The following is a 57,671-nucleotide window of genomic DNA, read 5'->3' on the forward strand; positions in this document are numbered from 1 at the left end:
TGGTTACCTTTCCCAATCTTGGAAATCGATGCATCCAGCGCTACTTTTACATACCAGTCTGTCGCACATGCGCGCAAGCCGATGAAACTGCTCGTTACCATCCCTGTGTACAATGAAGAAAATGCCCTGCCGGTGAGCATCCCGACGCTGCATGCGTTTCTGTCGGCGCATCTCAGCGAGTATGACTGGATGATTGAGATAGCGGACAATGCATCGATCGACAACACGCCGGATGTATCGCGCAAGCTGACGGAGGAATTCGCTCGCGTGCGCTATCTGCGGTTGGAGCAGAAAGGTCGTGGACGCGCACTGAAGAAATCCTGGATGGAATCGGATGCGGATATTGTCAGCTACATGGATGTCGATCTGTCCACCAATCTTGATTCCTTTCCCCCGATGGTGAACGCGCTGGCGAAAGAGGGCTATGACATCGGCACCGGTTCCCGGCTGATGAAGGGTGCGAACACCGAGCGCAGCTTCAAGCGCGAGTTCATCTCCCGCACATACAACCTCATGGTCAAGGCGATGTTCTTCACGCGCTTTTCCGATGCGCAGTGCGGCTTCAAAGCGGTGACGCGTGAAGTGGTCGACGTCTTCCTCCCGCATATCGAAGACAATGTCTGGTTCTTCGATTCCGAACTGCTGATCATCGGGGAAAAGTGCGGCTACCGTATTTTCGACGTGCCGGTGAAGTGGATCGAGGATCTCGATACCCGCGTGAAAATCGTGAAGACCGCGCTTGACGACATCAAGGGACTCCTTCGCGTTCGCCGCAAATTCTGGGCGGGCGACTACCGCAAGCTGAAAAAATCCTGAACCTCCTCTCGGAATAGAATACAAAAGGCGGTGTTACACCGCCTTTTTTCATGTCATCATTTCCTCCTTGACAATACTTTAGCTCAGAGCAGTGCCGTCCCGATACCGATGTAGAAGTTCTCGCCGTCGCGGAAATGGTTGAGGCGCCAGGCGAGGTCGAGGCGGAAGAAGGTGAAGATGTTGTCAATCGAGAAGCCCGCTTCCCAGAAGACGGGGCCCGTTTCGTGGACGCCGACGGTTTGCAGGGCCGCGGTTTCGTCGGACATTTTGGTCCACCCGCCGTTCGCGAAGAGTTTGAGTGCCCAGCCGCTGTCTTTGAGCAGGGGGATTTGGGAGGCGCGGAACAGCCAATCCCGCAGATTGTGCTGAAGGTAGAGCGTCGCGCGGCGGTCGCCGCCGAATTCGCGAAAGCCGAGGGTGCGGAAGCGGTTCGGCCAGATCAGCCATTCCATCGATCCCTGCAGGTTGTACAGCAGCTGGGTCGGCAGGGCGTTGTCGGCGTAATTCGCGGTCAGGCGATACGAGGTCGATCCGTACAGCCCCATATCGAAGCTTCCGCTCATGTATCCCCCCAGGGTGAGGATGTCCCACGTCGACCCCTGGATATCCGCCTGCATCCATCCCACGCTGAATATGGGCATGTGCTCAAGTGATCCGAAACGTGAGATCTTACCGGCGTTGTCGATCAGGTCGCGGTTGTCGAAACGCAGCGTGCCGCTGAGCGAGCGGACACTGCCTTCATTGATCGGGGGATTGGAACGGTAGGGTTCGTCCGTATTGAAAATGCTCCAGTCCCCCACGGTCATCGCGTTGTAATACCGCTCCTCGCCGTAGCGCAGTGACATCGGAAAAAGCAGGAAAGGATCGTAGGACGCGCTGACGCTCCAGCCGTCGGCATAGAAGTAGTCGCGGTAATCGTAGCGATCGAGCAGGTTGAACAGTGTGACCAGCATTTCCCCGGCGGGGTCGTTCCAGGCGTCGATGAATTCACGCTCGAAATGCCGCTCGGCGCCGATGCGCAGTTCGGGGGAATGCAGGAAAGTGAAATTCCCGCCGATGCGGTATTTCAGTCTCTCATCGTCGAAGCCGTATCCTGCCCCGGCATACAGGCTGCGCAGTGGAAGTTCCGGCATCGCGAGGCGCACAGTGCCGTCGAGCGCATGTCCCTCGACGCGATTGTAGCGGTAGAGTGAGAGAATGCCCGGGAAACTGAACTGCACATCGTCTGACCCGGTGGTGCCTCCGGAGATGAAATCGCCAAAGCCGACGGAGTATTTCGCCGAGTCGAGCTGCATCTTCACGGTATCGGCCTTGAGGTAGGCCAGCTTGTCTTCGCTGGTCTCCGGAATTTTCTGGTGTTCAACCCAGTATGTGCTGTCGCGTTCATCCGCTTCGGGCAGGACCTGGATGCGTGTGCGGTCGAAGAAGTCCTCGTTGATCTGTTCGTTGATGTGATAATCCTGAAGAACGGACAATCCCTCAATGTTTATCTGAATGTCTACCAGCGGAATGTCTATTCCCGCATCCACCACGACATCGACCGGCATCCACAGGTCATCCTTGAAGCGCTGGAAATGCTGCTTGAAACCGATACCCCCGAAGAACGTTGGCATGGCGGCGTCGTTGACATCCAGATCGACCATGGTCAGCGCGTAGCTGCTGTCGGCAATGTAAATGCTGCCTTCCAGTCCGGGATCATTTTCTCCGAGCGGATGGAAGTCAATCATGTAGAGCTTCGCATCGTCAAGCATCGTTTCACCGGTGAGGCGGTACGAGTAATAGTCCAGTCCCCAGTCGGAAATGGGTCCGGGAATCGGAGCGCCTTCGTTGAAATTGAATTCATCGCCATAGAAGTTGACGATGAAAAAGGCGCTGATCATGATGTTCCCCTGCGAGGGAATCATCGCGCTCTGCTTGCGCGCCTTGATGACTTCCTTGTAATTGTCTGGCTTGGCATACCAGGCTTCAGTCTGCGTTTCCATGAGGATGGGAAGAGGCATGGCGCTGCTGTCGGCTTCCGCGGCAGTGCTGTCTTCGCTGTTGTCGACGGTGGCTGAAACTACCAGCTTGTCTCCGGTATTCCGGGCCATGGCTTCGAGCGCACCCTTGACGTAGACGCGCAGTTTCGAGTGCGATGTGAGACTGTAATTCTGCAGGCGCTCTGCGCGCTTCTCTTTCTCTTCGATGGCACGTCGAATGATGCGCAGGGCAGGATTGTCATCCGGTGAAAACTCCACTGTCGGCATTTCTATGCTGCTCTGCGTGAGACCGAAATTCTGCGTCACGTCCCCGGGCAGCTGTACCTTCCGCGTGCTGCTCTGATATCCGATGTAGCTGACTACCAGCGTGTGTGATCCGGCGGGGAGAACCAGGGTGTAGCGTCCATTACGATCAGTCGTCGTCCCCGTGCTTCGTTCTTTCACCCACACGTTGGCAAACTGCAGTGCTTCACCGCTGGCGGCATCGGTGACGGTGCCGCTGATGCGCTGCTGGGCGTGGAGGAGAGGTGTGCTTATGAGAAGGAACAGAACGGAAAGGATGATGGATTTCATGGGGACCTTGTAGTATCCTGAAGACTGAACGGGTGTACGCTGTCGCCTTGTCGAGGTTGCGAAGAGGAATACGACAAATTCCGATATTTTTCCCTCGGAATCCAGCATGAGAATGGCTCACGTATTTTTCACACGTTTTTCGGAACGCGGCAGTGTATTTTCCACGTTGATGGCTATGGTGCACAAAAGCTGCTATTTGAAGCGCACCCGCAGCTGAAACAGTATGTCCCATGTTTCCGGATTCATGATGAAAGGACTCCTCTTCCTCTTTCTTCTGCTCTCGACCACAGTCTGCATGGCCCAGCCGGGCGGCGGCGGCGGCGCGCCCGCAACATCGATCGAAGCCGACCTGGAGAAAAGCGATGCCCTGTTTACCGGCGGAAAGTTTTCCGCATCACGCAGCATCCTCGATCGGCTCATGCGATCACATGGCAACGATGCGGAAGTGCTCTGGCGCATGGCGCAGCATATGATCAATGACGGCGACGGAACGCACGACCGTGAGAAGAAGGAAGCCCTGTACCGGAAATCCGTGAAGTACAGCGAGGATGCGGTGAAAGCGGACGGAAACAACGCGAATGTACGCGCCTATCTCGCGGCGTCGTACGGAAGCTACGCGATGTTTGCCGGGGGTAAGGAGAAAGTCAAACTTGCGAACCAGATTCGCGATGAACTTGATCGCGCGCTGAAGCTGGATCCGGACAATCAGGTGGCGCTGACAATCTACGGTACCTGGCATCGTGAGGTGTCGGAAGTGAGCTGGATCGAGCGGCAACTCGCCAACATGTTTCTCGGTTCCATGCCGGAGGGAAGCATTGAGGAGTCCATCCGCTACTTCAAGGCCGCCATCCGCGTCGCACCGAAAGTGTTTCGTCATCGTTACGAACTCGCTTTGAGTTACATCGCGGCGGACAAGCTGCAGGAGGCCGCGGCGTCATTCCGTGCCGCGTTGAAATGTCCTACAAGCTGGAAATCAGACGACAGACGGCGTCCCCGCATACGTGAATGGCTGAAGGACAACGACCTGTAAGGAATTCGGGAAACGGGGAGAGGGTGTGGCAGTTCAACCTGCAAACGCAGGGGGAAGCGCGTTTGACCGGGAGATATCGTATACACTTATTTCCACGTCCCGACCATGCAGAGAGGTCTGGTGCGACTTCCGGCTGTAGTGGAAGCCCCGGGATGTGAGTTCTTCGAAAAATGGAACGGCGATCATGCGGTTGGGCTCGGCGAGCAGCACCCTGCCGTCCTCTGTAAGCACCCGGTCGAGGAAATCAGCAAGGGGAGTAATGAAACGTTTTTCGTAGATAACATCCGCAGCGAGGATGAGCGGCCACTGTTCGCCGGGGGGCGAACGGAAGTCCATATGCACGATTTCGACAGGAGTCGCGGGATTGTTCTGCAACGTGTTGAGACGGGCGGCCAGACGTGCATGCGATTCAAAATCCGAACAGGTCACTACTCCGCCGAGCCGCGCGGCCACGATGCCGGGCAGCGCGAGTCCGCAGCCGATTTCCAGGATGCGCATACCGCCGAGTTGCAGGGTGGTGGAGGTCAGTGTCTCCGCGAGTGCGACGGCGCTGTGCCAGAGCTCGGCCCAGTACGGAAGGCGTTCGTCCTCGCGAAATTCTTCTTCCGTTATGCGATCGATGAGCTGCTCGATATCTTCGGCGGTGGTCAGAAGGTAACGCTGACCACCGATTTCGATTTCGATATCCCGCAGCGGGAAGAACCGCGCGAGCTGCGCACGCAGCTCATCGACGGAGCTTCCTTCCGGCATACCGCTGGTGTTCATTACTGCTGCTTTTCGATGCGCACGCGGGCATCGACGGCGGTGACGCCGGATGCGGTGCCGAGCAGGGGATTGAGATCCATTTCCACGATCTCCGGGGCGGCATCGAGCAGGGCGGAGAGTCGCACGATGACATCAATGAAGGCATCGATATCGACGCCTGCCTGTCCGCGCACGCCCTGAAGAATTTTGTATCCCTTCAGATTCTCAATCATCCACCGCGCCTCGTCGGGAGAAACCGGTGCGAGTCCGGCATTCACATCCTTGAGTACTTCGATGAAAATGCCACCGAGTCCGCACAGCAGCATATGGCCGAAGAGATCCTCCTTCTTCGCACCGGCGAACAGCTCGGTTCCGCTGAGCATGGGCTGGAGGAGAATGGCCGTGGTGTCGGGAATCTGCATCATGCGCGTGAATTCCTCGCGCACGCGTACTTCGCTGTTGACGTTGAGGACCACGCCGCCAACGTCGGATTTGTGCACGGGACCGACGACTTTCATGACGACGGGATAACCCAGCGCCGCAGCCTCACGTACGGCGTCCTCTTCATTGCTGACCACTGCTTCACCGGCCCGGGGAATGCCCGCGGCGTCGAGCAGCGCCTGTATGGAGTCGGGTGAGATATAGCCGTCATCTTCCTTCTCGATGATGCTGCGGATGGACGTCGTGTCCACCTCGGGGAGTGTAAACTCCGCAGCCGGTTTCGATGCATGGAATACGCGCGCGAGCGCGTTGCCGAAGGTGACTTCGTCCGGAAAATTAAGATGTCCCTTCTCGAGAAAAGCGTCCACTTCGGCGCGGGCGGTAAGGGTGGAGGGCAGGACGGGGAAAATCGGCTTTTTCGCCGTGCGCATTTTTTCGTCGAGCACATCGTACACGTCGAAGATTTCCACGAGTCCGGGCGTCCCGAAAATCACCACCATGGCGTCAATGTCGTCGAATTTCGTGTCCACGTAATCGATAATGCTTCCGAGCTGCGCGGCCGTGCCGGTGGCGAGGAAGTCGATGGGATTGGCGACGGAGGAGCCGGGGAAGAGCTCGGTGAGCAGTTCCTCGGCGGCGGGACCCTCAATATGCGGCACGCTCATGCCGCCGTTGGAGAGGGCATCGGTGAGCATGACGGCGGGACCCCCGGCATGGGTGATGATGGCGATGTTTTTTCCCTCGAGTTCCGGATGCATGAATATCGAAGCCACGGTGATGAGGTCCTCGCGTCCATAACAACGCACGATGCCCGCCTTGCGGAACAGGGCGTCAACCGCCACGTCGGAACTGGCCAGCGCGCCGGTGTGGGACGAAGCCGCGCGGCTGCCCGCCTCGGAACTGCCCGCTTTGACCGCAGCGATACGGCAGCCCTTGCGGATGAGCGAGGATGCATGGCGCAGCAGCTTGTCCGGCTTGCTGATCGTTTCGATATACAGCAGCTTCACGCGCGAACTGTTCGCGGGATCGAAGGTCTCATCCAGATGTTCGAGCACTTCCTCAACGCCCAGCTGCGCGCTGTTGCCGACGGAGAACACGCTGGAGAAGGTGAGTCCTTTCGGAATGCCCGCTTCCAGAATGAAGCAAGCCGTTGCACCGGAGCCGGAAATGAAATCCACTCCCTTCGCATCCAGCTTCGGAATTGGCTCGGTGAACACGCTGTTGTGCTGCGGGGTCATGATGCCGACGCAGTTCGGTCCGATCAGGGACCCGTCGACACTCTCGATCACCTCGACCACCTTGCGCTCCAGCTCGGCTCCCGCCTCGCTCTCTTCGCTGTACCCGGCGCTGAGAATGATGAAGCCGCGCGTGCCCTTCTCCTTTGCAAGGATTTCCACCACGGGAAGCGTGTATTTCGCAGCGATGGCGATGATGGCCATGTCGGTCTGCGGCAGATCGGCAGGATCCCGGTAGCTGCGCACGCCCTGCACTTCCTCTTCCTTGGGATTCAGGACAGCGAGCGTGCCCTCGAAACCGCCGTCGATGATATTTTTTAACACTTTGCCGCCCGGCTTGTGAATGTCGTTGGATCCGCCGACGACGACGATACTCTTGGGATTCAGCAGCTGGGTTGAAATCATGCTCGTGCTCCTTGCTCGTGATGGACTCCCCGCACAGCATGGGGGAGGACAGTTCTACAGGTATGACCGCCACGGAAGGAGGTGACCTTGTCATGGCGGTTTGGCATACAGGATCCGCATTCAGAATGCGGACAATGACATCTTTAAAATTGACGAATTGCGGGGTTAAATCAAAAAAGCAGGAGTCCCGCTCAGGCGGAAAGAAAAGGATAATGCGCGGATATTGAGGGAAAATGCATGAAAAATGCGATTCGGGCGGTCCCGTAAGATATGCTATTTCAAGGTATTCATCAACTATTGCGTTGACTACGCCCTTCGATTTTCGTATTTTCAGGAATGCGGCGGAGAAGAGTTGTACTTACACGGTTTTCCGGGGAGACTTCTCCGAGGCAATTGCATATAACGATGGACTATTCCCTTCATAATCCAGGTCTGGACCTATGAAACTCTCTGATTTCGATTACAATTTTCCCAAAGGTCTGATTGCGAAATATCCGGTGGACCCACGTGACCAGGCGCGTTTGCTGGTTATTGACCGCGCTACGGGCGATGTCGAGCACAGGACTTTTTCGGATATACATGAATACTTCAAAAAAGGCGACACGCTCGTGCTCAACGACACGAAGGTGTTTCCCGCACGTCTGATCGGGCGGAAAGAAAAAACCAACGCCAAAATTGAAGTGTTCCTGCTGCGTGAGCTGAGCAAGGAAGAACGTCTGTGGGACGTTATCGTCGATCCCGCCCGCAAGGTGCGTATCGGCAACAAGATTTATTTCTCGGACAAGCTCATGTGCGAGGTTATTGACAATACGACCTCCCGGGGACGCACGGTGCGTTTCAACTATCAGGGAGATTTCTTCAAACTGATCGACAATGTGGGACAGACGCCGCTGCCGCCGTATATCAAGCGCGATCCGGAGGAGAGCGACAAGGATAATTATCAGACGGTGTTTGCACGTGAAATCGGCGCGGTTGCTGCCCCGACGGCGGGACTCCATTTCACCAAGAAGCTGCTTGGCCGCATGAAGAAAAAAGGCGTTTCCGTGACCAGTGTGCTGCTGCATATCGGACATGGCACCTTCCGTCCCGTCGAAGTCGAAGACCTGACCAAGCACAAAATGGATTCCGAGTACTACGAGATTCCGCCCGAAGCCTGCGTCGCCGTCAACAAGACGAAGGAAGCGAAGAAGAACGTCTTCGTCTGCGGCACAAGCACGGTGCGCGCGCTCGAATCCAGTGTGACCACCATGCGTCAGCTGGCACCGACCCGCGGGTGGACAGACAAGTTCATCTATCCTCCGTACGACTTCAAGATCACCGACAAGCTGATCACCAATTTCCATCAGCCGAAATCCACGCTGCTCATGCTCGTTGCGGCGTTCACGGATTATGACCTGATGATGAAGGCATACAAGAAAGCCGTCAAGGATAAGTATCGCCTCTTCAGTTATGGCGATGCCATGATCATTCTCTGATCATGCACGTTTCTGAAATTTATCGCACAGGCGAAGTCACGTACTTCGCCTGTGCTGTTTCCAGTCCTTCGTATATAGCGCACAGTAAAGCCTCATGACGAAATTTACCGTATGTATCCCCGCCGCCGGATCAGGGACGCGCATGAACAGCGCCACACCCAAACAGTACTTGCCGCTCGCTGGCCGGGAAGTGCTGCTGCGCACGCTCGATGTTTTTGAAAAAATGGACAGTTGCGAGCGTATCGTGATCGCGACGGATGACCGGGCTGCGCTGGACGCACTGCTTGGCAGGGAGCATTGGAGTACCCCGATTACCATCGTCGAGGGGGGATCTCTTCGCCAGTATTCGGTGGCGAATGCGCTGGAGGCGGTGCCGGAAAGTGAAGCAGTGGTGCTCGTGCACGACGCCGCGCGTCCCTGTGTGCGTCCCTCTGACGTCGAGGCCGTTGCCGATGCGGTCGCAGAGCACGGCGCCGCACTGCTCGCCGTTCCTGCGCGCGATACGCTCAAGGAAGTGCGGGGGGGACTCGTGCAGAAGACGCTCGACCGTTCGGTCATCTGGCAGGCGCAGACTCCCCAGGGCGCGCGAGCACGGCTTTTCCGCGATGCGTTCGGGAATGTGAAATCCCGGCAGCATGTCACCGATGATGTCTCCCTGCTCGAAGCCCTCGGCATCCCGGTGCATGTGGTACAGGGTTCGCATGGCAATATCAAGATTACCGCGCCGGAGGATATCCCGCTGGCCGAAGCGATGCTGCGTATGGCAGAAGCGAGGGACGCATGAAAAAGGGGACGCTGTATGTCGTAGGCACTCCGATCGGACATCCCGATGATATCTCGTTGCGCGCGATTGAAGTCCTGCGTTCGGTAGATTATATCGCCTGCGAGGAAAGAAAAACCGCGCTGCGTTTGCTGTCAGGACACAACATCGAAAAAGAACTCGTCGAGGTGAACGAGCACACGGAAAAGCAGGAAACCGATCAGATCGTGCTCGATCTCGCGATGGGAAAGGATATCGCGCTGATATCCGACTGCGGCATGCCGGTGTTCGCCGATCCCGGTACGCATCTCCTGGGTGAAGTCATGGATACGGGCATCCGCGTCACTGCCGTCCCGGGACCCACCTCGCTCACCACAGCGCTCGCCGTCTCCGGCTTCGATGCGCATCGCTTTTACTTCTATGGCTTCCTCTCCCCCAAGCGCCCCGAACGCAAGGAGGAACTACGCATGCTGCGGGACTTCCCCGCACCCACCGTGTTTCTCGATGCGCCGTACCGGCTGGTCCAGGTGCTTGAGGACATGACCGCCGCGTATGGCAAGGGACGCAAGGCCGCAGTGGCGGTAGACCTTACCCTCCCGAGCGAAGAGGTTCGCCGGGGCACGCTCGAACAGCTCCGCGACCATTACCGCGCCCACAAACGCAAATGTGAATTCGTGATCATCGTCGACGGCGCCCCCCAGCGCAGAAGGCATCGGCGCTGAGATAATTCTCGCTTTTCTTCCCCATGAAATAGTGGAAATGCAAAACCCCGTTCCCGGAATCCGCATTGAGCGGAGCAGGAACGGGGTTGTATGCAGTTTCTGCATATTCATTTGCAGATTCTTATGCAGAATCTGCATAATGCATGCTTACCGCACGATAATCATGCGGCGTACGGCGGTTTTATCGGCGCTGCGGAGTACGTAGACGTAGGTTCCGGGTTCGAGCTCGGCGACACCGAGGTTGACGGTGTGGACGCCGCGCTGGCGGAAACCTTCGTCGATGGACGTCACGTGACGTCCGATCATGTCGTAGAGGTCGAGCGTGATCGTCATGTCCGCAGGAACCTCGTAGGTGATCCGCGCAGCCGGTGCCGCGGAGGCGGAGACCGGGTTCGGATGGTTCTGATGCAGCACGAAGCCGGGAATGTCTGTCATCAGACGGTCGCCGGGCAGACAGTAGTCGAGCAGCTCGAAGCTGCCGTCATCCGTGCCGCTGACCCGGGCGTAACCCTGGGTGAAGGCCCAGTCGTCCATCAAACGCAGCGTGGTGTTGAGGCTGTTGCCGACCAGGACCAGGCAGCGCACGGTGATGAGCGCGCCGGTGCCCGCGGCGACTTCGGCACCACTCGCGGTTATGGTGAGTTCACCCGCGCTGTTGTTGTAGTCCATGGCGACCTGCATGGCAGACGACAGGGTGCCGTCTTTCACCAGCTCAACCGGGTACAGCATGCTGCGGTTGAAGGCGATGCTTCCGGTCCATCCCGTGACTTGGGCGGGACCCAGATCGGCATCGACCATGACGGTGACGTCGATAACGTCATCTACGCGCGCGGCAAGCTGATCGAGACTGAGAATGGCGTCCACAATCGGCTGCGGAATGGCTTCGGCCTCAAGCATGCCGGCCACGCTGATGGCGCAGGGAGCGCCGGTGGTGACGACAAGACTGTCGGTGAAGCTGCCGGATGCGGTCGGGAGGAATTCAACGTCCGCCGTCATCTGTTCGCCGGACTGCAGAACTGCAGGCGGGGCTGGAGTGACGGTGTTCATGTTGAATATCGGATTGCTGCTCATCACATCCGCGATGTTCAGCGGAAGCTCGCAGGTGTTTTCGATCACGATCTGCCGCACGCCGCCGGATTGTCCGACCACCGTCACCGGCCAGTTGGCCGAGCTGACGGTCACCGTCGGCAGTACGGCACGCGCAATCAGCACCGTCCGTCTCTCAACCGGCGTGCCGAACGCGGTGAAGCGCGACACGAAGGTGGCAGTGTAAGTATGCGTGCGCGCATCAGGATTCAGCACGATGCTGACCTGCTCGGTCGCACCGCTGGCAATGCTCGCGGGCAGCGTCGCCGGATCCGGTGCCAGGATGCTGAAGAAGCTGGCATCAGTGCCTTCGAGCTGCACGGACTCAAGCGTGATGTCTTCAAGATACGTGCTGCGAATCGTGAAGTTGAAACTGCGCTCTTCGCACCAGAACTGCGGATCGAGTCGCACGGTATCGATCTGCGTGAGCGCGCCTTCCTGCGCGGTGGCACGGAAGTCGTACACGGTGGAATCGGCACAGGGAGCATCCACGAGCAGCGTCATCGTGCCGAGGAAGCTGCCGGTGTTCGATGCATTGAAATCGAGCTGCAGGGTCAGGGAATCACCCGGCTGTATGCAGTAGGGCGGCGCCGGGGTCGCACTGGTGAGTGGCGGGAAGGTGATATTGCTGCGGTCGTAACAGAGCGGGACGCTGCCGGTGTTATGCAGCGTGATGCTGCGGGAAACCGGGTTGTTCACTTCCAGCGTTCCGAGATTGACGCTGCCATCAGCTGCCGCAACCAGTGTGACGCGTTCGGCTTCGAGCGGAATGTCGAAGACAGGAAGTACGCCGTCATCGGTCTGTATTCTGAGTGCGGCGTTGACCGGACCGTCACCGAGCACCATGGAAGGATCGAAGCGCAGTTCGAAGATGCGCTCCGCACCCGCGGGAATGGACTCGGGATTTACCACCGGTGTCAGGTTCGTGAAGGCCGAGGCGTTTGCACCGATGATGGTCGCGGAAAGGATGGTGATCGGACCGCTTCCTGTATTCTCCAGCGTGTCATTCAGTGTGGTGATCTCGCACTGGGCCTTGCTGCCGTAAGCGAGAAGCGGGGGACGCACTTCCAGCGTTCCGCGCACACCTTCGCCCTGGAGATCGACACAGATGGTGTCGGCGCAGGGACCGGTGATGATGAAGCATGCTGTTGCCGCGAAGGTGTTTTCGGTCTGGGGATTGAAGCGTATGGTATATGTCTCGGACGTGCCGGATGCAACCTGCATCGGGGAGCCAGACTGCAGCGAGAAGGTGCCGGTCGGTGAAATGATGATTTCACCGATGGTGGCATCCATGCCGCCGTTGTTCTGGAAGGTGATATCCCGCGTGGTGGCTCCGCCGACGTTGACGACGGGGAAGCTGAGCGGATTGGGTGTCGCAGCATACTGCTGCTCGACCAGTTCACCATGCAGAGGAATGCGGAATTCCTTCTGGCAGGATTCGGTCACGATGATGAGAACGTCATCATAGCTGCCGTATCCCGGCGGCGTGAATTCCACGAACAGTCCGATAAGCTTTGAAGCCGGAATGCTGATGTCTCCGATCTCCGAAGTTGTAAATGCTGTACCATTCTGCAGCGAGATGTTTACCGTCTCGGGAGTGTTCCCGGTGTTGGTGAGCTGAAGCTTCACGGCGTTGATCACATCACAGATTGCATGTCGTCCGAAATCGATATCCGTTTCGGAAAGCTCGAGTCCAACGCTGTCACGCGTCGCATGAAGCATGACCGAGAGCGAAGGATACGCAGGATCGCTGCTGCTGATAATCAGCGTACCATGCTCGGTGCCCAGCAATGCCGGGGAGGCACAGACTGTGATCGTCTGTTCCTGGTTCGGACCGAGCGTGAAGGGTGTGGGCAGCGGGGGATTGATGCTGAAGACGCTGCCGGACTGCGAAATGGTGAGTCCGGTCACATCCACGGATTCCAGTCCCTGGTTCTTCAGAATGATGTCCTCGCAGGATTCTTCGAACGAGCACGGATCCATCAAATAGGTGATGTCGCCGCGATCAGGCGCGAGTCCATCAGTGTCGCCCGTACCCGTCAGTCCGAGTGCATACGTGTCGCCGCAGGGATCGCTTTCGATTTCCACGATCGGGTGGAAGGGACCGCGTGCGTTCGGATTGAATTCCACATCGAAGGTCATCGACTGACCCGGGGACAGCGGAACGGGAAGTGCCTGCGCAGGAGTGGCACTGAACACCGAGCTTTCCTTCACGACGCTGATGCGCGTAATCGTGAGAGGCTGATTGCTGGTATTGCGAATGGTGAACTGCCGTGATTCGGGGACGAAAAGACGTGTGAAGAATTCCGTCGTCGAATCCCCTTCCACGGTGAATTCGGCCACCGTTCTGCGCGCGGTGACATTGATGTTCGTCACCCCGGCCTGCAGGTCATTGTGTGTGAGACGGATGATGGCGTGGCTCTCGCCCTCGGTGGGACGATTGAATTCCACGATCATCGGGTATTCGCTTTCGGGCTGTGCGGTGTCGTTGATCGCGGGCTGTATCACCTTGAAGTGAGCTGCATCCGCGCCGCTGAGGCTGATGCTATAGAAGACCAGCGGACCGTTGCCCTTGTTCTTGATGATAATTGTATCGCGAAGCGGGGTGGAGCAGGGCTGTATGCCGAGATCGGCTGCCTGCGGCGCTTCGATTTCCGGGTTCGGTACACAGCGTGCGTTGATCTCCACGTAGCCGGTATCCGGACAGCGGGCATCCCAGGTCACACGCACCGAGGTGTTGAATTCCCCAATATCCACAGGCGCGAAGCGCAGCGTGAACGTTGTGCTGCCTCCAGGCTGCAGTGTCATGGGGATGGGTGGCTTGTTCTGGAATTGCAGAGGGGGCAGGATTTTCGTGAAATCGATGCCGGTGATATGTGCCGGAGTGTCACCCGGATTGGTGATCGTGATGGTTTTGTTGGTCACGCGGTTCGCAAAGATGGGACCGACGGTGACAGGACTCGGGGGATCGAATTCGAGGACGGTTTCCAGCGCCTTGCCCTTCAGTGTGAGCAGAAGAGTATCGGTGCAGAGTCCATAAGGAATGCGATACGTCGCTTCAAAGTCGCCGGCTTCCCAGGGCTTGAATTCGAGATGCAGCGTCTTGCTGCTGTCCTGCAGAAGCACCAGTCCCCTGTCCGGCGAACCGAACATCGGATCCCCATCGGCGTATTCAATCAGTCCGATGGAAACAAAAGTATTCCCTATATTCTGCAGCGTGATGGATGTGTCTTTCATCCCTCCCGTGCAGATCTCACCGAAATCGATCGTCGTTGCCGACGCCGTCATTTTCGAAATCTGTCCCATACCGTTGAGCGCGATAATCGCGGTGTCGGGACAGGTAGGATTGCCGTTGATGATGCGATACACGCCGCGGCGCATCGCACTGTCCTGCGGCGCAAAAATAAATTCAAAGTTCTCAGATCCGTTGATCTCCGTACCGGGCTGCGGATTGAGCAGACCGAAGTCGTTGTCGCCAGAGACGAACTCCATTCTGACGAACGTCGGATTGCGATTTCCCGTCGCACTGATGGGTGTCGGGAAACGAAGCGTATCGCCGACGCAGGTTCCGTAGGAAAGCTGCATTTCGTCGAGGAAACTCAGAGCGCCATAGTTGCGCTTTCCCTCGAGGCGCACGAGCCAGGGATTGTGATCCGGATCATTGCTGCCGATGGAAAGCGTGCCGACCTGTGTTCCGCCGAAATTCGAAGGCGGCGTCCACTTCACCTTGACCTCGATAAACTGTCCCGGCGGAAGCGTGAGCGGGAAAATCCCATTGTTCACAATTTCATATTCCGGCGGGGAGAAGTTGAGGTGATTCGGGTCAATGGTCAGCGCGCCGTTGCCGCTGTTGCGAATGATGAAGGAAGCTTCAGCCGAACGTTCACAGCTGATTTCAGGAAAGGTGAGTTCGGTATCGGTATTGGAGATATCGGATACAGGAGGTACACCGTAAAAGCGTATCATGTAACCTGTGTTCTGTGCCTTGTTGCCGCCGACGGCGAAGCCGGATTGTTCGCTCACCATCTTGATGGCAGTCATGGGGTCGGTATTCGGGACGTAGCCGATGGAATGCTTCTCGTAATTGAAGCCGCCATCGGCCGAAACGCCGATATAATGTCTTCCTGCGCCGATCATACCGCGGTTTGCATTGAGGAAATCACCGGCCCACATGCCTTTCACGGTGGAGGGCAGGTTGCCGGGTGTGACGTTGACGTAGCGGTTTCCATTGAGGATGGACCGATATGCGAAGGGCATCTGTGCCTGCTGTCTCTGGCCGCAGAGAATGTGATCATCTGCTGTGGTCATCTGGATGTTTGTGAAGAACAGATCGGTCATTCCGGAAACGCTGATAGGGTATATCGGTGTATAATTTCCCGATCCCGAGTATTCAAGGAGGAGGCCGAATTCCCCACCCATGATGTATTTACCGCCTGCATAATCGACGGTCAGCAGTGCCCCCATTCCAGAGAGGATGTACTGCGGCGGGACCGGGTTTTCAAACCAGTCGTTGCCGCCATTCGTCGTCATGAATACCTGTGCGGGATGGTCCTCGCCCCCGTTGATCATCGCCTCGAAACCGTCTCCACCGACAATCATGCCATTGGCTTCGTCCGCCCACACGATGTCATGCAGCGTGGGAGGAGACATGAAGCGGTTGGTGTCCCACGGAAGGTTTATCTGCTGCCATGTGCGTCCCTTGTCGAAGGTCTTGTACACCATGGCGCTGTCGCCCACGACATAAGCTAGTCGGTTGTCAAGGACGTACACCGCGCGCCAGACAACCCAGTCCGGCAATGGCGGAGTGAACATCGGGCCCGACGCAGGGACTGGCATCCAGTGATCCCAGCCGTCGTCGGTAAAGACGATGCCGCTCCTCTCAGTTGACATATCAGGCTGCGTGATTAACACACCGAAGTTCTCATCGTACATATCCATGTCGTAGATGTACGGGAGGCGGCCAGTTATCGGGTGCTCTACCCAGGTCCCGGTTTGCGCGGTGAGTTGTGCTGTGAGGGTGAGAAAAAAGACAATAGTAGGTAGGACGAGGCGTGCCATACAACGTTTCCTCGAAGTTAGAATTGTGCAACAAATAAGTATATACAATTCAAGGCCCTGATTCAATGGGAAACAGAAAAAGATAGGGGGTCATCATTCTCGGTTGCTCTTACAAAAACAGCGCCGATTTGTCCATTGCGGGCAAATCGGCGCTGTTTTGACTGCTTTTTTGCTGATAAATCGTGCCGGCGTTATTCTCCGACCGGCGTTTCGACGATAACCTGCACCATACGGCAGTAAAAACGGCCTTCGGGCGTGTCATTCGGGAACAGGAGCTGCGTGGAGCCCACACCGCGGGTGGTGACGTCCACATTCTGCAGTGCCTTGCCGAAGACGCGGCGTACGGCGTCGGCGCGCTGCTGCGAAAGCTTCACGTTGTATTCGGGGTCACCCACGGCGTCGGTGTAGCCGACGATGGAGACGCGGGAATTCTCCGTGATGCTTTCGGACACTTCGTCTATGATGGCGCGGTTGCGATCTGATACCGTCGATTTATCAAAATCGAAGAGGATCAGCTTGGACCGGTTGATGCGCGTATCGCCGATGCGTTCTTCACGTTTACGCTCGAGCGTCAGCGTATTCATCATCACCTGACGTTTGGCGTCTTCGCTCTGATCGCGGCGGTCGCGGACCCGAAGCGCGATCTGCAGGGGTTCACTGCTGCGTGAGAACACATCACCCGTGAAGTCCCAGGTGTAGCTTGAAGCAGGTGCAGCTCCGGTGCCATCCTTGCTGAACAGCGTGCGATCGCCCTGACGGATATTGAGAGACCAGCGGTCGACACCGTTGGGCGCATCCACCTTCGGTTCAATCAGCAGTCCGGCAAGAGACGCGTTGTATTCAAGCTCGTCACGGCGGATGGGATCGACGATGCCTTCCATATTCGAAGTGATTTCGACGCGGCGGTTTTCTTCCTGTCCACGCTCGTCATCGATGGCGGAAGGATCTTCAGGCAGATTGCGGGCTTTCGTGGCGATGCGTTTGGCATCGATACCCCAGACGTCGGTAAAGTATTTTTTCACTGTCTGTGCGCGCTGACGTGAAAGGTCAGTGGCGCCCTTTTCGATACCGCTATTGGCGTTGGTACCCGTCAGCGTAATGCGCGCCTTCGGATTGTCCTTCATACGGCGACCGATGACATTGAGCATGTTGCGGTAGATTTCGAGCTCCTGTCCGCGGGCGTCATCAACCGAGAAGGTGGATGCACGTTCGGGGGTGAGCAGGTTCTGACGCAGCGGAGTGGCGGCATCACCGTCATTGAAGAACACGTAGGTCAGCAGCGGGTAGCGTTCCACGGTGCGGATTTCCTCCACCGTAATGGAGGTTGCAGGCGTGGTCCCACCTTCGAGATCAAGCCCGCTGACGGAAAGATTGGCCGCAAGCGGCGGAATCTTTTCGGGGGGAGGCGGTGGTGGTGGGGGTGGTGGTGGAGGCGGCGGAGCTTCTTTTTCCGGCGGCAGCATGGCCCAGCGTGCTCCGACACCGATATTGAAGGCGGAGACGGACCAGTCGCCGCTCCCGGTGACATTGGTCAGCGGAAGGGCGTACGAAAGCGCCGGGGTGATGAGCACGTTGCGGGCAACCGGGAAGTCATATCCCGCACCCACCGCCAGAGCGAGACGAATGCCGCTGACGTCGTGAATTTCCTCGTCACGAATCTGATGATCACGTGTGCCATCGGCAAAGCGCACACCGGCGGGAGAAACGAGTTCCTCCTGCAGGGTGTAGTCCTTGCTCATGGGGAAGGCGAAATCCACCTGTGCATTGAGATGAAGCGGCAGCTCAGCGTCGGGGAAATACAGCACGCCCGGACTCAGAGCAAAATAGGAGAGGGTGTTATCGAAGGTCTGGTTGACGATCATGTCGACCGGGGGACCGTTCTCCTGTGCCACTTTACCGATATAGTAATTGTTGCGGTCGAACTGCCCGGAATAATCCTGCAGTCCGAGACGGACACTCCACATCAAGGATTGGTTGAATGGGATTTCCAGCAGCGCCTCGAAACGGAGCGTCATGACGTCACCGTTTTCGAAGGTACACGTACCGCAGACGGACTCCTGGTCCAGCGCGTCGAACGTACCGCTGTGGAAATTGAACTGTGGGCCGACGTACACGCCGAAACGCATCACGTCACGATACCCGGGTTCTTCCGTTTGTGCCGTGGCGTGCCACAACGGCAATAACAGAAGCAGGGGGAGAAAAGCTTTGGAGAGATGCATAGTACAACCGTGCAGGGTTGGAAAACAGGAATGTACAGAAAATTCCTACGAAAGGTGAAATGTGTCCTATGGTTTTATTTCGGTAGTACGTACATACGCAGCTGTCGCCACGCGGCGAACGAGCGCACCGAAATGGACAGGGAATCTGCGCTATTTCATGCGCAGCAGCTTGCGGACGATGGTTTGTCCGTGACCATGAAGCACTGCGAAATACACACCCGGCGCAAGACTGCTGCCGTCGATGCGTGCGATATGCGTGCCTGCGGACTGCCGCCTGTCGAAGACCACGGCCACCTGCCGACCATTCTGATCCAGTAACGTCAGGCGCAGCTGTCCTTCAGCGTTGACACTGTATTCAAGGCTGGCCTGCGATGTAAAGGGATTCGGTGTGCTGCTCTGCATACGCAGTTCAACCGCGGCAGTCACCAACCGGGTCCCGCCTGCATCACAGAAATCGATCAGAGTGAACTGACCATCGCTGCGCGTATCCACGCGCGCGAGTCCGCCGGTAAAATGGAAGCCGTCTTCAATATGCAGATCGGTCTGTAATCCATCGCCGATGAGGACACGGAAACGCATGAACACAAGCGCGCCGGTGCCGCTGCCGATGCTTCCACCCGAGGCCGTCATCGACAGCGTTCCCGCTGTCGCATCGAATTGCATCGATGTTTGCAGTCCGGCTGAGAGAGTGGAATCGGTAATCACTTCCATCGGGTAGAGCATGGAGGGATTGAAGCGAACACTGCCTTTCCAGCCTTCGACGCCCAGACCGGAAACATCCGTCATCAATTCGAGGGGAATGTCGATGATATCGTCCACACGACCTTCATAGGCGCTGATGCGCAGCGTGGAGGAACGCCAGTCATCGATGCCGCGTCCCGTGAGCGGTGTCACCTGCTCCGATCCACAGGGCAGATCGAACTGCATGGTGAGATCGGCCGTGTACAGCTGCTCGGCCTCAGGCGCGAAGCGGAGTGTCACCGTAATCGATTCACCGGGTTGGAGAAGTGCGGGCAGCGCGGGAAGGCTGCTTTCAACGCTGAAAAATGTATTCGATGGCAGGATGGCCGTGACCTGTACCGGATAGGTCTCGCTGTTGCGCAGCAGCAGCTGCCTGGGAGCGGAAATCGTCTGAATGCTTACATCCCCGAAATCCACAATTCCCGCACTTTCGAGCTGCACAGCGCGGGCGTCTCCGCGAACGTCGATATCGAACATCCGCGTCATGCCGCCATCGTCCTGCTCAATGTGGAGCTGCGCAACGTAGAGCGCATTGATTCCGGCATCCGGCGTAAGGCGCAGATCCACCCGCAGGGAGTCGCCAGCGGGAATCGATACGGGAAGTGTTGCCGGAGAAAGAACGGAAAATGCCGCGGCGTCCGGCCCCGTCATCGTGAGCACGGTAATGGTGGCAGTTTTATCCTGGAGATTGCGGATATACAGGCTGCGGTCGGTGGACATGCAGTTCGGGAGGAGGCCGAAATCGAGAGGTCGGCCGGAGAGGCTTTCGACGACATCCGCCTGAATGATGATGGCGGTGTTTCCGCTGCAGGGTCCGTCATGCAGATACAGTAGACTGTCGCGATACACACCTTCGGCAGACTGCGTAAAGCTGACGCTGATCGTGGCGCTGTCACCGGGAAGCAATGTCAGCGAGGTCGGAAGGGCAGTTACACCGGCCGGAAGCTGCACGTTGCTGAAGTGCACGGGATGCGTACCGGAATTTCGCAGTACCAGCTGACGTGATTGCATCGTGCCGGTCACTACCGTACCGAAGTCCAGCGTCTGCGATGCGGGAAGGACGAGCGTCGTGCGGATGAGCTGCAGGGGCACCTGCAGCTGGGGCTGCGCGCTGTTGTCGCTTTCCACCACGAGCACCGCCTGTTTTGCACCATCCACCGGCATGGCGCTTGCCGGGATGCGAATGGTGAAGCTGCGTTCCGACGCCGGTGCAAGATCTTCGGCACCGGAGAGGGGATTCTCGATCACGAAACTTGCGGCATCGGCTCCTTCAATACGCGATGACGTCAGCTTCAGCACCGAGCCGCCATTGTTGCGTACTCGAACTTCGCGCGTTACGTCCGCACAATGCGCGACACTGTCGAAATCCAGCAATACCGGATCGGCTGTCAGAAGGGCATCGGCCGTATTTCCCTGCAGGGGAATGCAGATGGTGTCGCGGCAGGGCTGGTCGAGGATGATGCAGGCCGTGGCGGACTGGCTGCCGGCTCCTGTGGGACGGAACTGAATGGGCAAATCCGTCAGGTTGTTCTCGCCCACGGTTTTCGGGTAGGCGCCCCAGGAGGCGAAATCCGTGCCGGCGGGACTGATACTCACATCCGCAATGCGGACGGAAGAAAGATGCAGATTGCGGAAACTGAAATTCTGTATGCTGTTTGCGCCTACCGCCACACCGCTGAATATCAGTGGCTGCGGGGTGACGGTGTAATTCGTGTCGTACAGTGCGCCGTGCAGCACAAAGGGCACGCGTTCGCCGCAGCGGGTGGTTGTCAGGAACAGCGTATCGTGATAGATGCCGGGACGGGGAGGAATGAAGGTCACGCGAAGCTGTGTAAGATTCCCTGGCTGCACGGAAACCGGCAGACTCGTTGTGACCACGAAACCTTCCGCACCAGGGACGCTGTCGATGAGTGCCGTCACCGAGCCGCTGTTAGTCACCGTCAGGAAGGTCGATTTCCCGATCTCACAAGCTGCGATGGTGCCGAAATCGAAAGATTTTTCTGAAAGGGTTATTCCCGACGAATCCCTGCGCGCGGTCAGTGGTACGCGCAGCACAGGATTGTCGGGATCGGTTGTTTCGATGACGAGATTGCTGACACGGCTGCCGGTGAAATCTGCCAGCGCACAGATATCGAGGCGCACGCTCCCGTTCGCGGGAAGACTCAGGGGGAGTGTACCGGGCAGGGACATGCGGAAGCCGGTCGACGGCTGAATACGCACATCGGTGATGTCTACGTTTTGCGAACCGCTGTTGATGACGCTGACCGTATCGCATACCTCGTCCATGTTGCAGGGATCCAGTCGAAACTCGATCGCCGTGCGCGTCACACCGACGCCAGTCGATGTGCCGCGACCGTTGACGTCGGCACAGAGCGTATCGGGACAGGGTGCGGCGACGCCCACGCATACACGCGCGTTGGAAGTCTGGACGGAGGATGGAGAGAATTCCACGAGAACATTTTGTGCGTTACCGGGAGCGATGTCGATTGGGAAGGTGGTGGGCCCGAGTATCTGGAAATCGGGTCCTGCCGGAGTCACCCACGCTCCTGTAAGCGTGAGCGTGCTGCTGCCGTTGTTGCTGACAACGAGACTGCGTGTATCGCTGCTTCCAATGGTGATTCCTCCGAAATTCAGCGGAGAAGGCGCGATTGTGGCATCGATGACGTTGCCCTCGCCGGTCACAGTGAGGAGGTACGTGTCATTACAGGGACCGACGGTAACCAGGATTTTACCCGTATATACGCCCTTCGCCGAAGGGGTGAAAGTAATTTCAAACGACACTTCCTGTCCCCCGCTCAGCAGAATCGGGAGCGGTGAGCTTGCGACCCGGAACTCCATTCCTTCAACAACACTGATGTCCTCGATGGTGAGATTTCCGCCACCTCCATTGCGCAGTCGAAGCGAGCGATGCTGTCCGACGCCGGCACAGCTGATAAACGGTGAAAGCGTATCACCTTCTATGTGCAGTTCCACGACGCTGCGTTCTCCGGTCAGCGCTACCACTGTGACGTATCCGGGTTTCGGATCATTGTGTTCAATCACCAGCTTCGCGTTGCTTACACCGTTCGTGGCAGCACGGTAGGCCAGAATGACTGCAACGGAGTCACCGTTGTTCACTGTTGCCGGCAGCGCTGGCGCCCGGATGCTGAAGTCGGAAGCCCCCACGCCGGTGAGCGACATGCGCTGCAGGGAAAGTGTGCCCTTTCCCGTGTTGTAGACCATCAGGGTATCGAGAATCTCGCCGTCACAGCGCTGTACTCCCACATCATGGGTTGTATCCACCGTGATGGTAGGAGCATCGCCGCTGGTGGCACCGACCGCAAGGCAGCTGCTGTCGGCGCAGGGATCCGTCCAGTGTACGCAGAGCGAAGCATTGATATTTTCTGTCCGATCCGGCTTGAAACGTACGGTGACGGATGTCGTCTGACCCTGGGGCAGGACCATGGGGAGGACCGGCATGTTGATCAGGGTCAGTCGAGGATGGGGCGGATTGAGTGTGATCGCGTCGATGGTGATCGGTGTGTTGCCGCTGTTGATGATCTGCACTGGTTCGTCGATGGTGACGCCGGAGGGGGTCGGACCGATGGCGAGCACGGAGGTCGGGATGAAGGACACGGCCGGACGCACACCGCGTCCCCGCAATGTGATAAGCAATGTGTCGGTGCAGGGCGCCAGAATGAGTGCATACTGTGCTTCGATGAGCCCGGTATCGTTTGAACCCGGGGCGAAGCGCACGGTGTACGGCATGCTCTGTCCCGGCGGAATGGGTCCAAAGGGACCGGAATGCTGATTGGGGAAGCGGTTGGTGCCTGTGACGAACTGCCGCAGGCTGATGGTGGAATTGCTCGTTCCGGTATTGGTGACGGTGATCTGCATGTCCTTGAACGTATCGACACAGATGTCACCGAAATCCACAACGTAGTCGCTGAGCGAAAGCGAGGCGTCGAAGGCCGTTCCGCTGAGGGTGATCATCGTCGTCTGCGGACAGGCTGGATTCCCATAGGTCATACGGTATACGCCGCTTCTGCTTCCACCGCTGGTGGGAGTAAAGCGGAAGGTGAACTGATCACCTGTTCGTACGGTGTCGCCGAGCGGTGGCGACACCAGGGTGAACATCTTGTCCCCGCTTACATGCTCGAAATTGATCAGCAGCGGTTTCAGATTCCCCGCCACGGTGGTGGTCACAATAACCTCGCTGCTGCTTCCCAGGCACGCATCCGGAAACTGATAGGATGAGCCGATGGCGAACGTTCCTTTATTGTAGAGTCCGTCAAGTGCAACGCTCCAGGTCGGGAAGGCGGGATCATTGCTGCTGATGAGCATGTTCGCTCCGGCGGGGATGGGACCGGGGATGGTGGGTGTCCATCGAATGGAAATCGTCGCCCCGCCCTGCGGCGGAACCGGTCCGGGAAGGGGGCCGACGAGCGCAAAACCCGGTACGTTGAAGGTGATCGCCGAGATGTTCAGGCTTGCAAGTCCGTCATTCCTGATGGTGAACTGTTCGATCGTGGTGCTGTCGCAGTCGAGCGTCCCGAACGACATCGTGGTGTCGGTCATGGAAATATCAGGCTGCGGCTGGGCTTCATAGCGCAGGATCCAACCCGTGGATGTCGTACCCGGCGCGCCCCCCGAGGCGTAGCCGATGCCGGTAGAGGGGAAGTCGATGCGTGTCAGCCAGTTGTTGAGTGTCTGCGAGGGGAGGGGGATGGTCGTCGTGGAGGACCAGCTGCCGCCGCCGTTCGTGGTCACGTACAGCGGCTGCGACCCGTACCCCGTCCAACCATACTGACTGTTGATGAAATGCACGGCATTGTATGTCTGTCCTGACGCCAGTCCGCTGCCCGCTGCCGAAAAGCTGCTGCCGCCATTCGTCGTGCGGTACACGCCTGAGCCTGGTGTGGTTGCGCCGGCGATTGCTCCGTTCTGATCATCCAGGAAATGCAGGGCTTCAATCAGTCCCAGTGCTGGCGTACTGCCGCTCAGGTCTGTCCAGCTCGTTGCCGATACCTGCGGATTTCCGCGAAGCAGCGTACTGTTTTCTCCTGCAACAAACCAGTTGTTCCCCGCACTGTGAATTGCATACAGTGCGACCGAACTGCTCACTCCTGCGGGCAGGGTCTGCGCGACCCAGTTGTTGCCACCGTCAGATGTGTAATAGATTGCGCCGTTGTTTCCGACCACCATTCCTTCGGTAGTGGATTTGAAGAAAATATCGAACAGTGTACTGGTCGCAGCGATACCGTTGGTGGCACTGTCCCATGAGTTCCCGTTGTTTGTCGTCCGGTACAGGCGTCCATTGGAGCCACAGACCCAGGCGTTGCTGCCGACAGCTGAGACGCCGGACCAGAGACTGTGGCTTGCCGCGAGTCCGTTGAAGCTTGAGGAAGGAAGCACGAACCAGGTCGGGTTGCCCGCCTGCTTGCGCAGCACGCCGGAGAAGCCGTTGGATACGGAGGCGTAGCCGGCAGCAAATCCTGTTCCGGTGTCCGTCATCGCGACGCCCCAGAGTCCGCCTACCTGCACGAAAGTGTTCGGATTGCTCTGCAGCGCCGTGGGCTGCTGCACCCAGTTCCCCTGTGCGAGCAGAACATCGGTCGACGCGGTGAACAACATCAGGGTGGCAAGGAAACAAATGACGGTTCTCATGCGGACTCCAAAGACGAAAATGTTTTCAATACCGAAAGATAGGAATTCTGCATTATGAATGCCGAATGCGAATTGTCAAAACGGAGGCGGCAGGGCACGTTGTCCCATTTGAAGGACAATGCTGTCCTCAATACGACACAGCACAGGGAACGGAGCAGAGCTAAATACTGAAAAAATGCCTGCTTTGGTTTTTGGTACATGCTTTGCTTGTGTAAGTGCATCCTTCATTGAGCCGTTTGACATCCATGCAAATTCCCATCCGAACCTGCCGCAGTTCTGTTTTTCTGTTGTTGTTATCCATGTTTGTGGCCTCGGGCCTCACGGCGCAGGAAATGGTGCTTTCGGGCACCGTGCGTGATGCAGGGACGAAAGAGCCACTGGTGTTCGCGCACATACTCGTGAAGGAAACAGGGACTGGGGTGGTGACGAACCGTGAGGGACAATTTGTCCTGCACCTGCGGCGCGGCGTGTGGACGCTGCAGTCGAGCTATATCGGGTATCGCCCGCAGACGCGCAGCATCATCGTCCATGACAACATGGAGGATGTGAATTTCTCACTGCAGCCGCGAGTATTCGCCATGCCCTCGGTCACAGTGACACCCGATGACAGCCTGGCACGCCTGATTATTCGCCGGGCCAGGCAGCGACGCATTGAGAGGGACGGGGAACTGCAGTCCTACCACATGCGCGCGCATACCAAGGTCTACTCGCGCCTCGACAGTACACGGGGAATGGGAGATGATCTCAGTGCGGAACTCACGGCATCCTTTCTCGATATCGGCGAAACGCAGACGGAAGCCTGGTACAAGCGTCCTGACCAGCACAAAGTTCTCATCCATGGCCGACAGCAGACCGATCTCTTCAAGCAGATAGGGAACACCCTCAACAGCAGTTTCGGACGCTACGACTTTTCAAGCGAGGTACTGCGTTTCCCGAACGACACCGATGTCGATGGACCCGTATCCGAGGCAGGTCTCGAGGATACGTACTGGTACAGTGTTGCAGGCATCGCCAGGGGCGAGAGACATCAGGTATACCGTATCAGGGTTCTCCCGCGCTCCCTGCAGACACCGGGTGTAACCGGGTACTATTATATCGAAGACTCCACCTGGTCGATCACGCAGGTGGAGCTTGAACTGAACGAGGCGACACGCAATATCAGTCTTCCCATCGCAACGAAGATTTCATTCCGACAGCAGTTCAGTCTGTATGGCGACGCGCTGTGGCTTCCGAGTGCGGGACAGGTGCATGTGCAGGCCAAGCTCAATCTCATGGGGACCGAGGTGTGGCTGAGTCTGAATGCGAGCACCGTCATTGCAAGCTATGAGCTCAATCCCCCGGGCGTCGATTCAGTGTTTGACGATTACCGGGTTGAGGTACTGCCCGAAGCGGATGATATCCCTCTTGCGGAGTGGCGGAGAAACAGCCTGCAGCCACCCTCTGAAATAGATAGCGATATTTATCGCATTTCAGACAGTATGGAAGTGCTGAGGGCGGAGGAACTGATGAATTACAATGTGGGGTGCGTGATATCAGGAAAGAAGCTTCAGCAGGATGACAATACATGGGACGTTCCCGGATTGATCAACGCCGTGCAATTCAACAGGGTGGAGGGTGTCAGCATCTCCATCCCGTATTCCAGTGAAATCAGGGAGGGCCTGATACAGCGATATGCAGCCAATGCTGGGTATGGTTTTCTTGACAGGCAGTTCAAGGCCTCCGCATCCGCGCGCTTTCGCACCGGGGGGAGGGAACGGTCATTTATCGGACTGGAAGCCTATTATGATCTCGCACCGCTTTATCGTGACGATCTTGTGTACAGCAACACGCTCGCGACATGGATGGCCCTGCTTGACCGCTACGACGCCCGGGATTATTTCTACCGCAAGGGTGTGGCCCTTAGCTGGAGCGCACATGCACTGCCATGGCTGGAATCGGAGGTCGGTGGGAGGTTTATCGAGTATGCATCCGCACGGAAACATGCGGACTGGAGCATAGCCGGCGAAAGTGTGATCAGGGAAAACGCTGCCGTGCAGGAGGGACAGGTACGTTCCGTACGGCTATCGCTGAACGGAGATTTTCGCACTCGTACGTTGATGAAAGGGCATGTGCAGCGCCGCGACCGTTCTCCCTCGAACTTCATTCCCGCCCTGACCGTGGAATATCGCGACATGCAGTTGGCGAACAGGAGATGGGATGCCCTGATCCTGCAGGCTTCGCTCTCCGGTCAGATCGGGTTTGGTGTTTTCGGGAAAACGCAATATTTCCTCAACGCATCCCGCGCAACTGCGCATCTCCCGATGCAGGGACTGCTTACTCTACCCGGCAGCGAACCGGGCTTCACCATGCCGATGCATTTCAGAACTACATCCATTGGAGAATTTGGAGGGGACGAGCGCGGCATGGTCATGCTCGATCACAATTTCGGGAAATTGCCGTTTTCGTGGATCGGACTTCCCTCCGGACAGTTCTACGCTGCAGAAATGTGGCAGCTGCATCTGTTTGCAGGTGCGGGATGGACAAGGATGCGTCCCGGGACACGATCGCTTCTCACGCGGGAAGTAAAAACCGCCGAGCGTCACCTCATCGAAGCGGGCCTCTCGGTGGAAAACCTCTTCGGCATCATGCGCATCGATATCGGTACACGGCTTACGCATTTCTCCGACAATCCTACGGTGTTTTATGGACTGACACTCAGTCCACGGTGAACAGTCGGGCGTTGACCGCGACGACGACGGTACTGAGTGACATCAGGACGGCACCGACAGCGGGACTGAGAAGTATGCCCATTCCGGCGAGCACACCGGCTGCAAGGGGAATGGCAACAATGTTGTAGCCGGTTGCCCAGAAGAGATTCTGTATCATTTTCCTGTACGTTGCCTTCGAAAAGGCGATGACACGTTCCACATCCATGGGACTACTGTTGACGAGTATGACATCAGCGGTTTCTGCGGCAACGTCCGTTCCGGAGCCGATGGCAATGCCAACATCTGCTTCCGCGAGAGCCGGTGCGTCGTTGACACCGTCACCTGTCATGGCCACGACATGTCCTTCCTTCTTCACCTTCTTGACAATTTCTGCTTTCTTATCCGGCAGGACACCTGCGAAATATTGCTCGAGTTCGAGTTCTTTGGAGACCCATCGCGCGACGTTTTCGTTGTCACCGGTGACCATCATGCAGGCGATGCCTGCATCCCTGAGCTTTCTGACGGCCTCACGGCTTTCCTCGCGAATCCTGTCAGCAAGCGCAATCATCCCTTTGGCAGTGCCGTCGATGACGACGAAGACCTGCGTGGCACCGGAGTCGGCGATGTCTCCCAGGGCATCACTGTCAAACGCAATGTCATTCTCTTCGAGGTAGCTGCGACTGACAGTAAGAACGCGCTTTCCGTCTACCTTCCCTTCCGCACCTTTCCCGGGTATGGATGAAAATTCTTTCACGGAGGGGATATCATCCGCTTCCTCGACGATACTGCGTGCAATGGGATGTTCACTTTCAGTCTCCACTGCCGCGGCGAGCCGCAGCACTTGTTCGCGATTCATGTCATCATCAAACAGGACGACATCGCTGACCCCGAATTTCCCTTCAGTGAGCGTCCCTGTTTTGTCGAAGAGAACGGCGGTCACATTACGTGCACGCTCGAATCCCCGACGGTCCCGCAGCAACAGTCCGTTGCGTGCAGCCGCTGAGGTACTGACGGCAACGACGAGAGGGACCGCGAGTCCGAGAGCATGGGGACAGGTGATAACCATCACGGTAACCATCCGCTCGAGCGAGAACACAAAGCTGTCACCTGCGCCGAGCCACCAGGCGAGCAATGTGATCACTCCGGCACTCACCGCAATGCCCGTCAGCCAGCGTGCTGCGCGGTCGGCAAGGGACTGGGCACGGGACTGGCTCTGCTGCGCATTGCGCACGAGCTCGACCACCTGTGAGAGATATGAATCCTTCCCTGTTTTTTCGATGCGCATCTTCATGGAGGCATCGCCATTTATCGAACCGCCGATGACTTTGTCGCCGGGGCCTTTCGTGACAGGAACGGATTCACCGGTAATCATGGACTCATTGACAGAGCTGCTGCCTTCCTCTACGGATCCATCACCCGGGACTTTTTCGCCGGGTTTGATCAGCACGAGGTCGCCTTTCCCGAGCTTGTCGATGCGTACATCGCTGATGCTGCCATCTTCCTCGACGCGGTGCGCTTCGGAGGGCAGAAGTTTGACTAGTTCTTCAAGCGCGCGCGAGGCGCCCATGACCGAACGCATCTCAATCCAGTGTCCCAGCAGCATGATGTCGATGAGCGTCGCAAGTTCCCAGAAGAAGGTGCGTCCCTGCAGTCCGAACGCGACGGCTGCGCTATAGCCCCAGGCAACGCTGACCGCGACACCGATCAGCGTCATCATGCCGGGATTCAGTTCCTTACTCTCGCTGTACCAGCCCTTCAGGAATGGCCATCCGCCGTAAACAAATACGATGGTGCTGAGAATGAAGAGAAGCATGCGATCGCCGGTGAAGGACATTGCCTCGAGTCCGATGAACTCGCGAATCAGTGGTGCGAGGAAGAGTATTGGCAGTGTCAGCGCAAGAGAAATGAAAAACCGCAGCCGAAAATCCCGCAGCATGTGCGCATGGTGGTCGTGATGTCCTTCATGGCCACCATGATCGTGTCCCCCATGCTCATGATTTCCATGTTCCCCGTGACCCCCGTGGCCTTCGTGGGATTTCTGGTGATTTTCCTGCTGCTGAACTTCGTGGTGCTGTTGTTCTGCCACGTGTATCCTCTCATTGTTCAACGGTCCCTACTCAAAACAACGGAGCACCGGCGCAAATCGTTCGAAACAAGAAGCCCTTCCCCAAATTGCGGGGAAGGGCTTAATCACATCACTTGGTGTCTTCGAGTCCTGGTGACTTTGTGCCCACCAGGATTCTTAAAGTTTCTGCGCGAACTCGTCGAGCAGGGTCTTGAGGCTGGGCTCACCGATTTCCTGCAGTTCATACTGCACGCGGACGGCTTTCTTCTTGAACTTCGCGACGCGCTTGAGATCGATCGGGGTACCGATGACGACGAGGTCACAGGGTACCTTGTTGATCGTGGCGGTGAGATCCTTGATCTGCTGGTCGCCATAGCCCATGGCCGGAAGAAGGACGCCGATTTCCGGATAGATTTCGAAGGTCTTCTTGATGAGTCCGACCGCATACTTGCGGGGGTCGACGATTTCGCCGGCGCCGTACTTTTCAGCGGCAACCGTACCGGCACCGAATTCCATCTCACCGTGGGTGAGTGTGGGACCGTCTTCGACGACGAGCACGCGCTTGCCGGTGATCTGTTCGCCGCGCTCGACGATGAGCGGACTTGCGGCTTCCACGATTTTGGCAGTCGGATTCACGCTGCGGATGTTCTGGCGCAGTTCGAGAACCTCGATCGCGTCGGCACTGTCGATCTTATTGATGATGACCACGTCTGCCATGCGAAGATTGGCTTCGGAGGGGTAGTAGTTGAGTTCATCACCGACACGCAGGGGATCCGCGACGACGATGTTGAGGTCGGGCTTGTAGAACGGCATGTCATTGTTGCCACCATCCCACAGAATCACGTCTGCTTCCTTCTCGGCCTGCTCGAGAATGGCCTCGTAGTCGACACCGGCATAAATGATCGTGCCGTTGACGATATGGGGCTCGTACTCTTCCATCTCCTCGATGGTGCATTTGTGCTTCTTCAGATCGGCGATGGAGCCGAAGCGCTGCACCTTCTGCTTGGCGAGGTCGCCGTACGGCATCGGGTGACGGATGGCTGCGACCTTGAATCCCATGGCCTGCAGGATGTTCGCGACCTTGCGTGTGGTCTGGCTTTTGCCACTGCCGGTACGGACGGCTGTGACCGACACCACAGGCTTCTTGCTAGGGATCATCGTGTCTTTGGCGCTGAGAATCTTGAAGTGGGCACCGGCTGCGGTTGCGCGCGAACCAATGCTCATGACGCGCTCATACGTCACGTCGCTGTATGCAAAGACGACTTCCTGCACGTTATGCTTGACGATGAGCTTCTCGAGGTCGGCTTCGACGACGATGGGAATGCCCTTCGGGTAAAGCTTGCCGGCGAGGGAGGCGGGGTACTTGCGACCGGCGATGTCGGGAATCTGCGCTGCCGTGAAGGCCACAACATTGTACAGGTCATTGTCACGATAGACCAGGTTGAAGTTGTGGAAATCACGGCCGGCGGCACCGACGATGATAGTGTTGATACGATCTTTCTTGGCTGCCATGGATCACTCCATTGATCAGTTAATGAGACAGAGAGAGAGTTATACGGTTTTAAGGACTTTTTCAATGCGTTCGAGCGCCCAGTCAATTTCTTCTTTCGTGATGACGAGCGGCGGCGCGAAGCGGATGATGTTCTCATGCGTTTCCTTGCAGAGAATACCTTCATCCATCAGGGCTTCACAGTAGGGACGTGCTTTCGTGTCGAGAACGAGACCGATCCACAGACCGCGGGCACGGACTTCAGTCACATGCTCGCTGCCGATGGCGAGAAGTTTCTCTGCGAAATATGCACCCAGCTCCGCGGAGCGTTTGATGAGGTTTTCATCTTCGATGACTTCGAGTGCGCGCACGGCGACTGCAGCAGCGAGGGGGTTGCCGCCGAAGGTGGATCCGTGCTCACCCGGTTGGATGACACCGAGAATTTCCTTGTCGGCCAGGATGGCGGAGACCGGGTAGAATCCACCGGACAGTGCCTTGCCTATGATCACGATGTCTGGGCGTACTTCTTCGTAGTAATGCGCGAAGAGTTTTCCGCTGCGTCCGAGTCCCGCCTGGATTTCATCGCAGATAAAGAGAATCTCGCGATCCTTGCAGAGCTGCTCGACAGCCTTGAGATATCCGTCCGGCGGAATGACAACACCGCCTTCGCCCTGGATGGGTTCGATCATGACGGCACAGGTGTTCTCGTTGATCTTCGTCTTGAGGTCTTCGATGTCGCCGTACGCATGCATGGGGAAAGCGGTGTCGCAGTAGGGACCGAAGCCCTTGAAGGACGAAGGGTCATCGGAGAAGCCGACGATCGTGGTCGTGCGGCCATGGAAATTCCCGGATGCGACAACGATTTCCGCCTTGTTCTCGGCAATACCCTTGACGTCATATCCCCAGCGGCGTGCGGTTTTCAGGGCGGTCTCCACCGCTTCCGCACCAGAGTTCATGGGGAGTGACATGTCATAACCCGTCATGTCGTGCAGTTTCTTGTAGAGGAGCGGAAGGCGGTCGTTCCGGAAGGCACGGCTGGTGAGCGTGACCAGTTTTGCCTGCTCGAGAAAGGCATCATAGATGCGAGGGTGGCAGTGACCCTGGTTGACCGCAGAATATGCCGCGAGACAATCGAGGTATTTCTTTCCTTCGACGTCGGTCACCCATGCACCCTGTGCTTCATGGACGACCACATCGAGTGGATGGTAATTGTGCGCTCCGAACTGTTCTTCGATAGCGATGAATTGCTGACTGTTCATGAATTCCTTCCTGCAAGCTAAAGGGTGAAATAATTCGTCAATCGTTGTCGAGAAGCATGGTGAGCAGGGCCATACGCACGTAGAGGCCGTTCTGCGTCTGACGGAAATAGGCTGCGCGGGGATCGTCGTCCACCGCGTGATCGATTTCCACTGACCGCGGCAGCGGATGCATGACGATCGCATCATCGCGCAAACGTTCGATCACGCTGCGGTCGATGTTATACGGCGTCAGGTCAATATCGCGCTGTGCGAGCCGGGCACGGTCGATGCGGGTCTGATACACGACATCTACGTGCGAGAGAATATCACCGCTCTGTGCGGTGCACTCATACGATACGTTGTGCTTGTCGAGATACTCGAGGATGTCTGGTTTAATCTGCATTTCATCCGGCGCGATGAAGTACAGCTTCGTGCGATCGAATTTTCCGAGGAGGTAAGCGAGCGAACGAGCGGTTCGACCCTGATCGAGAGCGCCGATGAGCGCGACAGAGAGTCCGTCAAGCGTTTCACATTCGCGGTAAATGGTATACAGGTCGAGGAGCGCCTGCGTGGGATGCTGACCGCCTTCTCCGTCGCCGGCATTGATGACAGGTACGCCCGAACAGGCTGCAGCGCGCTTCGCGCCGCCTTCCTCATGATGCCTGAGTACGATGACGTCGCAGTAATGCCCGATGATGCGGATGGTGTCTTCGAGCTGCTCGCCTTCGATTTCCGAAGAAAATTCGCGTGCGTGCTCGGTGCTGAGCACGCGTCCGCCGAGGCGATGCATGGCCGATTCGAACGAAAACCGTGTGCGGGTCGAGGGCTTGTAAAACAGCGTGCCCATGATATAGCGCTCGTAATCACGCGTTCCTCCGCGTGCGACGATGCGTTCCATTGTTCGCGTCCGTTCAAAAAGCTGCATGAGCAGGGGAACGGTGAATTGCTGCGATTCAACGACATGCCGGAGATTCATGGATGTGTACTCGCTGTTCTGTTCAACATGCGTGCGCTTCAGGCGGACACAATGCGTGTGCCGTCTTTGCCTTCGATGGCCTCGGTCAGGTATTCGTAGGAAGTGATGATGACTTCCTTTCCTCCGGCGCGCAGGAAGCGCATGGCCGATTCCACTTTCGGTCCCATACTGCCTGCCGGGAATTGTCCTTCATCATAGTACTTCTGCAGTTCATCAACGGTCACGCGATCGAGTCCGCGCTGCGTGTCTTTCTTGAAATCGAGATACACCTGACGTGCATCCGTGCTGATGACGAAGAGATCCACATTCAGCGCGGAGGCGAGCAGTGCGGATGCGCGGTCCTTGTCGATGACGGCCTCCGATCCCTCGATGCGATGACCTTCATGTTCGATCACCGGAATCCCGCCGCCGCCGCAGGCGATGACGATCATTCCTTCTTCAACGAGGTGTTTGATGATGTGCTGCTCAAACACCTCCTGTGGTTCGGGCGAGGGCACGACACGGCGGTACCCACGGGCACTGTCTTCAACGATCTCCCATCCCATGCGGCGTTTTTTCTGCTCCGCCTCCTCCTTCGAATAAAATGGTCCGATGGGTTTGGTCGGATTGCTGAATGCCGGATCGTCGGAGTCTACCCGTACCTGCGTGAGGACTGTGGTTACCGGGGTGGTGAGTCCGACCTGCCGCAGTTCGAACTCCATGGCCCGCTGCAGCAGGTAGCCGATTTCGCTCTGCGTCGTGGCAACACAGACATCGAGAGGGTGTGTGTACACCTCACCGGCCGCGCGTTCGGAGCGCATGAGGGCGGCCCCCACCTGGGGACCATTCCCATGCGTAATGACGATGCGCCAGCCCTGTTTGACCATGGCGGCGAGACTGCGCGCTGTCGCGTGCGCGTTGGCGAGCTGTTCGTCGATGGTGCCGCGCTCACCTGCGCGGATAAGCGAATTCCCGCCGATGGCAATGAGTGCTGTACGGGACATGCGTTCCTCTTATTTCTTCATCAGCTGATACATGACGGCTTTCTGTGCGTGCAGACGATTCTCTGCTTCCGGGAAGACCACGGAATTGGGGGCGTCAATCACGCCGTCGGTCACCTCGTCGCCGCGATGCGCGGGGAGGCAGTGCATGAAGAGGGCATCATTTTTTGCGTGTGCCATCAAATCCTCGTTGACCTGGAACGGGAGGAAAATACGGCGGCGCTCAGCGGCTTCCGCTTCCTGTCCCATCGAGGCCCAGACATCCGTATACACGGCGTCCGCATCCTTTACGCCTTCCACCGGGTCATGCACCACACTGATGGTCGCGCCGGTTGCTTTTGCGTCTTCCGTAGCATCCTGGAACGCGATGAGATTGGGTTCGTAACCGGCGGGACATGCGATAGTGACGTCCATGCCCAGGCGCGCACCGGCGAACATGAGACTGTGGGCGACATTGTTTCCATCGCCGACGTAGCACAGCTTGCGTCCCTTGAAATCACCCTTGTATTCCTTGATGGTCAGGAAGTCTGCCATTGCCTGGCAGGGATGCGTGTAATCGGTGAGTCCGTTGATGATGGGGATCGACGCGAACTCCGCCATATCGATGACGATCTGATGGGCGAAGGTGCGGATCATTATACCCTGCACCATGCGCTCGAGATTTTTAGCCACATCGTATACGGATTCGCGCTTGCCGAGATTGATCTCCGCGGGGGAGAGATACAGCGAGTATCCGCCAAGCTGCTGAATGCCAATGTCGAACGTGGTACGGGTGCGCAGGGAAGGCTTTTCGAAAATCATCGCGAGGGATTCGCCTTTGAGTGCATCCGCATATTTGCTGCGATCAGCTTTCATGTCGAGAGCGATATCAAAGGTGGCAAGGATTTCCTCCTGGCTCATGTCGCGAACGGTAAGAAAATCTTGTGCTTTCACGTGTGCGTACTCCTGTCGGGCACGTCTGTGCCGCGCTTGACTGTGAATCGAAAAAAATATCTGAATGGAAATTGCTGCCGTTGGAAACAGCGAAAAGCGGGGGATTGCAGGTCAGATGGGAGCATCCGTACTGTAATGCTTGAACTGCAGGATCTTGCGGGAACGCGTACTGCAGCGTCCGACAGCCGTTACGCAGCACGCAGGCACGTGCATGCGGTCAGGGAGAGTATGTCGGCTTGAGCACTTGAACATAAGTTCCACACTTTTTTACACTTCCGGCCGGTTACGGCCCTTCCACAAAAATCGCAATCTTCCCACTCCCGAGCAAGGGAAATCGGATAACAAATGCCAGATTCCAGATATCAGATTGCAGATGACAAATTGCAGATGACAAATGGAACAGAATCAGGGATTGCTTCCGGGCTCTTAGCAAAACTCCGGGTACACCTCATGGCAAGCAATCCCTGCTCCTGCCAGGTTTGCTATCTGAGATCTGCAATTTGCAATCTGACATCTGATATCCGTTAGGATTTTGGAGCGGGCTTGATGCTGAGGCCGAGGATGATGCCGAGGGCGACGCTCCAGGCGGCGGCAAGACCGATCTGGTATTCCTTCGGCAGTGCGAAGGTGACGGTGTGCGCCGGGATCCAGAACCAGAGCAGGGTTTTCAGCGCGGTCTCGATGCCGGAGAACGACCACCGACGGAGGATGATATTGTCTTCGACGCGATGGAAATACATCATCTGCGGACCGAAGAAGACATTCGTGAACACGGAAACACTAAATGCCCAGCCAATGCCGTCAGCGAAGAATCCCGGGAGCAGACCATGATCCAGCAGTGCGAGGACGCCGCCTTTCATCATGGTGAAACCGTACTTGATGACAATCCCCAGCAATGCCCAGGCCAGCATTTTCCCGAGCATCTCGAGCGGAGAGTTCGGGAGGCCGACTTTCTTCGTCCTGAGGGTATGCGATATGATTTCGCCCAGCGTCCCGAGAATGCCGAACTGTACGGCGGCGGAAGTGAGCGGCTGTGATGTGACCCAGTTGATGTACCAATCCATTATTGCATCTTCTCTCATGTTATGTACAGGAGATAAAGATAGGGAAGGATGGTACTTCGGAACAAAAGGCAGCCACCCGCCTCCGTCCATGGGCTGCGGCGTGGCAGGCAGATTCCACAGAAAGATTTTCATTGTCTTTCGTGCGAACTATGCCGTTGTGTGGCTCAGTGGTTGTCGATCGGTCCGTCGAAGCTGCCGGTGATATGCATGTACAAATCATCCATGTCGGAGAGCAGCATGTCAAAATACCCACTGACACGCTGATTGACCGTGTCGTAGGTTGTGATGGTGATTGTGCTGCGCCCGTCATCTTTGCTCCAGACGTATGCACCTACGTCGGAGCAGAGGCTGCCGATCCCGGCATTCGGCTCTCGATCATACGATGAACCAAGGTCATAGGTGCCAGTCCCGTGGAAGTCAGGAATGAAACATGAAAACCGATATCGGCCGGCTGCATATCCGGAGATCGTGATGTTGTTGTACCCGGGCGGGGCAAAGATAGAACATGGATACGTATGCCAGTATGGCATTTGGGATGTGGTGTAAGGACCATGGATGGAATTGGTGCTGTCGCAGACCCAGGAAATCTCCGACACCACGGGTTGTTGGATCTGTTGATCCCCGGTGATGCGGATGTAGGATGCTGTGTTCGTCCAGCCATCGAGCTTATAGAAATTCAGTGTGTTCTCTGTCACGACATATATCAGCGTGTCAGGACCACTCAAGCCGCCGGTCCAGAGTATTCTGTTTTTTCCCATACACGGGAGATTTGTCGGGAAGAAGCAACGCTCCTCTGCTATGCCAGGCAGTCCGGTCGACCAGTCCACTCCCAGAGCGCGGCAACTGCCGTCCGCTTCGATGCGAATTCCTTTCGCCGCCATATTCCCCTCATCATCCACCTCTATCCAGTCGCCGACCAGTCGCGCATCGATTCCGGAAGTGGGACAGACAAATTCATCCTCACTATCACATGCGCTGAACGCGATCCCGCAGATCAGCAATACCGACAGCGTTTTGAACATCCTGGTTGATACTGCATATTCCGAACCCATACGCCCCTCCGGCAGTAATGAAACAGATAGAGGACAATATCCTCCCTGACATGCTGCGAAGCAAGTGAAATGCATGTCCATGAATTTGTACCCGGCGCAAGCAGACGATATTTTACTTTCCTTCTGTGCAATCTGTGTTATAATCAGTGAAATCCGTGGTTGCCTCTTCACCGCTGTTACCCTGGAATCCCGCGTGGTCGGAAACGCAGTGGGATCAGTCCCTCAACTCCCGCCTGGATGATCTCACCTTCGACCTCATTGTGGAGGCGCCACACGGCGCGGAGATGAACTGCGCGATCGATGAGACGCTGCTGTATCGTGTCGCAGAGGGAAAACGCGATGCGGTATTCTGGATGTGGGACTGGGACGAGCGTGCCGTCATACTCGGCTCTTACCAGAGCGTGCGATCGGAGTTGGACGAAGAGGTCGCCGCGCGCAATGATTTCAGGTTTGCACGACGTATCAGTGGGGGCGGGGCGATGGTTGTCGAGCCGCAGCGCACGATTACCTATTCACTCATCGTACCGGAATCGGTTGTCGAAGGATTGAGTTTTCGACAATCATTTGCCTTTCTCGATATGTGGGTGCTGCGTGCGCTGCGCAGTATGGGAATCCCTGCGGGATATCGTCCGATCAACGATATCATTTCCCCAACTGCCAAGATCGGGGGGGCTGCACAGTGCCGGAGACGCCGCACGGTGCTGCATCATGTGACCATGGCGTATGCGATGGACGGTGCGTTGATGTGGGATCTGCTGCGTCTCGAGAAACCGAAATTCACCGACAAATCCGTCGCGAGCGCAGTGAAGAAAGTTTCGCCTCTTGAGGAATTCACAGCACTCCCGCATCCCGCATTCAGAGAGCAGCTTGCCGCAGCGTTCGCGGGGATGTATCGCTGCCGTCCTTCTGCGGTCACATCCGAAGAATGGGCTGATACAGAAGCGCGGATGGCGAATAAATTCGCCACCCGCGACTGGAGATATCGAGTAGAGTAGGATACGGACCCCGCCGTGTTACACGGCGTCGCCCGATTCCTCTTTGTCCCACAATGCGCGCGGCAGTACAATGCGCTTCATGCATTCGAACGCACTGAGCTGTGGATCGAGGCGCCGCTCAATCCAGGCATAAATCGTGGGAAGAACAAGCAGTGTCAGCAGTGTGGAGGTGATCAGTCCGCCGATAACCACAGTGGCGAGGGGACGCTGCACTTCGCTGCCCTGCGTGGTATTCAGTGCCATGGGAATGAAGCCGAGGGAAGCGACGAGTGCTGTCATGAGTACGGGACGCAGACGATCGACCGCGCCATCCACAACGGCGTCATTGAGTTTTGCACCTTCCCGACGTTTGTGGTTCAGATGCTCGATAAGCACAACACCGTTGAGTACTGCGACACCGAACAGGGCAATGAAACCGATGGCGCTGGTGACGGAAATGTTGAGTCCGCGAATCCAGAGCAGCAGAATTCCTCCCGACAGCGCAAAGGGCAGGTTTGTCAGGATGAGCAGGGAGTTGCGCAGATTACCGAACATGGTAAACAGCAGAAGATAGATGATCAGCAATGCGAGGGGCACCACCAGGTACAGTCGCGACATTGCGCGCTGCTGATTTTCAAACTGTCCACCGTACTGCAGATAATATCCGGCGGGCAGGGCGATCTGCCTGTCAATGCCTGACTGCAATTCCTCGACATAGCTGCCGACATCGCGATCACTGAGGTTGATACCGACGACCATACGCCGCTGACTCTGTTCGCGGCTGATTTGAACGGGTCCTTCAACGGCATCGATCTCGGCGAGCTGCGAGAGCGGAAGTCGTCCGCCGTCCGGCAGCGAGACGAGCAGATTGCGGATTGCACTGATATCGTTTCGACTCTGCTGATCATAGCGAACAACCACATCCACGCGCCGGGTGCCTTCATATACCTCGGTGGCCGCGCGTCCACCAATGGCGGTTTCTATCACATTCTGCACGTCCGCGACGTTCAGACCGTAGCGTGCGATTTTCTTGCGATTGATTCGGATATCGAGATAGGTCTGTCCCGACACCTGCTCCACCATCACGCTTCCCGTGCCGCGGATATTCTGCACCATGCGCTCGATCTCTGCGGCCTTGGCGCGAAGCACGTCATAGTCTTCCCCGAAGATTTTCACGGCGACATCGCTTTTGACACCGGCGACGAGCTCGTCCACCCGCATCGCGATAGGCTGGGTAAAGCCGTAGTTGATGTCGGGATAGCGCGAAACGATAGCCTCGAGTTCTTTCTCGATATCATCTTTCTCATAGCCATCCCGCCATTCGTCGCGGGATTTGAGCATGACAAAGGCATCGGTCTCATGCAGTCCCATATAATCATTCGCGAGATCCGGGCGACCTGTTTTGAACACCACGGTGCGCACTTCAGGAATGCGCATGATTTCCTTCTGGATGGCTTTCCCCTGCTCCACGCTTTCGCTGAGCGCGACGCTCGGCAGACGCTTGATCTCGATCAGGAAGCTGCCTTCGTCGAGCGCGGGCAGGAACTCACTGCCCATGAACGGCACGAGGGAGAGGGAGAAGGTCAGGACGATGACCGCGGCGACGACAGTTTTGCCCGTGTTGTGCAGCGACCAGTTGAGTGTGCGTCGGTAGCGCGGGGCGAGCCAGCGGATGACGGGGTTTTCTTTCGGTTTCTTCGTCAGCTTCAGAAAGAAGGTGGAGACAACTGGGACGAAGGTGAATATCAGAATCAGGGAACCCAGGATGGCGAAACCGACCGCGTATGCCATCGGGGCGAACATCTTGCCCTCCATGCCTTCGAAGGTCAGAATGGGCACATACACCATGATGATGATGATGACACCGAAGGTAATGGGACGTGCAACCTCTTTGGCACTGTCACCGATGAGCTGGATGCGGTCTTTCCCTTCATTCTTTTTATCCCGGAGATGCCGCACGAAGTTGTCAACAAGGACCACCGCGCCGTCAACAATCATACCGAAATCGAGTGCACCGAGACTCATCAGGTTTGCGGAGAGCCCCAACTGGTCCATGCCAATAAAGGTGAAAAGCATCGACAGCGGGATGACGAGCGCGACGATCAGCGCGGCCCTCCAGTTGCCGAGGAAAAAGAAGAGCACGGCGATGACCAGGATGCCGCCTTCGATCAGGTTCGTTTGCACCGTGTGGATGGTGTTGTTTACCAGTTCGGTCTGATCATAGAACGAGCGGACATGCACGCCGGGGGGAAGGGACTTGTTGACTTCCTTCACTTTCTCCTTGATGCGGAGAATGACCTCGCGGCTGTTTTCCCCCTTGAGCATCATGATGATGCCGGTGACCACCTCGCCTTTGTCATCCTGCGTGACCGCGCCGGCCCGAATTTCGGGTCCTACTACGATACTGCCCACCTGGCGGATGAAGACAGGGATGTTGTTCACGGTCTTCACGACGATATCGCCGAGTTCGGCGGGCTGTGTAACGAGTCCCATACCACGGATGATGAAGGCTTCCCCGTTCTTTTCGAGGAAGGAGCCGCCTGCTACCGCGTTGTTGTTTTCCACCGCGGCAAAGACGTCCTCCACGGTGAGGTCGTAGGTGCGAAGTCTGTCGGGGTTGAGAAGCACCTGGTATTGTTTGACGAAGCCGCCGAAGCTGTTGACCTCGGTGACGCCGGGAATGGTTTTCAGCTGTGGCTTGATAATCCATTCCTGCATCGTGCGCAGTTCCATCGGGATGTATCCCTCACCCTCGACCACATACTGGTAGATCTCTCCGAGTGCGGTCGAGACGGGCCCGAGCACGGGTTGTTTCACGCCGGCGGGAAGTTCCGAACGTATGTTCGAGAGTCGTTCCGATATCAGCTGCCGTGCGAAGTACGTATCGACATCGTCTTCAAATACGACGGTGACGACGCTCAAACCATATTTCGAGATAGAGCGTACTTCCATGACATCGGGGATACCGTTCATGGCATTTTCAATGGGGAAGGTGACCAGTCGCTCGACTTCCACCGGTGAAATGTTGGTCGCTTCCGTGATGACCTGCACCTGGTTGTTCGTGACATCCGGGAAGGCATCGATGGGGATATCCTGCAATGAATAGATACCGACCCCGACGACGGTAAGGACAAAGCCTATGACGAAGAGGCGGTTTTTGAGGACGAAATCAATGATGCGCGCACTCATGGGCTATCCTCACTCCTCTTCCGGTGCGAGGGCGAGTTTGTAGCGCGACTTCAGATGGAAGACGCCGCCGCTTACGACACGGTCGCCTGCGGCGACACCATTGAGGATTTCAACCCTGTCGTCGAATTCACGTCCGGTCTCCACGCGGCGATAGGTGAAGCGGTCCGCATCGAGAGCAATGAAGATGCTGCGGTCGCTGCCGTCATAGACGATGGAGGAGAGGGGGACGGTTAGGACGCTGTCACGTGCCGTGGTCAGAATGTCGAGGCGGCCATAGACATTGGGCTTGAGCATTCCGGAAGAGTTGGGAACGGTGCAACGTACGGGAAGCGCATGCGATGCGTCATCGACCGTCGGTGCGATATAGGTGATGCTGCCTTCGAAGCGTTTTCCAGGTATGGCCTCGGAGACGAACACAGCCTTCTGCTGCGGTCCGAGGAGCTGGAAATTATCCTCAAATACGCTGCCTTCGATCAGTGCCGACTCGGTGCCGAGGATGTTGAACAGCACCACGCCGGGCGATACCGGTTGTCCGATGGAGGCGGTGCGCGAGCTGACAACCCCTGCGATCGGGGCGCGCAGTTTGAGCACGGGTTCGAACTGTTCCGGCTGCTCGCGGAGTTCCTTGATATCGTTCGCTGTCATCCCCGCGGCGCGCAGGCGCTGCAGAGCGGCAGCGGCCTCGGCACGAGCACTCTGGAGAGCATGTTCACTTTCCTGCAGCTGTTTCTGCGAGGCTGCATCGCTTTTGTTCAGTGAGCGCAGGCGGGATGCGGCCGCCTCTGCTGTACGCTTTGCGGATTCGGAACGAAGCAGATCGGCGATCATATCCCCGAGTTGCATACTGACCATGACGGCGAGTACCTGTCCTTTCGCCACCCGCTGTCCCTGTCGTGCCAGGACGCGCTCCATCCGTCCATCAATGAGTGCTGTGACTGCTGCGGAACGGTCCGGGTCTTCAATGACGCGGGCCGGTACGGATATGGTTTTTTCTGCCTCCCTGAGTTCGACATCGCTGAACATCAGGTCCATTGCGGCGACTTCTTCCGCTGTCAGTGTCAGCGATGCCGCTGCTTCCGCTGCGGCCTCGCCTGCGGGGGACGCACTCTCGGCGGCGTTCTCCGGCCGATCCGGAGTTGCGCATGATATCAGGAGGAGAAAGGGAAGGGTTAGAATAAGGTGCTTCATGTGTCAATCCAGAACATACTCATTGTAATACTGTTCATATCGTGCAATTGCAGCATACACTGCGGCGAGGGCGTCATAGTACCCGAGACGGATTTCGTTCGCTGACCGTCTGCCATCGATGTATTCCATGTATCCGATTTCGCCGTTCGCGTATCCGCTTTCGGCGGCTGCCGCGATCACCGTGGCTTCGCTGCGCAATTCATTTTCATAGGCCTGAAAGTGGGTAAGTGCCGTCTGCAGATTCTCGCGCACATGCTCACGTTGCGTATGCAGTCGCAGACGGCCGAGCGTGTACTCCTCCTCTGCCATGCGCCTCACAGCCTGGTGTTCCTCGATGGAGCCACGTGTATCGAGGAGGAACCAGAGAGGAATGGAAGCTGTCAGTTCCGCGCCCCAGTGTCTGCCGATATCCGCAAAGTCCTGCTCTATATAGGCGATCTCGAAGCGTGGCAGGAATTCCATCCAGCGCCATGAGGCATTTGCTCGCATGGCGTCCCGCTGTTCACGCAGTCGTGCCAGCATCGGGGAGGATTCGGCATCCGGCGCGGCAGCTGCACCGTCACGGACTTTCGCGAGCAGAGCAGGGAGATCGAGGGGTCGCAGACTGTCGGCCGGAGACTGTGCACGAATGCTGCCGAGGTCGAACAGTCCACCACCGGCTTCATACAGCCTGCGGGCTGCATCGCGGAGCGCGAGCTCCGCTTGCGCGAGGGCCACCCGAGACGTAGCGGCTTCCGCACGCGCGCGGGATGATTCAAGTGCACTGCTTTCACCTTCGGTATGCCGCAACGCGGCCTTGCGTGCGAATTCTTCGGTGAGGGTGGTGTTTTCCTTCTGCAGCGTAAGCTGCTGCCAGCTTGCATACCATGCAGCATAGCTTGCAATGAGCGAGGCACGGACCTCCATGCGGACCACGGAAATCTGCTGTTCCGATGCACGTTGGAGATGCGCATCCATTCCCCCGCGGGCTCCGATCAGTAACGGGAGGTCGAACTCCTGGCTCACCTGCCATTCGCGGAGAGCACCGGTTCCGAGACTGCCTGCCCGAGGAATCTCTTCTTCATGGAAGGTCAGTGCGGGAGAAGAGGGACTCCAGCCCTGCAGCTTGCGACCGTGATACATATCGACTTTTGCCTGCGCGGAAACGACACGCGGATGCTCGTCGATGCGCGCAAGCATGTCCGCCAGTCTGAGCTGTGCCCGACCGGTAATCGTGCCACCGAGAAAGAGAAACGTGAGAAAGAGGAGACGATATTTCATACCTAAAATCAACTTTGCTTATATGGAACCCGGGGTATTGCGAGGCAGCGTCTTACAGAACCCTGCTTCGCGAAGCAATTGCCCGGGGTTAATTAGGATGCGACAGGTCCTACTAAGGATTCTTTATGCAGCGCAGCGGTACTCCTGTGCCATTCGTATGCGGTCGTGGTGCTTGTTCAGAGCGGCATCACAGCTTTGACGAAGATGCCTTGAGATTTCCACCGGACGTTACTGAGATCAAACCAGTGATTATCTCTGAGGTCTCGGAAGCCCAGCTCAATAGCCCTTCCGTCCTCAGAAGTAAGCGCCAGTCCAACCGTAAAGTTCCAGCCCAGACGATAAACGTCATCCTTCGAGGAATAGCCGGGATAGGTTTCGTCAAGGCTCGCGGCCACATGAAAACCAAAACCAATGAAACCGGAAAGAGGGCTGTTCTCAAGTCCATACGGTCGCCCATGCATGACGTACTCAACAGGCACCAGCAGGGATGTGCTCGTAAAGCGGAGTGGCGCGTCGTTACCCCATGCCTGCGCTTCATATCTGCAGTACGCAACGCCAATTTCGAGTGCGCCGCGACTTGTTTCATTTTCATACAGCGTGCAGCGGATTTGCAGCCAGGGATCGAGAGAGGCGATGCTCGATCCCAAGGGATCATATCCACGGGCGTTGCCAAGCTGTGTCGATTCGAAATTGATCGTAGAGCTGGCAAACCAGCGTTGGCCTTCATCTGTATTGTCCTGCGCATGAACAGTTGACGAAAAACTGACGATCAGCATAAGAACAAGCAGATGACGTCCCATAAGCCCTCCGAATACATCTGGTTACGGATAATACTGTCGGAATATATAAACCTTCGGGGCCTGATCAAAGTAGTTGCTGCGTGGGAGGGAGGAAATGCCACGGCGGAGTCGGAATTATGCAGAAACTGCATATCTGACGCATCAGAAATATGCAGAAACTGCATAAGCACAGAGCTGAGAATATGCAGAAACTGCATAATTGCGGTAGAATCCGTGTGGAAGGGGGGAAAATGTCGCCCCCACTTGACATCCTCCTAATGGTTTCGTATAGTTACTAAAAAATTAGTAGCCACTGGAGATCACATGGCACGGAAAAAGCATGAATTATCAGCTGCGGAGTGGGAACTCATGCAGGAGGTCTGGGAGAAGGGAAAAGCTGTGACCGTACGGGAAGTGCTCGAAAGCGCATATCCCAACGATGAGAAAGCGTACACTACGGTACAGACGCTCATGAATATCCTGGTGGAGAAAGGATTTCTCCGCAGGAAGAAGATGGGGCTCGTGAATCAGTATAGTGCAGCTGTTGCGAGGGACAGGGTGCTGGATGCAGGGGTGACGCAGGCGGCGGAACGCATGTTCAGTGGCTCGTTCGGCGCGATGGCCTCGTTTCTGGTCAGTAACCGCAAACTCAGTGATGCCGATATCCGGGTGTTGCGTGAACTCATTGACGCGCATGACGCAGAGGAGGAAGCACAATGAACGCCTTGCTGGATTATGTGAATGCAAACGCACTGAACATGCTGAACCTGTGGCTGACCATGCAGTTTCAGACGGGTCTGTTCATCGTGGTCATTTTTCTGCTGGATCTCGGTCTGCGCAACGCCGGTCCGAAAGTGCGCTACCTGCTGTGGATCTCCGCGCTGGTGAAATCGGTTATTCCGCCGATTTATTTCGATCTGTTCAGCGGTAAGGCGCCGGTCACCGGGTTCTTTGCGCTGCCCGCAGCCGTTGTCAGTGCGGTGGCACCAGGAACAGTGGAGCGCATATCCGCGCCGACGATCATCGTTGCCGCACTGTTTCTGGCATTTATCGTATTCACCGTCTTCGTCCTTCAGCGATCATGGAAACTGCGAAGGAGGCTCATGAACGCCGATCCCCTTCTGCATGATGCATGGGATGAGGGACCTCGCGTGTACGTTTCCTCCCGCATCCCGACACCGCTCGCAATCGGCATTCTGCGTCCCCGCATCTATGTGACACAGGAAATCGCCACCGCGTCACGGGAGGTCCTGCATGCCGTACTGCATCACGAGCACGCGCATATCCGCCGCCGGGATGGCGTCCTGGTGCTGCTGCAGACGCTGGTGCAGATGTTCTATCTCCTGAATCCGCTCGTCTGGCTCATGAACATTCGTCTTTTCCGTTATCGCGAGCAGATCTGCGACGAGCAGGCGCTCGAGCGAACCGGAACGCGCGCCGTGGATTACGGCAGACTGCTGCTGCGTTTCGCAGAAGCGGAACCGGCTCGTATTGTGCAGACGGGAACCTGCTTTTTCGAAACCCGCCGCGGCTTCGCAGCGCGTATCTCACATCTGTTCAAATCGCGGGAGGAAAAAAACATGAAGCGTCTGCACCGAGTTGCCGTTGGAGCCTGCATCCTTCTGATACTCCCTCTGTCGTGGCAGTGCAGCGAGGAAACCGTCTCGTACAGAGAAATCAACAAGGTTTCCTATGAGGATAAACAGGCGATCGATGAGTCGGGCGACAGCCTCTCGCTGCGGCTCGGTGATCCATTGTCCTCGACCGCGACGTATAAAAAAGAGGGAAAATGGAAGACGGGCGCGGGTGCGAAAATCGTTGGCGGACTCAAAGCGCTCTCCAGCCATGTCATCTACCCGGAAGAAGCATTGAAACAGAACCTTGAAGGGGCGGTGGTGGTCCAGGCTAAAATCGTCCGTGACGGCAAACCGGTTTATGCCGAAGTCATTGCCTCGGCACATCCACTGCTCGACGAGGCAGCGAAGAAGGCGGTTATGGAAACGGATTTCAAGGTTGCACATCGCAATGGTAAACCGATCGAGTCCATGATTGCCGTACCCATCCGCTTCCGTCTCAATACAAAGCCGCCGGATGACAAATAGCGTTGGAGCCGGGATTGCTTCCCGTGAGGTGTTCACGGATGCCTGCTGTCACTGCGGAAGCAATCCCGGATCGAAAGATTGAACAATGGAAAGATGGAATAATGGAAAATGGAAACATCCCAGCGCACGGACATCATTCCATTATTCCATCTTTGCATGGCAAAACATTAAGGAGTGAAGCAATGAAAAGAGCGATATTGACGATGTTTGTGCTTCTGCTGCCTGCACTGCTGCAGGCGCAGAATACGGATGAGGCAGACCGTTCACAGTACTTTGATACGGTAGAAGAGCCGCCGACAATTGTGGGCGGAATTTCCGCTCTGGCCAAAAACATCACGTACCCGAAAGAAGCCCATGAGGCGGGGATCGAGGGAACGGTGATTGTCGAGGTGCTCGTGAGTGAACAGGGAAAGGTCGATGACTGTAAGGTGAAACGGAGCCCGAATGACCTTCTGAGCGAAGCGGCATTGAAGGCGATGCGGGAAGTGACCTTCAATCCCGGACGGAGCGCAGACAAGCCGGTCAAGTGTATCGTCTTCGTGCCGGTGAAATTCAAACTTGCCCCGAAGAAAGAGGACGTTGACGACAAGTAACCGGCAATAGTGCGCCGACAGGCGGTGGTCAGGAACCTGTCCTGCCCCTAAGGCTCGCGGAGTGTCGTTCCTGTTGTCAGGACTTTCCGAGTCCGAAAGTTTTCACCATTTCCCAGACCAGGGATGGCTGATGCCGCAGTGCGGTACGGAATACTCCCCAGATCGTACGTTTTTCCGGCTTCAGTTTGAGGACGTTGACTGCGATGTCATCGAGCGCCGTGTCCGGGAATTTGTAGACGGCGGATTTCATGTTGTGATACGTCCGATGTTTTGCGCCGATCTCCTTTTCCCATTGCCGGGGGTATTCCTGCAGTAGCGAAAGATCATCATGCTGCAACGCCTTCGCGATGGCCTCGCCAGCCATTTTCCCACCAAACATGCCACTGGTAATGCCGCCGCCGGACATCGGATTGACCTGATGGGCGGCATCGCCGATAAGCAGCAGATTTTCCCTCACAAGCGTATCGACCGTCACGGCGCAGGGAACGCCTCCAGCCACGGTAGTGAGCACGCCGGCCCCGGGGAAGCGCTGTGCGATGAAATCCTGCAGATATCTTATCGCCGCACGCTTTTTCGAAGCCATGCCGCTGATTCCCACACCGACATTGGCCATGCCGTTGCCTTTCGGAAAGACCCAGAGGTAGCCCATCGGAGCAGTGTCATTGCCGAAATAAAACTCACAGGTGTCGTCGGCGAGATCGATGTTCGAAACTGTCATCTGCGCGCAGGTCTCCATATCGCGCATATGTGTCGTCGTATCGATACCCGCCCATTTCCCCACGCGCGATTCCACGCCGTCAGCACCGACGATAATGCGTCCCCGCAACTCACGTGGCTCGCCGCGCCAGCGCAGCCGTACGCCATCCCAACCCTTGTCAGCCGGGAGCAATCCTTCAACATAGCTTTTCGTATGTACCTCCGCTCCTGCTTTCACGGCGAGGCGTGCGAGGTCGTAGTCGAAGATGCGGCGTTCGAGTACGTAGCCGTATCCCCCCAGATCGGGTTCGACGGTATGCCCGGACGGAGAGATGAGGCGAAAGTGTTTTATGGTCGACGCGATCCACCGGGGATCGATATCGACGATCTTCTCGAGGCTCCGGTTGCTGACGGCTTCCCCGCAGCGAACAGGCATGCCCACATCCCGATCCTTCTCGAGAACGACCACTGAAGCTCCATGTGCCGCCGCGAAACGTGCGCAGGTTGTTCCTGCTGGACCGGCACCGACAATGATGACGTCATACTGCTCTTTCATGTCTCGGCCGGTGACTTCTTCACGGGTTTGTTGAATACGAGTACTTCGAAGGGACAGACCCACACGCATTTGGCGCAGTTGGTGCAGCGTTCTTCGATAATGCTGATGTGGGCTTCCTGCAGTTCGATGGCGTCTTCGGGACAAACACCAACGCAGCAGCCACAGAAATCACAGCTGTTGGGTTTGATATCTATCAGTAGCAAGGATCATCCTTTCGCATAAAAAAAAAGGAAGCGCATTACTGCGCTTCCTCAATTTCCAGATTCCCTCTCCCAAAGGCAAGCTTAGCGGACCACCTGCATCCTGAGATGACGAATTTCCGCGCTGCCTGAGGCGGCGTTTTCCGCGATCATGGTGACAATGTAGCTGCCGGCTGCGATGTGCAGGGGCTGCCAGTTCACAGCGTAGGAACCTGCCGCGCGGTGCTCATCGAGAAGTGTCGCGATTTCCTGTCCCAGCAGATTACTCACACTGATGCGAACGTTGCTGTCTTCTGCGACATCATAGCCCACTGTCGTACCGTTGCCGAGCGAGAGTGAAAGCGGGTTGGGGTAGTTCTGATGCAGTGCGTAGGCATTCGGCCGGAGGCTGAAATTGACGATAGCTTCTGGACTGTATTCTGTTGTTCCGTCGAAATCTTCCTGACGCAGGCGATACTTGTAAATTCCATCACCCGGAAGATCATTATTGAGAGCAAGGTACTGGCGTTGTGCGTACGTCGTCCCTGCACCTTTCACAAAGCCCACAGTTTTCCATTCGGAAGGACCTTCTGAAATCGGGTCGAGCCGTTCAATATGGAAGCCGTAGTTATTGGTTTCGCTGGCTGTCACCCATTTCAATGCGACGGCTTCACCCTGCTGTGCGGCGGTGAAGGAAGTCAGTTCAACGGGAACCCAGGTAAGACACTGAGGTTGCGCATCGAAATTTTGCTGCTGCGCAACGCCTGCTTCAAAGAAATAGGTCAGAGCGCCCGTCGAGGTGTTTCCCCAGACGCACACAGATATCGGAGGCGGAGGGGAGGTTTTCGGAACGAAATTGAAATGACAGAGCGTCGGGGGATTATTTTTCAGTATCGGTGCCGACCCGAAGGTTGGATGATATTCGGAATACAACGTGACATCCGGATTGATGCCGTTACTGTCCCAGTCAGGAATACTGCCATCATCAAACCCGGACGACTGGAAGTGTTTGTTCGTGATCGGATTCGTGGGATCCATACCCAGCTCGCTGGGGTTGTAGCTGAGTGCCACAGATACCGCCTCGATGTTCATGATGGTCATTGCAGGCTTCATGATCGCTTTCACTTCCCATTTCGAGGAAGAAGCAGTCACTGTCTGCAACTCGAGGATAGTGCTCTGCGCGCTGCTCTGCAACGGGGAGGATACGAATAGCACGAAAGCTGTAAGGAGAAACAATTTCTTCATAGAACGTCCAGGAAAAGAATGATAAGCGTAGTTCTCGTCGTTACATAATACTCAATTTCACGGCAGAAATTCAAGGGATTTATGATGCACCGTGGGTCGGATCTCGAAGATATCCTCTGCCTCTGAGCATGGAAAAACGGAATGATGGAAAAATGGAAATATGGCATCGGGCGCATGTTTCCATTTTTCATTCATTCCATCTTTTTATCATCGGCAAAGGCCCCGGGCAACTGAATACCCGGGGCCTTTGCCGTAAGTCAGGAGATAGCGCGGGAGCTTATTTGCTCAGCACCATCTTGATGGTCTTCGTGAAGCTCATGCCCGACTCGGCGCCGGTCATGGTCACGCTTGCGATGTACGTGCCGCTCGAAAGCTGTGAGCCATCGAACTGTACCTCATGCAGACCCTGGTCCACGTTGCCGTTGACCAGTTCCGCCACCTGACGACCAAGAGCGTCGGTCACGACCAGGCGCACATGCGACTGCTCGGGTACCGCGAACTTGATCATCGTCGACGGATTGAAGGGGTTCGGATAGTTCTGATCCATCGCGAAGCTGGCTGCGGTCGGTGTACCGGCCTTCGGCGTGCCACCGTACCATGGCGTCGTCTGCGCCCAGTTCAGCTTCATGGCGATGTAATCCATGTTGTTGACAACACCGTTTCCGTCCGTATCCATGTAGCAACCCTCAGGCGTGTACCACGGAGCGGCTGCCTGCGGTTTCCATTCGATGTACGTGAACGGATTCGTCTCGGAATCGGCCTGGTAACGCGCGGGACCGCTCAGCCAGGTGGCGCGGAGATTGGCGTTGAAGATGTAGAGGTTCAGTTCACGGCGGTCAACATACGTGACCACACCGTCGTTGTTCACATCACCCGGCCAGACAACGCACGGCTGCTGTCCTTCGCCCACGATGAGCAGGGCCGAAGGATACGGCATGTAATCGCGGTAGGCGTCGCAGCTGTTCTTCGTCCAGAAGTTCACCTCGATCTTGTAGGTGCCCGCCTGGAGCGAAGACGGCAGGTTGATGTACTGAATGCCATCGAGCGTGATGCCATACTGTTTCTGTGCCGTCAGCTGCGTCTGATACGCAAGCTGCTCGCTGGGGATGGAGTAGAAGCTCACGGTCATCGTGATCGTGGCGTCGAAATCGGGGAAGGCCACCGAGTAATGCACACCGATGCTGCCCGGTGCTTCGGCGTAGGCGGCAGGATACCCCTGTCCGTCAACAAAGTCGTAATTGACCGAGCCCGGCGTGATGTAGCAGGCTTCGTCAGCGCCCATGTAGGGCTGAATACGATCTTCACCATCGATATCGTCTGTCACCTGGGTGAGAAGTGTACCGAAGAGATCGGTGTCGTCTTCCGAAGGCGATGTCAGGTGCAGGTCTCCTGTGTACATGTCCTTGAAGGAAACGGTTTTGGAAATGGAGTTGGCGTCCATACCGGAGGCACCCTGCAGGGCTCCGAGGCTGGCGCGGGATCCACCCCAGTACACGAAGTTGTTACCAGCCGTGTAGAACAGGTTATAATCGGATCCATTGATGTATCCGTTGCCGTTCACGTACCAGGCATAGCCGTCGCCCGTGTGGTAGAACATGTTGTTGTAGAACTCGCTGCCCTGGGCGTAGTACGAGTACACGGCGTAGCTGCTCGTATAGTTCGAGTTGATATGTACTGTGTTATGGGCAAACAGCGTGTTGTAGTCACGATAGCCGTAGATACCGTAGTACGTACGTGTGGTCGTATTCAGGATGGAGATCATGTTGTTGGCGAAGATGGAGTTACCCGACTGGTAGTAGTTCTCGTAGTAGAAATACACACCGTAGGCATATGCGCCACCGTCGGAATAGATCATATTCCGTTCGATCTGCGAATCATAACCGTAGTAGAAGGAGCAGGGATAGTGGTATGTATACGTGTTCGTCGGCTCCTGGTAGATCTTGTTGTCGAGGAACTTGATCTTTCCGAGATACACGCCATAGTAGGGGCGATAGTACTGACCGGTAAACTCGTTGCCCTGGATGAGGTTGTCATCCTCGGTCGAGGTCGTTCCGCCGCCGTACATGTACATGCCGTAGGAACCTTCGCGGATACCGCAGTTGAGGAAAGTTGTACGGTCGTTATTCGTACCGGTATTCGAGTACACAACAGCGACATACGTCGATGTGGAATTCACGTTTGGTGAAATAAGCTCGAGATTGTCAAACGTGCAATCCGTAGACGCACCGTCGAAATAAATGACGCGTCCGTACGAATTGTTGGTCGCTTCCATGGTCATGTTCTTGAAGGTCACGAACTTGGCGGAACCCAGTGCGACGATATAGTTGTCGCCTGTGCCGCTTGCATTCCAGACCAGCTCGACATCCGCCTTGTTCCCGGTTTCGGACTGGAAGGTGATGGTGTTGATGGCGGAGGCGCCGTCAATACCCTGCAGACCGATTTGCTCATTGTACGTTCCGGAGCGGACGTTGAATACCACCGGACCGCATACGCCGTACTGGTTGAGATCCGCCACTGCGGAGGCGAAGTCGGAATAATCCGGTGACGCGCCACCGAGGGTGAACGTGCCGCTGAGGGCCGGCTGAACTGTTACGTCAAGGGAATCGTTGGCGGAGAAGCTGTCGTTGGTGTTATTCGGGTTTGAAGTCCATGCGACGATGTGCACAGGCACGCCGGCGGCGAAGTTATGCGATCCAAGGGTGATCGTTGCGTCAGCCAGTGTCGGCATCGGTGTTGTGTAATTGATCGCCGTCTGCGGCACGCCGTTGAGCGACCAGTTAATGGTCACACTGTTGAGCGTGTTCGTCCCGAAGTTTTTAAGATTGACTTTGATGTCCTGCTGCCCGGCGCAGAAATTCACCGGGGAGAGCAGCTTCGAGATGCCTGCATCGTCGGGCAGCGCCGGCGACATGTCGATTCCAAAGCTGTAGCGGGCATAGTCAGCACCGTATCCGCCAGTCGCGGAACAAGAGGATCCTCCGTAAATACGGCGATATCCGCCACCACTGGTGTTGTAATAACGCACGTAGAAGCCGCCACTGTATCCATCCTGACAGATATTCACAATCAGAGCCTGGCTCGGATTGTAATAGAACGGCGTCTGCAGTGTGATACCAATCCAGTCGTTTGTGTTTCCGCTGGCCAGCGTGGTGCTGGAGGCATTATAGCAGGTGGTCAGACCAGTCGTGAACGTTGTTGTGTACGGAAAACTCGTCGTCGTGCTCTGTCCGAGCTTCACGGTCAGGTTCGTGAACGTCGGGTTGGTGGTTGAGTTTCCACGCTTGAACCAGATTTTGGTAATGTTTCCGGAGTAAGCGCCGGTGAACTCGTTCGCCAGGTAGTGATGCTCGGTGTGAGGAGAAGTTGTTGTCGAGAAGGGAAAAACATTCGTTCCCGAAGCATTATCTACATAATACTGCGGTGTTTGCGCCTGGGAAACGAACGTCCCCAGAAGGAGGAAGACGCTGACCGCGAGTCCGCGGATAAGCATCGACCGTGGGTTGGTCTGTAGCGTTTGAGACATCCTGTACCTCATATTTACTGGTGGGACACTGCGTGATTGTTCTATGTTGTCTCTGGAATGCGGTAGGAGGTGGGACTCCGATGCATTGAGTAATTACTGGCATTCTCCGTGGATGGTTATCGCGTCTTGCCTCTGACAGCAGGCCTGTCTGGTTGTGGCTAAGCTGGATACCTGGGCAACAACAGGGATTGACACTATCACTACGGCGTGATATCGCCAATCCAATCATCATTTCCGTTCCATCAACCTGGCAGATTGAGTTGTCTGCCTCTATTGTCAGATCGCAGCTGTCTGTAGCTAGTGAATAAAAGATACAGTGAAAAGTAGCATTATGTCAACCGGAATCGGTTTTTACGTGCATTTTTTTCACAGTGTGAATAATGGGCATGCAGGTGGGGAAATTTGAGGGGAAAATGGGGGTATTGTGAAGCAAGTGCCAAAAAACCGGGTCCCTGTTACTGGGGACCCGGTTTCAATGAGGTATAGCTAATAATGATCGAGGCCCTGTTCAGGAGAATGAACAGGGCCTCGATCAAGAAGTCAGCTGTGAGCAGCGGGAGCTTATTTATTCAGCGCCATCTTGATGGTTTTGGTGAAGCTCATGCCGGATTCGATACCGGTCATGGTCACGGTTGCGATGTAGGTACCGGTGCTCAGGTCACTGGCATCGAAGAGTACATCGTGAATTCCCTGGGCTTTGTTGTCGTTAACCAGTTCCGCCACCTGACGACCAAGAGCGTCGGTCACGACCAGGCGCACATGCGACTGCTCGGGAACCGCGAAGCGAATCGTCGTCGACGGATTGAAGGGGTTCGGGTAGTTCTGATCCATCGCGAAGCTGGCTGCGGCAGGAGCGCCCGACTTCGGCGTGCCGCCGTAGTACGGAGTCGTCTGTGCCCAGTTCAGCTTCATGGCGATGTAGTCCATGTTATTGACAACGCCGTTTCCGTCAGTATCCATGTAGCAACCCTCCGGTGTGTACCACGGGGCGGCTGCCTGCGGTTTCCATTCGATATACGTGAACGGATTCGTCTCGGAATCAGCCTGGTAACGCGCGGGACCGTTGAGCCAGGACGTACGGAGATTGGCGTTGTAGATGTAAAGATTCAGTTCGCGGCGATCAACGTAGGTCACGATGCCATCGTTGTTGACATCACCCGGCCAGACGACGCACGGCAGTTGTCCTTCACCGACGAGGAGCAGGGCCGTGGGATACGGCATGTAATCGCGATATGCGTCACAGCTGTTCTTCGTCCAGAACACCACTTCAATCTTGTAGGTGCCGGGCTGGAGGGAGGGAGGAAGTGTGATGTACTGAATGCCGTCGAGATTGACGCCGTATTGCTTCTGCGCGGTAAGCATTGTGGAATAGACAAGCTGCTCAGAAGGAATGGCATAGAAATTCACCGTCATGTTGATGGTTGCATCGTACTCAGGGAAGGCCACCGAGTAATGCACACCAATGCTGCCGGGTGCTTCGGCGTAGGCGGCAGGGTAACCCTGTCCGTCGACGAAGTCATAGTTGACCGAGCCCGGCGTGATGTAGCAGGCTTCGTCCGCACCCATGTACGGCTGAATGCGCACTTCGCCGTCAATATCGTCGGTGACCTGGGGAAGAAGCATCCCGAACAGGTCCGTGTCATCCTCCGAGGGCGAGGTCAGGTGCATATCGCCACCGTACAGGTCCTTGAACGACACAATTTTGCTGATGGAATTCGCATTCATTCCGCTGGCGGCCTGGAAGGCCGCGAGGTCGGTGCGTGCACCGCCCCAGTAGGCGATGTAGGTGCCGTTCGTATACCAGTTGTTGTAATCCATGGCAGACACGTATCCGTTGCCGACTTCATACCAGCAATATCCTGCACCCGTCTGATGCATGATATTATTGTAGATCTGGCTTCCGTTGGCATACGGGGCATAGACGAGGTAGCTGCTGGCATACGGCGTGTTGCTGTGGAAGGTGTTGTGCGCGAACAGGGTGTTGTTCATCTGATACGCGTACATGCCATAATACACCTGCGGACAGTCGAGCAAGTCAACCATGTTGTTCACGAAGCGGGAGTTGCCGCTCTGGTAGTAATTCTCGTAATAGAAGTACACACCGTAGCAGTAGGTGCCGCCGTAGGAAATGATCTTGTTGCGTTCGACCTGGGAATCGTATCCGTAATAGAAGGCCACGGGGTAGTGGTAGGTGTACGTGTTGTTCGCGTCCTGGATAACGGTATTGTCAAGGAACTTGATCTTTCCGAGATAATAACCGTAGTAGGGACGATAGTACTGACCGGTGAATTCACAGCCCTGGATGAGGACGTCATCTTCGGTGCTCGTCGTGCCGCTGCCGTACATGTACATACCATATCCACCCTCACGGAAACCGCAGTTGATGAAGCTGGTACGATGGTTGAGTGTGCCGGTATTCGAGCAGACTGGGGCGAGATAGTTGGAGGTCGAATTGACGTCAGGAGCGATGAGCTCGAGGTTTTCGAAGGTACAGTCGGTGGAACCACCATCGAGGAACACCACGATGCCGTACGAAGTGTTGGTCGCACGCATGGTCATGTTTCTGAATGTCACAAATTTTGAGGATCCCATGGCGACGACATAGTTATCGCCGGTGCCACTTGCGTTCCAGATGATTTCGACATCTGTCTTGTTTCCAGTCTCGGACTGGAATGTGACCGTATTGATGGACGAGGTACCGGCGATGTCCTGCAGTCCGATCTGCTCATTGTACGTTCCGGAGCGGATGTTGAAGACGACGGGACCGCACACACCGAACTGATTCAGGTCAGCTACCGCAGCGGCGAAGTTGGTGTAATCCGGGGATGCTCCACCGATGGTGAAGGTGCCGCTCAGTGCAGGCTGCACCGTCACGTCGAGCGAGTCATTGGCTGAGAAACTATCATTTGTGTTGTTCGGATTGCTGGTCCATGCCACGATGTGCACGGGCACACCAGCTGCGAAGTTCTGGGAACCGAGGGTGATGGTCGCATCGCCGAGCGTCGGCATCGGTGTCGTGTAGTTGATGGGTGTCTGCGGTACGCCGTTCAGCGACCAGTTAACCGTGACACTGTTCAACGTGTTCGTACCATAATTCTTCAGGTTAACCTGGATGGGATGCGTGCCGGCGCAGAAGTTCACTGGACTCAGTAGCTCGGAGATACCAGCGTCATCAGGCAGTGCCGGCGACATATCCACACCGAAGGCATAGCGGGAATAATCCGAACCAGATCCGCCCGTTGAAGAACATCCGGCTCCGCCGTAGATACGGCGATATCCACCGGTGCTTGCGCTGTAATAGCGAACGTAGAAGCCGGTCGAATACCCATCATGACAGATAGTCACGATAAGTGACTGGCTGGGATTATAGTAAAACGGAGTCTGCAGCGTGATGGGAATCCAGTCATCGATCGCACCGCTGGGCAGTGTCACCGACGAAGCATAGTATACGGTGGAAAGTCCCGTGGCAAATGTTGTCGTATATGGGAAGTTTGTTGTCGTGCTCTGTCCGAGCTTCACAGTAAGATTCGTGTACGTCGGGTTGGTGGTGGCATTGCCACGCTTGAAGTAAATCTTCGTGATGTTCCCAGGATACGCGCCGGTAAGCTCATTGGGAATATAATTATGCTGCGTATGGGAGGAGGTTGTCGTCGCGAAGGGATAAACGTTGGTGCCTGTTGCCTGATCGCAGTAGTACTGCGGCGTCTGAGCGAACAGAGTCCCACTCATGATGAGCAGTGCTGCAAACAGTGATGGCCACCTGCGCCAGCGACTGCCGTACCGCGGGATCGGTAATAGTTGCTTCATGGAATACCTCGTGGATATGGATGTGGAATGGATCTGCGTTGGTCTGCAGGTAGAATACAAATGGTGCTTTGGAACAGGCCTTGGACAGGACGCCATTCTCCGCACTCCTTTCGTAGCAACTGGTTGGGTTGGAAGTATATCTATGAAAATGCTCGGCACGCGCCGC

At 56.5% G+C, this 57,671-nt stretch carries 33 protein-coding genes; 10 read left to right on the forward strand and 23 right to left on the reverse strand.

Going from position 1 to position 57,671, the window contains the following annotated elements:
* The first annotated feature begins 81 nt into the window (after positions 1 to 81).
* Complete coding sequence (locus tag KQI65_09280) at positions 82 to 816, forward strand: glycosyltransferase (GenBank protein MCB2204931.1); 735 nt, start codon at positions 82 to 84, stop codon at positions 814 to 816.
* An 83-nt stretch (positions 817 to 899) separates the two neighbouring features.
* Here KQI65_09280 and KQI65_09285 read toward each other — a convergent pair whose 3' ends face one another.
* Complete coding sequence (locus KQI65_09285) at positions 900 to 3,368, reverse strand: DUF5686 and carboxypeptidase regulatory-like domain-containing protein (protein MCB2204932.1); 2,469 nt, start codon at positions 3,366 to 3,368, stop codon at positions 900 to 902.
* 223 nt (positions 3,369 to 3,591) lie between these two features.
* On the opposite strand from KQI65_09285, the gene KQI65_09290 reads away from it, so the two are divergent.
* The gene (locus tag KQI65_09290; protein MCB2204933.1) at positions 3,592 to 4,398 is read left to right on the forward strand and encodes a hypothetical protein; all 807 of its coding nucleotides are present in this window, start codon (positions 3,592 to 3,594) and stop codon (positions 4,396 to 4,398) included.
* A 33-nt stretch (positions 4,399 to 4,431) separates the two neighbouring features.
* Here the strand turns inward: KQI65_09290 and KQI65_09295 are convergent, their stop codons facing one another.
* Both KQI65_09295 and KQI65_09300 read right to left on the reverse strand, forming a co-directional pair.
* Positions 4,432 to 5,163, reverse strand: a complete 732-nt coding sequence (locus KQI65_09295; GenBank protein ID MCB2204934.1) for a hypothetical protein — start codon at positions 5,161 to 5,163, stop codon at positions 4,432 to 4,434.
* On the reverse strand, positions 5,163 to 7,223 hold the full coding sequence (locus tag KQI65_09300; protein ID MCB2204935.1) for an acetate--CoA ligase family protein: 2,061 nt from the start codon (positions 7,221 to 7,223) through the stop codon (positions 5,163 to 5,165). The genes KQI65_09295 and KQI65_09300 overlap by 1 nt, the downstream gene beginning before the upstream one ends.
* A 440-nt stretch (positions 7,224 to 7,663) precedes the next feature.
* Here KQI65_09300 and queA point away from each other — a divergent pair, with 440 nt between their 5' ends.
* The 3 genes from queA (at position 7,664) to rsmI (ending at position 10,180) form a co-directional block, all read left to right on the forward strand.
* Positions 7,664 to 8,698, forward strand: coding sequence for a tRNA preQ1(34) S-adenosylmethionine ribosyltransferase-isomerase QueA (gene queA, locus KQI65_09305; GenBank protein ID MCB2204936.1), 1,035 nt, complete (start codon positions 7,664 to 7,666; stop codon positions 8,696 to 8,698).
* A gap of 94 nt (positions 8,699 to 8,792) precedes the next feature.
* Positions 8,793 to 9,482 carry a 2-C-methyl-D-erythritol 4-phosphate cytidylyltransferase gene (gene ispD / locus KQI65_09310; GenBank protein ID MCB2204937.1) on the forward strand — a complete coding sequence of 230 codons (690 nt, stop codon included), beginning with the start codon at positions 8,793 to 8,795 and terminating at the stop codon, positions 9,480 to 9,482.
* Positions 9,479 to 10,180, forward strand: a complete 702-nt coding sequence (gene rsmI, locus KQI65_09315) for a 16S rRNA (cytidine(1402)-2'-O)-methyltransferase (protein ID MCB2204938.1) — start codon at positions 9,479 to 9,481, stop codon at positions 10,178 to 10,180. The genes ispD and rsmI overlap by 4 nt, the downstream gene beginning before the upstream one ends.
* 147 nt (positions 10,181 to 10,327) lie before the next feature.
* Here the strand turns inward: rsmI and KQI65_09320 are convergent, their stop codons facing one another.
* The 3 genes from KQI65_09320 to KQI65_09330 form a co-directional block, all read right to left on the reverse strand.
* On the reverse strand, positions 10,328 to 16,324 hold the full coding sequence (locus tag KQI65_09320; protein MCB2204939.1) for a choice-of-anchor D domain-containing protein: 5,997 nt from the start codon (positions 16,322 to 16,324) through the stop codon (positions 10,328 to 10,330).
* A 191-nt stretch (positions 16,325 to 16,515) separates the two neighbouring features.
* Positions 16,516 to 18,543 carry an OmpA family protein gene (locus KQI65_09325; GenBank protein ID MCB2204940.1) on the reverse strand — a complete coding sequence of 676 codons (2,028 nt, stop codon included), beginning with the start codon at positions 18,541 to 18,543 and terminating at the stop codon, positions 16,516 to 16,518.
* Between the two features lie 150 nt (positions 18,544 to 18,693).
* Positions 18,694 to 24,930 (reverse strand): choice-of-anchor D domain-containing protein, encoded by a 6,237-nt coding sequence (locus KQI65_09330; GenBank protein ID MCB2204941.1) that lies wholly within the window; start codon positions 24,928 to 24,930, stop codon positions 18,694 to 18,696.
* A gap of 299 nt (positions 24,931 to 25,229) precedes the next feature.
* On the opposite strand from KQI65_09330, the gene KQI65_09335 reads away from it, so the two are divergent.
* Positions 25,230 to 27,638 (forward strand): DUF5686 and carboxypeptidase regulatory-like domain-containing protein, encoded by a 2,409-nt coding sequence (locus tag KQI65_09335; GenBank protein MCB2204942.1) that lies wholly within the window; start codon positions 25,230 to 25,232, stop codon positions 27,636 to 27,638.
* Here KQI65_09335 and cadA read toward each other — a convergent pair.
* The 8 genes from cadA to KQI65_09375 form a co-directional block, all read right to left on the reverse strand.
* Entirely contained in the window at positions 27,625 to 29,553 is a 1,929-nt protein-coding gene (cadA, locus tag KQI65_09340; protein ID MCB2204943.1) for a cadmium-translocating P-type ATPase, read from the reverse strand. The genes KQI65_09335 and cadA overlap by 14 nt on opposite strands.
* 306 nt (positions 29,554 to 29,859) lie before the next feature.
* Positions 29,860 to 31,194: a cyclic 2,3-diphosphoglycerate synthase gene (locus tag KQI65_09345; GenBank protein ID MCB2204944.1), complete on the reverse strand. Its 1,335-nt coding sequence runs from the start codon at positions 31,192 to 31,194 to the stop codon at positions 29,860 to 29,862.
* Positions 31,195 to 31,233: 39 nt separating this feature from the next.
* Positions 31,234 to 32,430, reverse strand: a complete 1,197-nt coding sequence (rocD, locus tag KQI65_09350) for an ornithine--oxo-acid transaminase (GenBank protein MCB2204945.1) — start codon at positions 32,428 to 32,430, stop codon at positions 31,234 to 31,236.
* A gap of 37 nt (positions 32,431 to 32,467) precedes the next feature.
* Positions 32,468 to 33,385 (reverse strand): aspartate carbamoyltransferase, encoded by a 918-nt coding sequence (gene pyrB, locus KQI65_09355; GenBank protein ID MCB2204946.1) that lies wholly within the window; start codon positions 33,383 to 33,385, stop codon positions 32,468 to 32,470.
* Positions 33,386 to 33,423: 38 nt separating this feature from the next.
* Positions 33,424 to 34,368 carry a carbamate kinase gene (gene arcC / locus KQI65_09360; GenBank protein MCB2204947.1) on the reverse strand — a complete coding sequence of 315 codons (945 nt, stop codon included), beginning with the start codon at positions 34,366 to 34,368 and terminating at the stop codon, positions 33,424 to 33,426.
* A gap of 9 nt (positions 34,369 to 34,377) precedes the next feature.
* Positions 34,378 to 35,298 (reverse strand): ornithine carbamoyltransferase, encoded by a 921-nt coding sequence (argF, locus tag KQI65_09365; protein ID MCB2204948.1) that lies wholly within the window; start codon positions 35,296 to 35,298, stop codon positions 34,378 to 34,380.
* A gap of 524 nt (positions 35,299 to 35,822) precedes the next feature.
* Positions 35,823 to 36,362, reverse strand: coding sequence for a hypothetical protein (locus KQI65_09370; GenBank protein MCB2204949.1), 540 nt, complete (start codon positions 36,360 to 36,362; stop codon positions 35,823 to 35,825).
* Between the two features lie 164 nt (positions 36,363 to 36,526).
* Positions 36,527 to 37,414, reverse strand: a complete 888-nt coding sequence (locus KQI65_09375; GenBank protein MCB2204950.1) for a hypothetical protein — start codon at positions 37,412 to 37,414, stop codon at positions 36,527 to 36,529.
* A gap of 155 nt (positions 37,415 to 37,569) precedes the next feature.
* Between KQI65_09375 and KQI65_09380 the strand changes: the two genes are divergently transcribed.
* A complete protein-coding gene (locus KQI65_09380; GenBank protein ID MCB2204951.1) occupies positions 37,570 to 38,409 on the forward strand; it encodes a lipoate--protein ligase family protein in 840 nt (279 codons plus the stop codon).
* Positions 38,410 to 38,427: 18 nt separating this feature from the next.
* Here KQI65_09380 and KQI65_09385 read toward each other — a convergent pair whose 3' ends face one another.
* The 4 genes from KQI65_09385 to KQI65_09400 all read right to left on the reverse strand — a co-directional run bounded on the left by KQI65_09385 (position 38,428) and on the right by KQI65_09400 (position 44,825).
* On the reverse strand, positions 38,428 to 41,577 hold the full coding sequence (locus KQI65_09385) for a CusA/CzcA family heavy metal efflux RND transporter (GenBank protein MCB2204952.1): 3,150 nt from the start codon (positions 41,575 to 41,577) through the stop codon (positions 38,428 to 38,430).
* 9 nt (positions 41,578 to 41,586) lie between these two features.
* A complete protein-coding gene (locus KQI65_09390; GenBank protein MCB2204953.1) occupies positions 41,587 to 42,765 on the reverse strand; it encodes an efflux RND transporter periplasmic adaptor subunit in 1,179 nt (392 codons plus the stop codon).
* 3 nt (positions 42,766 to 42,768) lie between these two features.
* Complete coding sequence (locus KQI65_09395; protein MCB2204954.1) at positions 42,769 to 44,025, reverse strand: TolC family protein; 1,257 nt, start codon at positions 44,023 to 44,025, stop codon at positions 42,769 to 42,771.
* 176 nt (positions 44,026 to 44,201) lie between these two features.
* On the reverse strand, positions 44,202 to 44,825 hold the full coding sequence (locus tag KQI65_09400; protein ID MCB2204955.1) for a hypothetical protein: 624 nt from the start codon (positions 44,823 to 44,825) through the stop codon (positions 44,202 to 44,204).
* 303 nt (positions 44,826 to 45,128) lie between these two features.
* Here KQI65_09400 and KQI65_09405 point away from each other — a divergent pair, with 303 nt between their 5' ends.
* The 3 genes from KQI65_09405 to KQI65_09415 all read left to right on the forward strand — a co-directional run bounded on the left by KQI65_09405 (position 45,129) and on the right by KQI65_09415 (position 47,499).
* The gene (locus KQI65_09405; GenBank protein MCB2204956.1) at positions 45,129 to 45,524 is read left to right on the forward strand and encodes a BlaI/MecI/CopY family transcriptional regulator; all 396 of its coding nucleotides are present in this window, start codon (positions 45,129 to 45,131) and stop codon (positions 45,522 to 45,524) included.
* Entirely contained in the window at positions 45,521 to 46,906 is a 1,386-nt protein-coding gene (locus KQI65_09410) for a M56 family metallopeptidase (protein MCB2204957.1), read from the forward strand. The genes KQI65_09405 and KQI65_09410 overlap by 4 nt, the downstream gene beginning before the upstream one ends.
* A gap of 182 nt (positions 46,907 to 47,088) precedes the next feature.
* A complete protein-coding gene (locus tag KQI65_09415) occupies positions 47,089 to 47,499 on the forward strand; it encodes an energy transducer TonB (GenBank protein MCB2204958.1) in 411 nt (136 codons plus the stop codon).
* Between the two features lie 76 nt (positions 47,500 to 47,575).
* Here the strand turns inward: KQI65_09415 and KQI65_09420 are convergent, their stop codons facing one another.
* The 5 genes from KQI65_09420 to KQI65_09440 form a co-directional block, all read right to left on the reverse strand.
* Positions 47,576 to 48,751 (reverse strand): NAD(P)/FAD-dependent oxidoreductase, encoded by a 1,176-nt coding sequence (locus KQI65_09420; protein MCB2204959.1) that lies wholly within the window; start codon positions 48,749 to 48,751, stop codon positions 47,576 to 47,578.
* Positions 48,748 to 48,948, reverse strand: coding sequence for a 4Fe-4S binding protein (locus KQI65_09425; protein ID MCB2204960.1), 201 nt, complete (start codon positions 48,946 to 48,948; stop codon positions 48,748 to 48,750). The genes KQI65_09420 and KQI65_09425 overlap by 4 nt, the downstream gene beginning before the upstream one ends.
* Before the next feature lie 87 nt (positions 48,949 to 49,035).
* Entirely contained in the window at positions 49,036 to 50,175 is a 1,140-nt protein-coding gene (locus KQI65_09430) for a hypothetical protein (GenBank protein ID MCB2204961.1), read from the reverse strand.
* A 277-nt stretch (positions 50,176 to 50,452) separates the two neighbouring features.
* Positions 50,453 to 53,698, reverse strand: coding sequence for a T9SS type A sorting domain-containing protein (locus KQI65_09435; GenBank protein ID MCB2204962.1), 3,246 nt, complete (start codon positions 53,696 to 53,698; stop codon positions 50,453 to 50,455).
* 561 nt (positions 53,699 to 54,259) lie between these two features.
* Positions 54,260 to 57,505 (reverse strand): T9SS type A sorting domain-containing protein, encoded by a 3,246-nt coding sequence (locus tag KQI65_09440; protein MCB2204963.1) that lies wholly within the window; start codon positions 57,503 to 57,505, stop codon positions 54,260 to 54,262.
* Between the last annotated feature and the right edge of the window lie 166 nt (positions 57,506 to 57,671).

The sequence above is a fragment of the bacterium genome (assembly GCA_020444325.1).
Classification (GTDB): Bacteria; Bacteroidota; Ignavibacteria; order SZUA-365; family SZUA-365; genus BM516.

Coding starts and splice junctions, on each gene's coding strand:
- KQI65_09385 (MCB2204952.1), bottom strand. CDS start 41,577: ATGAGTGCGCGCATCATTGATTTCGTCCTCAAAAACCGCCTCTTCGTC.
- KQI65_09295 (MCB2204934.1), bottom strand. CDS start 5,163: ATGAACACCAGCGGTATGCCGGAAGGAAGCTCCGTCGATGAGCTGCGT.
- queA (MCB2204936.1), top strand. CDS start 7,664: ATGAAACTCTCTGATTTCGATTACAATTTTCCCAAAGGTCTGATTGCG.
- pyrB (MCB2204946.1), bottom strand. CDS start 33,385: ATGAATCTCCGGCATGTCGTTGAATCGCAGCAATTCACCGTTCCCCTG.
- cadA (MCB2204943.1), bottom strand. CDS start 29,553: ATGCTGCGGGATTTTCGGCTGCGGTTTTTCATTTCTCTTGCGCTGACA.
- KQI65_09330 (MCB2204941.1), bottom strand. CDS start 24,930: ATGAGAACCGTCATTTGTTTCCTTGCCACCCTGATGTTGTTCACCGCG.
- KQI65_09300 (MCB2204935.1), bottom strand. CDS start 7,223: ATGATTTCAACCCAGCTGCTGAATCCCAAGAGTATCGTCGTCGTCGGC.
- KQI65_09345 (MCB2204944.1), bottom strand. CDS start 31,194: ATGGCAGCCAAGAAAGATCGTATCAACACTATCATCGTCGGTGCCGCC.
- rocD (MCB2204945.1), bottom strand. CDS start 32,430: ATGAACAGTCAGCAATTCATCGCTATCGAAGAACAGTTCGGAGCGCAC.
- KQI65_09335 (MCB2204942.1), top strand. CDS start 25,230: ATGTTTGTGGCCTCGGGCCTCACGGCGCAGGAAATGGTGCTTTCGGGC.
- KQI65_09395 (MCB2204954.1), bottom strand. CDS start 44,025: ATGAAATATCGTCTCCTCTTTCTCACGTTTCTCTTTCTCGGTGGCACG.
- KQI65_09280 (MCB2204931.1), top strand. CDS start 82: ATGAAACTGCTCGTTACCATCCCTGTGTACAATGAAGAAAATGCCCTG.
- KQI65_09440 (MCB2204963.1), bottom strand. CDS start 57,505: ATGAAGCAACTATTACCGATCCCGCGGTACGGCAGTCGCTGGCGCAGG.
- KQI65_09415 (MCB2204958.1), top strand. CDS start 47,089: ATGAAAAGAGCGATATTGACGATGTTTGTGCTTCTGCTGCCTGCACTG.
- KQI65_09290 (MCB2204933.1), top strand. CDS start 3,592: ATGTCCCATGTTTCCGGATTCATGATGAAAGGACTCCTCTTCCTCTTT.
- KQI65_09285 (MCB2204932.1), bottom strand. CDS start 3,368: ATGAAATCCATCATCCTTTCCGTTCTGTTCCTTCTCATAAGCACACCT.
- KQI65_09420 (MCB2204959.1), bottom strand. CDS start 48,751: ATGAAAGAGCAGTATGACGTCATCATTGTCGGTGCCGGTCCAGCAGGA.
- KQI65_09390 (MCB2204953.1), bottom strand. CDS start 42,765: ATGAAGCACCTTATTCTAACCCTTCCCTTTCTCCTCCTGATATCATGC.
- KQI65_09400 (MCB2204955.1), bottom strand. CDS start 44,825: ATGGGACGTCATCTGCTTGTTCTTATGCTGATCGTCAGTTTTTCGTCA.
- ispD (MCB2204937.1), top strand. CDS start 8,793: ATGACGAAATTTACCGTATGTATCCCCGCCGCCGGATCAGGGACGCGC.
- KQI65_09325 (MCB2204940.1), bottom strand. CDS start 18,543: ATGCATCTCTCCAAAGCTTTTCTCCCCCTGCTTCTGTTATTGCCGTTG.
- KQI65_09430 (MCB2204961.1), bottom strand. CDS start 50,175: ATGAAGAAATTGTTTCTCCTTACAGCTTTCGTGCTATTCGTATCCTCC.
- KQI65_09320 (MCB2204939.1), bottom strand. CDS start 16,324: ATGGCACGCCTCGTCCTACCTACTATTGTCTTTTTTCTCACCCTCACA.
- arcC (MCB2204947.1), bottom strand. CDS start 34,368: ATGTCCCGTACAGCACTCATTGCCATCGGCGGGAATTCGCTTATCCGC.
- KQI65_09370 (MCB2204949.1), bottom strand. CDS start 36,362: ATGGATTGGTACATCAACTGGGTCACATCACAGCCGCTCACTTCCGCC.
- KQI65_09410 (MCB2204957.1), top strand. CDS start 45,521: ATGAACGCCTTGCTGGATTATGTGAATGCAAACGCACTGAACATGCTG.
- rsmI (MCB2204938.1), top strand. CDS start 9,479: ATGAAAAAGGGGACGCTGTATGTCGTAGGCACTCCGATCGGACATCCC.
- KQI65_09435 (MCB2204962.1), bottom strand. CDS start 53,698: ATGTCTCAAACGCTACAGACCAACCCACGGTCGATGCTTATCCGCGGA.
- KQI65_09375 (MCB2204950.1), bottom strand. CDS start 37,414: ATGGGTTCGGAATATGCAGTATCAACCAGGATGTTCAAAACGCTGTCG.
- KQI65_09405 (MCB2204956.1), top strand. CDS start 45,129: ATGGCACGGAAAAAGCATGAATTATCAGCTGCGGAGTGGGAACTCATG.